General features: G+C 41.5%; 45 protein-coding genes, 1 tRNA gene and 1 pseudogene (2 of these 47 cut by a window edge). 17 read left to right on the plus strand and 30 right to left on the minus strand.

Annotation, left to right across the window (positions count from 1 at the left end; all coding sequences use genetic code 11):
* From ACE1CI_RS13405 to pedR, 4 genes are all read right to left on the minus strand, one after another.
* On the minus strand, positions 1 to 348 hold the beginning of the coding sequence (locus tag ACE1CI_RS13405) for a DNA-formamidopyrimidine glycosylase (RefSeq protein ID WP_413264244.1). Its footprint begins 489 nt before the window's first position; the window shows 348 of its 837 coding nt (coding positions 1–348); the start codon lies at positions 346 to 348; its stop codon lies off the left edge, out of view.
* Positions 349 to 351: 3 nt separating this feature from the next.
* Complete coding sequence (locus tag ACE1CI_RS13410) at positions 352 to 723, minus strand: photosystem I reaction center subunit IV (RefSeq protein WP_413264243.1); 372 nt, start codon at positions 721 to 723, stop codon at positions 352 to 354.
* A gap of 443 nt (positions 724 to 1,166) precedes the next feature.
* Positions 1,167 to 1,412: a photosystem I reaction center subunit IV gene (locus tag ACE1CI_RS13415; RefSeq protein WP_413264242.1), complete on the minus strand. Its 246-nt coding sequence runs from the start codon at positions 1,410 to 1,412 to the stop codon at positions 1,167 to 1,169.
* A gap of 267 nt (positions 1,413 to 1,679) precedes the next feature.
* Complete coding sequence (gene pedR, locus ACE1CI_RS13420) at positions 1,680 to 1,952, minus strand: photosynthetic electron transport-dependent transcriptional regulator PedR (protein WP_496615447.1); 273 nt, start codon at positions 1,950 to 1,952, stop codon at positions 1,680 to 1,682.
* A 108-nt stretch (positions 1,953 to 2,060) separates the two neighbouring features.
* Here pedR and ACE1CI_RS13425 point away from each other — a divergent pair, with 108 nt between their 5' ends.
* The 3 genes from ACE1CI_RS13425 (at position 2,061) to ACE1CI_RS13435 (ending at position 4,231) form a co-directional block, all read left to right on the plus strand.
* On the plus strand, positions 2,061 to 3,032 hold the full coding sequence (locus ACE1CI_RS13425) for a carbohydrate kinase family protein (protein WP_413264240.1): 972 nt from the start codon (positions 2,061 to 2,063) through the stop codon (positions 3,030 to 3,032).
* A gap of 80 nt (positions 3,033 to 3,112) precedes the next feature.
* On the plus strand, positions 3,113 to 3,550 hold the full coding sequence (cynS, locus tag ACE1CI_RS13430) for a cyanase (RefSeq protein ID WP_413264239.1): 438 nt from the start codon (positions 3,113 to 3,115) through the stop codon (positions 3,548 to 3,550).
* Between the two features lie 72 nt (positions 3,551 to 3,622).
* The gene (locus ACE1CI_RS13435) at positions 3,623 to 4,231 is read left to right on the plus strand and encodes a hypothetical protein (RefSeq protein ID WP_413264238.1); all 609 of its coding nucleotides are present in this window, start codon (positions 3,623 to 3,625) and stop codon (positions 4,229 to 4,231) included.
* Positions 4,232 to 4,421: 190 nt separating this feature from the next.
* On the opposite strand, the gene ACE1CI_RS13440 is transcribed toward ACE1CI_RS13435, so the two are convergent.
* Genes ACE1CI_RS13440 through ACE1CI_RS13450 form a run of 3 tightly spaced genes read right to left on the minus strand, consistent with a single transcriptional unit; the run spans position 4,422 to position 6,129 of the window.
* Positions 4,422 to 4,529: a type II toxin-antitoxin system PemK/MazF family toxin gene (locus ACE1CI_RS13440; protein ID WP_413264237.1), complete on the minus strand. Its 108-nt coding sequence runs from the start codon at positions 4,527 to 4,529 to the stop codon at positions 4,422 to 4,424.
* Positions 4,519 to 4,746, minus strand: coding sequence for a hypothetical protein (locus ACE1CI_RS13445; protein WP_413264236.1), 228 nt, complete (start codon positions 4,744 to 4,746; stop codon positions 4,519 to 4,521). The genes ACE1CI_RS13440 and ACE1CI_RS13445 overlap by 11 nt, the downstream gene beginning before the upstream one ends.
* Positions 4,747 to 4,806: 60 nt before the next feature.
* Positions 4,807 to 6,129 (minus strand): 3-isopropylmalate dehydratase large subunit, encoded by a 1,323-nt coding sequence (locus tag ACE1CI_RS13450; RefSeq protein WP_413264235.1) that lies wholly within the window; start codon positions 6,127 to 6,129, stop codon positions 4,807 to 4,809.
* 177 nt (positions 6,130 to 6,306) lie between these two features.
* On the opposite strand from ACE1CI_RS13450, the gene ACE1CI_RS13455 reads away from it, so the two are divergent.
* The 3 genes from ACE1CI_RS13455 (at position 6,307) to ACE1CI_RS13465 (ending at position 12,088) form a co-directional block, all read left to right on the plus strand.
* Entirely contained in the window at positions 6,307 to 6,789 is a 483-nt protein-coding gene (locus ACE1CI_RS13455) for an HNH endonuclease signature motif containing protein (protein ID WP_413264234.1), read from the plus strand.
* 40 nt (positions 6,790 to 6,829) lie between these two features.
* A tRNA-Thr gene (locus tag ACE1CI_RS13460) sits at positions 6,830 to 6,901 on the plus strand.
* 231 nt (positions 6,902 to 7,132) lie between these two features.
* Positions 7,133 to 12,088: an AMP-binding protein gene (locus ACE1CI_RS13465; protein ID WP_496615448.1), complete on the plus strand. Its 4,956-nt coding sequence runs from the start codon at positions 7,133 to 7,135 to the stop codon at positions 12,086 to 12,088.
* Between the two features lie 359 nt (positions 12,089 to 12,447).
* Here ACE1CI_RS13465 and ACE1CI_RS13470 read toward each other — a convergent pair whose 3' ends face one another.
* From ACE1CI_RS13470 to ACE1CI_RS13490, 5 genes are all read right to left on the minus strand, one after another.
* Positions 12,448 to 19,941: an ExeM/NucH family extracellular endonuclease gene (locus ACE1CI_RS13470; RefSeq protein ID WP_413264232.1), complete on the minus strand. Its 7,494-nt coding sequence runs from the start codon at positions 19,939 to 19,941 to the stop codon at positions 12,448 to 12,450.
* A gap of 662 nt (positions 19,942 to 20,603) precedes the next feature.
* Positions 20,604 to 27,086, minus strand: coding sequence for a Calx-beta domain-containing protein (locus ACE1CI_RS13475; protein WP_496615449.1), 6,483 nt, complete (start codon positions 27,084 to 27,086; stop codon positions 20,604 to 20,606).
* An 815-nt stretch (positions 27,087 to 27,901) separates the two neighbouring features.
* On the minus strand, positions 27,902 to 31,801 hold the full coding sequence (locus ACE1CI_RS13480) for a CAAX protease (RefSeq protein WP_496615450.1): 3,900 nt from the start codon (positions 31,799 to 31,801) through the stop codon (positions 27,902 to 27,904).
* 559 nt (positions 31,802 to 32,360) lie between these two features.
* Positions 32,361 to 33,596: a glycoside hydrolase family 10-like protein gene (locus ACE1CI_RS13485; RefSeq protein WP_413264007.1), complete on the minus strand. Its 1,236-nt coding sequence runs from the start codon at positions 33,594 to 33,596 to the stop codon at positions 32,361 to 32,363.
* Positions 33,565 to 33,726: a hypothetical protein gene (locus ACE1CI_RS13490; RefSeq protein ID WP_413264006.1), complete on the minus strand. Its 162-nt coding sequence runs from the start codon at positions 33,724 to 33,726 to the stop codon at positions 33,565 to 33,567. The genes ACE1CI_RS13485 and ACE1CI_RS13490 overlap by 32 nt, the downstream gene beginning before the upstream one ends.
* Positions 33,727 to 33,909: 183 nt before the next feature.
* Here ACE1CI_RS13490 and ACE1CI_RS13495 point away from each other — a divergent pair, with 183 nt between their 5' ends.
* Positions 33,910 to 34,527, plus strand: coding sequence for a DUF3611 family protein (locus ACE1CI_RS13495; RefSeq protein ID WP_413264005.1), 618 nt, complete (start codon positions 33,910 to 33,912; stop codon positions 34,525 to 34,527).
* A 132-nt stretch (positions 34,528 to 34,659) separates the two neighbouring features.
* Here ACE1CI_RS13495 and ACE1CI_RS13500 read toward each other — a convergent pair whose 3' ends face one another.
* Together ACE1CI_RS13500 and ACE1CI_RS13505 are read right to left on the minus strand one after the other, a co-directional pair.
* Positions 34,660 to 35,388 (minus strand): AIM24 family protein, encoded by a 729-nt coding sequence (locus tag ACE1CI_RS13500; protein ID WP_413264004.1) that lies wholly within the window; start codon positions 35,386 to 35,388, stop codon positions 34,660 to 34,662.
* Positions 35,389 to 35,406: 18 nt separating this feature from the next.
* Complete coding sequence (locus ACE1CI_RS13505) at positions 35,407 to 36,180, minus strand: 7-carboxy-7-deazaguanine synthase QueE (RefSeq protein ID WP_413264003.1); 774 nt, start codon at positions 36,178 to 36,180, stop codon at positions 35,407 to 35,409.
* Positions 36,181 to 36,927: 747 nt separating this feature from the next.
* Here ACE1CI_RS13505 and ACE1CI_RS13510 point away from each other — a divergent pair.
* A complete protein-coding gene (locus ACE1CI_RS13510) occupies positions 36,928 to 38,271 on the plus strand; it encodes a Sll1247 family protein (RefSeq protein WP_496615451.1) in 1,344 nt (447 codons plus the stop codon).
* 111 nt (positions 38,272 to 38,382) lie between these two features.
* A complete protein-coding gene (locus ACE1CI_RS13515) occupies positions 38,383 to 39,243 on the plus strand; it encodes an alpha/beta fold hydrolase (RefSeq protein ID WP_413264001.1) in 861 nt (286 codons plus the stop codon).
* 76 nt (positions 39,244 to 39,319) lie between these two features.
* Here ACE1CI_RS13515 and ACE1CI_RS13520 read toward each other — a convergent pair whose 3' ends face one another.
* The 3 genes from ACE1CI_RS13520 to ACE1CI_RS13530 all read right to left on the minus strand — a co-directional run bounded on the left by ACE1CI_RS13520 (position 39,320) and on the right by ACE1CI_RS13530 (position 40,765).
* A complete protein-coding gene (locus ACE1CI_RS13520) occupies positions 39,320 to 39,517 on the minus strand; it encodes a PEP-CTERM sorting domain-containing protein (protein ID WP_413264000.1) in 198 nt (65 codons plus the stop codon).
* Between the two features lie 25 nt (positions 39,518 to 39,542).
* The gene (locus ACE1CI_RS13525) at positions 39,543 to 39,974 is read right to left on the minus strand and encodes a C6orf136 family protein (RefSeq protein WP_459564041.1); all 432 of its coding nucleotides are present in this window, start codon (positions 39,972 to 39,974) and stop codon (positions 39,543 to 39,545) included.
* Between the two features lie 167 nt (positions 39,975 to 40,141).
* A complete protein-coding gene (locus ACE1CI_RS13530; RefSeq protein WP_413263999.1) occupies positions 40,142 to 40,765 on the minus strand; it encodes a hypothetical protein in 624 nt (207 codons plus the stop codon).
* 616 nt (positions 40,766 to 41,381) lie between these two features.
* On the opposite strand from ACE1CI_RS13530, the gene ACE1CI_RS13535 reads away from it, so the two are divergent.
* A complete protein-coding gene (locus ACE1CI_RS13535) occupies positions 41,382 to 43,403 on the plus strand; it encodes a TIR domain-containing protein (protein WP_413263998.1) in 2,022 nt (673 codons plus the stop codon).
* Positions 43,404 to 43,596: 193 nt separating this feature from the next.
* Here the strand turns inward: ACE1CI_RS13535 and ACE1CI_RS13540 are convergent, their stop codons facing one another.
* A complete protein-coding gene (locus tag ACE1CI_RS13540) occupies positions 43,597 to 44,418 on the minus strand; it encodes a creatininase family protein (protein WP_413263997.1) in 822 nt (273 codons plus the stop codon).
* Positions 44,419 to 44,507: 89 nt separating this feature from the next.
* Between ACE1CI_RS13540 and ACE1CI_RS13545 the strand changes: the two genes are divergently transcribed.
* The 3 genes from ACE1CI_RS13545 to ACE1CI_RS13555 all read left to right on the plus strand — a co-directional run bounded on the left by ACE1CI_RS13545 (position 44,508) and on the right by ACE1CI_RS13555 (position 47,486).
* Positions 44,508 to 45,287: a TPM domain-containing protein gene (locus tag ACE1CI_RS13545; RefSeq protein ID WP_413263996.1), complete on the plus strand. Its 780-nt coding sequence runs from the start codon at positions 44,508 to 44,510 to the stop codon at positions 45,285 to 45,287.
* 3 nt (positions 45,288 to 45,290) lie between these two features.
* Positions 45,291 to 46,421 (plus strand): FAD-dependent monooxygenase, encoded by a 1,131-nt coding sequence (locus ACE1CI_RS13550; protein WP_413263995.1) that lies wholly within the window; start codon positions 45,291 to 45,293, stop codon positions 46,419 to 46,421.
* A gap of 516 nt (positions 46,422 to 46,937) precedes the next feature.
* Positions 46,938 to 47,486, plus strand: coding sequence for a GNAT family N-acetyltransferase (locus ACE1CI_RS13555; protein WP_496615452.1), 549 nt, complete (start codon positions 46,938 to 46,940; stop codon positions 47,484 to 47,486).
* A gap of 65 nt (positions 47,487 to 47,551) precedes the next feature.
* Here the strand turns inward: ACE1CI_RS13555 and ACE1CI_RS13560 are convergent, their stop codons facing one another.
* Together ACE1CI_RS13560 and ACE1CI_RS13565 are read right to left on the minus strand one after the other, a co-directional pair.
* Positions 47,552 to 48,031, minus strand: a complete 480-nt coding sequence (locus ACE1CI_RS13560) for an ester cyclase (RefSeq protein WP_413263992.1) — start codon at positions 48,029 to 48,031, stop codon at positions 47,552 to 47,554.
* A 74-nt stretch (positions 48,032 to 48,105) separates the two neighbouring features.
* Positions 48,106 to 48,261: pseudogene (locus ACE1CI_RS13565) on the minus strand (creatininase family protein); the annotation flags it as partial.
* Positions 48,262 to 48,345: 84 nt separating this feature from the next.
* Between ACE1CI_RS13565 and ACE1CI_RS13570 the strand changes: the two are divergent.
* Positions 48,346 to 49,530: a TPM domain-containing protein gene (locus tag ACE1CI_RS13570; RefSeq protein ID WP_496615453.1), complete on the plus strand. Its 1,185-nt coding sequence runs from the start codon at positions 48,346 to 48,348 to the stop codon at positions 49,528 to 49,530.
* Between the two features lie 91 nt (positions 49,531 to 49,621).
* Here ACE1CI_RS13570 and ACE1CI_RS13575 read toward each other — a convergent pair whose 3' ends face one another.
* Positions 49,622 to 50,899 carry a glycosyltransferase gene (locus ACE1CI_RS13575; RefSeq protein ID WP_413266048.1) on the minus strand — a complete coding sequence of 426 codons (1,278 nt, stop codon included), beginning with the start codon at positions 50,897 to 50,899 and terminating at the stop codon, positions 49,622 to 49,624.
* A 61-nt stretch (positions 50,900 to 50,960) separates the two neighbouring features.
* Positions 50,961 to 51,491 (minus strand): hypothetical protein, encoded by a 531-nt coding sequence (locus ACE1CI_RS13580; RefSeq protein ID WP_413266049.1) that lies wholly within the window; start codon positions 51,489 to 51,491, stop codon positions 50,961 to 50,963.
* 138 nt (positions 51,492 to 51,629) lie between these two features.
* Between ACE1CI_RS13580 and ACE1CI_RS13585 the strand changes: the two genes are divergently transcribed.
* Positions 51,630 to 51,983: a DUF433 domain-containing protein gene (locus tag ACE1CI_RS13585; RefSeq protein WP_413266050.1), complete on the plus strand. Its 354-nt coding sequence runs from the start codon at positions 51,630 to 51,632 to the stop codon at positions 51,981 to 51,983.
* A 183-nt stretch (positions 51,984 to 52,166) separates the two neighbouring features.
* On the opposite strand, the gene ACE1CI_RS13590 is transcribed toward ACE1CI_RS13585, so the two are convergent.
* A complete protein-coding gene (locus ACE1CI_RS13590; RefSeq protein WP_496615454.1) occupies positions 52,167 to 53,147 on the minus strand; it encodes a hypothetical protein in 981 nt (326 codons plus the stop codon).
* 67 nt (positions 53,148 to 53,214) lie between these two features.
* Between ACE1CI_RS13590 and ACE1CI_RS13595 the strand changes: the two genes are divergently transcribed.
* On the plus strand, positions 53,215 to 53,787 hold the full coding sequence (locus ACE1CI_RS13595; protein ID WP_413266052.1) for an NACHT C-terminal alpha/beta 1 domain-containing protein: 573 nt from the start codon (positions 53,215 to 53,217) through the stop codon (positions 53,785 to 53,787).
* A 5-nt stretch (positions 53,788 to 53,792) separates the two neighbouring features.
* Here ACE1CI_RS13595 and ACE1CI_RS13600 read toward each other — a convergent pair whose 3' ends face one another.
* Together ACE1CI_RS13600 and ACE1CI_RS13605 are read right to left on the minus strand one after the other, a co-directional pair.
* The gene (locus ACE1CI_RS13600) at positions 53,793 to 54,218 is read right to left on the minus strand and encodes a pepsin/retropepsin-like aspartic protease family protein (protein ID WP_413266053.1); all 426 of its coding nucleotides are present in this window, start codon (positions 54,216 to 54,218) and stop codon (positions 53,793 to 53,795) included.
* Positions 54,205 to 54,429 carry a hypothetical protein gene (locus tag ACE1CI_RS13605; protein ID WP_413266054.1) on the minus strand — a complete coding sequence of 75 codons (225 nt, stop codon included), beginning with the start codon at positions 54,427 to 54,429 and terminating at the stop codon, positions 54,205 to 54,207. The genes ACE1CI_RS13600 and ACE1CI_RS13605 overlap by 14 nt, the downstream gene beginning before the upstream one ends.
* Before the next feature lie 58 nt (positions 54,430 to 54,487).
* Between ACE1CI_RS13605 and ACE1CI_RS13610 the strand changes: the two genes are divergently transcribed.
* A complete protein-coding gene (locus ACE1CI_RS13610; RefSeq protein WP_413266095.1) occupies positions 54,488 to 54,790 on the plus strand; it encodes an NACHT C-terminal alpha/beta 1 domain-containing protein in 303 nt (100 codons plus the stop codon).
* 80 nt (positions 54,791 to 54,870) lie between these two features.
* Here ACE1CI_RS13610 and ACE1CI_RS13615 read toward each other — a convergent pair whose 3' ends face one another.
* The 5 genes from ACE1CI_RS13615 to ACE1CI_RS13635 form a co-directional block, all read right to left on the minus strand.
* Positions 54,871 to 55,137, minus strand: coding sequence for a Txe/YoeB family addiction module toxin (locus ACE1CI_RS13615; RefSeq protein WP_413266055.1), 267 nt, complete (start codon positions 55,135 to 55,137; stop codon positions 54,871 to 54,873).
* Between the two features lie 2 nt (positions 55,138 to 55,139).
* On the minus strand, positions 55,140 to 55,358 hold the full coding sequence (locus tag ACE1CI_RS13620; RefSeq protein WP_413266056.1) for a hypothetical protein: 219 nt from the start codon (positions 55,356 to 55,358) through the stop codon (positions 55,140 to 55,142).
* Positions 55,359 to 55,469: 111 nt separating this feature from the next.
* A complete protein-coding gene (locus tag ACE1CI_RS13625) occupies positions 55,470 to 55,841 on the minus strand; it encodes a hypothetical protein (protein WP_496615455.1) in 372 nt (123 codons plus the stop codon).
* Positions 55,842 to 55,951: 110 nt separating this feature from the next.
* Entirely contained in the window at positions 55,952 to 57,460 is a 1,509-nt protein-coding gene (gene gltX / locus ACE1CI_RS13630) for a glutamate--tRNA ligase (protein WP_413266058.1), read from the minus strand.
* Between the two features lie 185 nt (positions 57,461 to 57,645).
* Positions 57,646 to 57,671, minus strand: the end of a protein-coding gene (locus tag ACE1CI_RS13635) for an RNA-guided endonuclease InsQ/TnpB family protein (protein WP_413266059.1). It continues 1,261 nt past the right edge of the window; 26 of the gene's 1,287 nt are visible here — the last part of the coding sequence; its start codon lies off the right edge, out of view; it ends in the stop codon at positions 57,646 to 57,648.

Raw genomic sequence — 57,671 nt, forward strand, 5'->3', positions numbered from 1 at the left:
GAAAGTCCGCTGATCTACAAAACGTAATTCCTGATTTTGGGCAAAAAACAGTCTGACTCTAGTGTGTTTTTGTAAAGGTTCATCTTGCTGCAACCACAATAATTGTCCTGTCATTCGCAGATGAACGCCTAACCAACCAAAACCGGGACTTAACTGAGCTAATAAATATTTACCCTTGCGATGCCATTGAATTATTTTACTGGCTTTTAATCCCGCTAAGAAATCATTAATTGAGGAGGGATGAGCGATCGTTCTCGCCAATAACACATCTCCCCCCTCAATTTGCTGATTTTGGGTCAATTCATTTAGACCCCTTCGTACTGTTTCAACTTCAGGCAGTTCTGGCACAATTTAACGTTTTTCTGTTCCTTGATTTCCGCCGCCTTCTACTAGAGGATCGCCACTTCCTGATTCTTGTTCAGCAGTCCGCTTACCACTAGTAGGAGTAGCAACACTGGTTTTACGTTTGCTTTCATCGATCGGAGTTGAGTAAGCTGCCGATTTCATGTCTTTTCTGGATTCTATTTCAGATGCTGGAACTGCCACCAATTCGCCTTCGGCAAAGTTGTTAGTGTTCACACCTGCGTAATTCATTTTTTCAAAGCGAACGATCACAGGATATTTTATCCCACTTTGATCCACTGTCGCAACCGTACCAACATCTTGAAACCAGTAAGATTCTTTCCTCATTATTCTTACGCGATCGCCACGTTTAATAGCCATGAAAAATTTTCCTCTAACACAATGTATATTCAAACTTACTGGCTGAGTATTTGCTAACAATAGTACCTAAAGGTAGAGCTAACTTTCATTCTGAAGATAGATCTTCTAATGAGGATTAAATCTTACGATTAAATTACTTTTAGAGCTGCTATTAGATTTTTCCTTTAGTCATTGTTGCTAAACAGGAAGTGCTTTTGATTGCTTAATTAGGGCTGCTACAGAAAAGAGGGTAAAACTGTATTAATTACCTAATAAGTTTCACCCTCTCCTACCGATTGAGTCAATTTGGCAGACTGGATTAATTGATTTTTAGTCTAGGTAGGGTAGCAGAAATCACTAATCCGTAGAAAACAGGTAAAAAGCTCTACAGATAAGCCTTTTTTCCTCCTGCCTTCTTGCATTAGACAGTTTTGCTGTCCGAAACTAAACTCAGCTAAGCTTGATTATTTAGCAGCTGCTTTAGCCTTGGGTGCTGGTGATTCAACTTCCTCTAGTTCGCTGAGGGCAAAGTTATTGGTGTTAACGCCACCAGAGTTGCCACTGTAGCCGTTGTAGTTAACTTTCTCGAAACGAACGATTACTGGAAATTTGATTCCACTTTGGTCGATGGAAGCAACAGTCCCAATGTCTTGATACCAGTAGGACTCTTGACGGAGAACTCGTACCTTAGATCCACGTTGAATCGCCATATTTGTGTTTTCCCTTTCGAGATAATGCAAATGATTGCTCAGCTGTTTTTCAGAGTACTACTCTAGAGGTACTTCCCGTAAGCTACTTAACTTTAAGTTTTGTTAATTATCTGCCCAGTCCAGAGCGATCGAAATAGGCGTAATTTGGCGAATTTGGGCATTTGCAGGTAAAGTCTGCGATCGCGAAAAAGTTTACAAAGACAGAAGGAAAGGGAAATAACTAACAGCTTATCCCCTTTCCCCGTTCACCGTTCCCTTTCTCAGTCTTCAAATAGCTTCATCCCCAGGTGGTGGCAAAATACAGCAGTTGACTTCATCAATGCAGACTTTACCCCACTGCAAAACCCAACGTACCAGTGCTACCCGGTTTTCTGTTTTGGTCTTTTCCAGAATGTTGCTAATGTGATTATCAACCGTGCGCTTGCTGATTTGCAGCTTTTCGGCTATTTTCTCATTAGTTAAGCCATCGGCGACTAACTCTATGATTTGTAATTCTCTATCGGAGAGAGACGCATCAGTTCCAGATACCGGACTAGTCATAATGGATTCCTATACCCTGTAAATCTACCTATGACAATTTTAGAATACTCTACGATTTGCTTTTTTTGCCTTAGTTAACGATCGTCCGAAGTTCAGGAAAATAGCGCTATGAGTAATACTCAGGTTCTCTGTATTGGTGAAGTATTATTTGATTGTTTGGCAGATCAACCGGGAAAATCTTTGGGAGAGGTTGATTCTTGGACTGCTTACCCAGGAGGTGCACCTGCAAATGTGGCTTGTGCTTTAGTAAAATTGGGGACACCTGCGGGTTTTATTGGTTGTGTGGGTGAAGATGCACCCGGAGATATTTTAGTTGAGTTGTTTCAAGAAAATGGTGTGGATGTAACGGGAATTCAACGTCATCCCAAAGCACCAACGAGACAAGTTTATGTGTTACGATCGCTAACTGGCGATCGCGAATTTGCAGGTTTCGGAAATTTAGATACCGGAGATTTTGCCGATACTAAGTTAAGGCTTTCTCAGTTACCGGAAAGTCTATTTCAAGGTGTCAATTTTTTGGTTTCGGGAACTTTGGAATTAGCATATCCCCAAAGTCAGGAAGCGATCGAAAAAGCCGTCCAACTGGCAAAGCAAAATCATGTTAAAGTTTTGGTAGATGTAAACTGGCGACCTGTGTTTTGGCCTAACCCAGACCTCGCCCCAGGAGTAATTTTAAAGTTTTTAGAGCAAGCTGACTTTCTCAAACTTTCCGACGAAGAAGCTCAATGGTTGTTTAATACTTCCGATCCTAGTGCGATCGCCCAAAGACTACCACATTTGCAAGGTGTTTTAGTAACTGCTGGCGAAGCAGGTTGTAGTTATGATTTAGCACATAATTCCGGCAAATTACCCGCTTTTTCCATTGATGTAGTAGATACAACTGGCGCAGGCGATAGCTTCGTTGCTGGATTTATTCATCAATTATGTCAACAGGGAATTGATGCTTTAACTGATGCCGAAACAGCGAAAAATGTGGTAATCTACGCTAGTGCTGTCGGTGCAATTACGGCAATGAAAGCTGGTGCGATCGCTGCTCAACCCACAGCAACAGAAGTAGAAGAATTTTTGCGTTTACATTAGTTCCTTCTCTTTCCTTCTCTTGCCTTCGCGCCCTTTGCGTCCTTTGCGGTTCAAAAAATTTATCTTGAGGAGTGCTGTTAATGATTCCAGAAATAACCCGAAAACTATTAGCTGCCAAAAAAGCCAACGGCATCAGTTTTGCTGATTTAGAAAAGGTTGTCGGTAGAGATGAAGTTTGGATAGCAGCAGTAATTTACCGTCAAGCAAGTGCTTCCGAAGAAGAAGCAAAAAAACTAATTGATGCTTTAGGACTTGACGAAATTTATGTGCAAGAATTAACTGAACCTTCTGTTAAAGGTTTAGGGCCAGTAGTTCCCACCGATCCTTTAATTTACCGTTTTTATGAAATTATGCAATCTTATGGAATGCCAATTAAAGAGATAATTCACGAAAAGTTTGGTGATGGAATTATGAGTGCGATCGACTTTACCTTAGATGTGGAAAAGGAAGAAGATCCTAAAGGCGATCGGGTAAAAGTGATTATGAACGGCAAGTTTTTACCTTATAAAAAATGGTAAACTAAAGGGTGGGTAATCTCACCCTTTTTATTAATTTATTAGAAACCCGCCAAAGCTAATCTAATTAAACTTATGGCAGAGGACAAAAAGAAAAAAAAGAATTTTGCTAGTTTCAACAAAAAACAAGCTTTCAAGCAACTCAATCTAACTGACTTAATCCCTTGGAAAATTGAAGCTCAACCAGTTCAGCCAAGTGACTTTTTTCAAAAAAGATTAGAAAGATTACAAAGGTTTGATTTAGAAGGATATGAAGAATCCAAAAAACTATTAATTGATGCTATTTGTGAAGAAGCACTAGAAGGATGTGAAAAACTCAAAATTTGGAAAGGTGCTGCTTTAGAAACAGATCTAACCTCTGGTAATGTAGATTATTTGATTGCCGAACGCAAGCGATATTTAGAAGCACCCTTTCTCTGTATAGTTGAAGCTAAAAAAGATGATTTTGAGCAAGGTTTAGCCCAATGTTTAGTTGAAATGCAAGCTTGCCAAATTCAAAATCGAAAAATAGGTAAAGAAATAGATGTTTTTGGCATCGTTACTAATGGTGATGGATGGAGATTTTACAAACTAACTCCCGAAAATACTGCTTATGAAACATTGCTTTATGGAATAGCCCATCTTGATGAAGTTTTAGGCTTAGTTCACTATGTTTTTCAATTATGTCAACAACATTTGGATTAAATTGGTGGAATGGTGCGTTACGTTAGCACTAACGCACCCTACAACTAGAATTTCTGAAAGTAACTTGAGTCTTTCTTTCTCTCAAATAACTTAAACTCCAAAAGTGTACTTAATGGCAGCATCTACAGCAGTCATATCAGGCAAAACACCAATTTTGCGATCGATTTCAGCCTCTTGAACGGTAACAAGATTAGCCGAGATTATCTGCTTGAACTACCAAAGCTGGGCGACGTTTAGCAGTACGAAGATCTGAATTGGGAAACAAAACCAGCACTACATCCCCGCGATTATAGCTCATCGTAACCTGCCATATCAGGTCTTTCCCAATCTTCTGCAAATGTGCTTAATCTGTGGCGGAGGTCTATTGCTTGTTGTTGGTCTATACCACGAGATTGTAAATCTATTGAATTATCTGTTAAAAAAGTCACTATTACTCGCGCTTCTTCTAAATTGCTAGGTGTTTCCAATAACTCAATTTTGCCATTACGGTAAATTCCTTCTACTGATTGCAACATTGTTTTCTCGCTGATTATTTGTAGGGTGGGCATTACCCACCCTACAATATTGATTATTAACTAACTCAAAAATTCACGAGGATCTGTAACATATCCTGTGAGGGCAGAAGCTGCTGCGGTGAAAGGAGAAGCTAAGTAAATTTGTGCTTCTTTATTACCCATTCTTCCGGGGAAGTTACGATTAGTTGTAGAAACGCAAATTTCCGGTTCATTTAAGCGCCCAAAGGTGTCTTTTGGCCCACCTAAACAAGCAGCACAAGAAGGTGCAGCTGGTTCAATACAACCCGCTTCTAAGAAGATTTCGGAAAGTGTTTGTCCGTCATATTTTTGAGTGAACAAATCTTCGTAAACTTTCTGAGTTGCAGGTACTAAATAGGTGGGAACTTTGACTTTGTGACCTTTAATAATTTTGGCAGCATTGAGAAAATCAGAAGTTTTTCCACCTGTGCAAGAACCAATATAAACTCGGTTAATCTTTACATCGCTGCATTCTCTTGCTAAGGCGCGGTTGTCGGGTGAGTGAGGTTTAGCGACGACGGGTTCTAATTTGCTGACATCATAGTGATGTTGGCTGTAGAATTTTGCGTCGGCATCGGTGTAAACTGCTTCAAAGGGTTTGTTGGTGCGACCTCGAAGATACTCGAAAGTAGTTTCATCTGCGGCGACTGTACCATTTTTGCCGCCAGCTTCGATCGCCATATTGCACATTGTCATTCTTTCTTCCATTGACATTGCCGCAATGGTACTGCCAGCAAATTCCATTGTGCGATAATTGGCTCCAGCAACGCTAATATCACCAATAATTTGTAAAATTAGGTCTTTCGCCAACAAATAAGGTGGCAATTCTCCATCTAAAACAAATCTCATAGTCGCTGGCACTTTAATCAAAAGTTTACCAGTTCCCATGATGAAAGCCGCATCGGTGTTACCAATACCTGTGGCAAATTGACCAAAAGCGCCAGCGTTACAGGTGTGGGAGTCTGTACCAAAGAGCACTTCGCCGGGACGGGTGTGCCCTTCTTGGGCTAGGGCGACGTGGCAAACTCCTTTATAATCGGGGTTAGCTTTGAAGTCAGAGCGATCGGTAATGTCGTAAAAGTATTTAATCCCTTGTTCCTTGGCGAAGTCCCGCAAAATGTCCACGTTGCGATTAGCGCGTTCGTCTGCGGTAAAAATATAGTGATCGGGAATTAAAACAATTTTTTCTTTATCCCAAACTTTAGCATCTGCACCAAATTCCCGGTGAAAAACGCCGATCGTTCCCGGCCCACAAACATCATGAGTCATCAATACATCTACGTCAACCCAGATGTTTTCCCCTGGTTCGACTAGCGATCGATGGGCGGCGCGTGCCAAAATTTTCTCAGTTAGGGTCATCCCCATAGTATGTTCTCCTGCAAATTGCTGCTACTTGCGCTTTTCTCTTATTAACTATGCTATCTACTACTTCTGTAGTATTGACTTTAATTTCCAGCAGATTTAGGAATTCATGCAATATGCGATTTTATCAGGGTGGGGCGATCGATCTCAATTGCCGATGAATCTTTGGGGTGTAAACTGATGCCAATGCCGAAAAAACCGAGAACTGAGTGCTTAAACTGTGGAAAGCAGACAAAAAGAGCAGTTGAAAAATATTGTAGTAATAAATGCCAAAATGACCACAGATACAAGCTTTACATCACCTCTTGGTTAGCTGGACAGGAGAATGGAAGTAAAAAGTATGGTAATGTCTCCAATCATCTGAGAAGGTTTTTAATTGAGCAATACGGCGAAAAGTGTTCCTTATGTGGATGGTGTCAGGTTAATCCCCATACAGGTAAAATTCCTGTAGAAGTAGACCACATTGATGGAAATTGGCAGAATAATTCTCCAGACAACCTCCGTCTTTTATGTCCCAACTGTCATTCTCTAACACCTACATACAGAGCACGCAACAAAGGTAAAGGTAGAGATTGGCGTAGACACTTGTATACTGTCACTAACCTAGAGAGTGTCAATTTCGCGGGTTCCGAATCAGAGTCACAAAAAAATTCTCAGTTGTAGGGGTGTAAGTGTAGTGAAGTTTGCTATTATTGTTTATGTCGCTGGTGTAGCTCAGTGGTAGAGCAACGCACTTGTAATGCGTGGGTCGCAGGTTCAAATCCCGTCACCAGCTTACTTCGCCTACCTTTAATTTAAAAGGTAGGCAAGTCACAGTGCAATCTACCTGTTTCTCTCAAGGTTATCTCAAGTGTACTCAGAATTACCCTACCTTGGGTAGGTATGGATTGCTGATTGACTTGAGAAAACTTAATAATTATTAACCAAGAGATAAAAACATAGGTTAAAATTTAATTAAATTAAATTGCTTATTTACCTGACCTGTATAATCATACTGTCGGATAATATGAATTTTTCCAATTCAGCGGTTCAGAATTATTATTATTTAACTTCAACTTTACTGAGTCATCCACTAGTTGTTGATTGTGCAGTTTTTCCCAGAAGGACTGCTTGTGCTCAAGAGTTGATTGCTTACATAGTAACTTCGAGTTCTCTATCTTCTGAAGTTCTACAAAATCATATTCAAAGTACTTTAGCTGGCACTACTTTGCCACCGATTAGTTTTGTTTTTGTGTCTCGTTTGCCGCTTACAGATGATGGTGCTTTAGATGAGCAGAAGCTATTAGAACTGGAGGTCATTGATTCTGAAGTAGTAGAGCAGTTCCAAGCTTCGTTGCAAACCATTCCCGATATTGAAGCGATCGCAGTTACGGTTGCTGAACGTCACCAATCTATTCCTCCTCTTCATCTGTCAGATGTGTTACCTGTTTGGCGATCGCGCACCTCAAATCTATTACCAACCAATCTAGTTAACATCCCGTCAACCGACAGATTTAGTCAATCGTCATCTGCAATGGCGATCGCCCAGGGAGAAGCCTTACTAGCGGATTCCCATCTGCCTAAAAATTTGGTACAAGTGCTACAAAAGACAGTAGAATCTCACCCCGATCGTGGCATCACTTACATCCATTCCAACGGAACTGAAACAGTCCAATCCTATTGTGCCTTGCTTGATGAAGCACAACGCATCCTGTCAGGGCTAAGAGTGTTGGGATTGAAGCCCCAAGACAAAATTATCTTTCAGCTTGAGCCTCACCAAGATTTTATTCCAGCTTTTTGGGCTTGTATTTTAGGCGGTTTTGTACCTGTTCCTATTTCGCAAATCTCTAACTACGATCCCGACAATGGCATTGTAAAGAAGTTGATTAACACCTGGGGGATGCTCAAGCATCCCCTAGTGTTAACGAATGCTCATCACGTACCTGAATTTCAGAACTTAACCGAGCAGCTAAAGCTTGATGGATTTTACCTGGCTAAGATTGAGCAACTTCGAGAAAATCAACCCGATAGACTCCATTGGGACAGCAATCCCCAAGATTTAGCTGTTTTGCTGTTTACATCAGGAAGTACGGGAACGCCTAAAGGAGTCTGTTTAACTCATCACAATCTAGTTAGCAATATTGTGGCAAGTGTTCAAAGGAATCACTTGACTCACAACGATATATCACTAAACTGGCTGAACCTGGATCACGTTGGTAGCTTGGTGCGTTGCTCCATTCGAGATATTTATGCTGGAAGCCAGCAGATTCATGCACCCGCCGCCGCCTTTTTAGAGAATCCACTCAATTGGTTAGATTGGATTGAACGCTACAGAGTAACCTTCGCTTGGGCACCTAACTTCGCTTTAGGATTAATCAATGAACAGGCTGAGACGATTCAACAACGAAAATGGGATTTGAGTTGCCTAAGATCGATCGTCAGTGTTGCAGAACCGATCGTACCAAAGACGGCAAAGCGTTTTTTTGAGTTACTCGCCCCATATCGGATTAAGCCCGAAGTCATGCACGCAGCTTGGGGAATGTCTGAAACTGGAGCAGCTGTCGTTTTTTCCCATCGTTACTTGCTGCAATTATCAGAAGACAGTGTTTTTGTTGAGGTGGGGCGACCTGTTCCTGGTTTTGCCGTGCGAATTGTAGATGCTCAAGATCAACTGCTTCGAGAAGGTGAAATTGGTCGAGTGCAAATCTCAGGCCCAATGGTGATTACGCAATACTACAATAATCCTGAAATTAATAAAGAGGCGTTCACGGCAGACGGATGGTTTAAGACAGGGGATTTAGGATTATTGCAGGCGGGCTACCTGACCATTACAGGTCGAGAAAAAGATGTCATTATCATCAATGGTTTAAATCACTATAGCCACGAAATTGAAGCAGTGGTTGACGAAGTAGAAGGCGTTGTTCCATCTTACACAGCCGCCTGTGGCATTCGAGAGGCTGATACCAATACGGATCGACTGGCAATTTTCTTCCATCCGTCCGTGCAGGATGATGCCAGTTTGATTCAACTCTTGCAGGACATTCGTCACAGAATCGCCAGTAAGTTGGGGATCAACCCCCACTACCTTCTGCCTGTAGAAAAGGACGCTATTCCCAAAAGTTCAATTGGTAAAATTCAGCGTTCCATCCTGAGAGAAAGACTGGAGGCAAATCAGTTTGACGATCTTCTCAAGCGGGTCGATCTGCTCTTGCACAATGAGAATACGATTCCAGATTGGTTTTACCAAAAAGTTTGGCGACGCAAAGAGGCAGTTACATTAAATCAGAACACAATATCGGGCTTGACCCTGATTTTTTCAGATAGCTTGGGGTTGGGCGATCGCTTACGAACAGAACTAGAACAGCAAGGTCAACGCTGTATTACTATCCAAGTTGGCTCCACATTCGCTCAATTATCTGATGCTTCTTACCAGATTAATCCAACTAACCGCGAACACTATAAACAGGTGTTGCAGTGTGCTGCACAAACGGAGATGCCCATTGCACAAATCGTTCATTTGTGGACTTATAGCCCCTACACAGGTGAAGTGTCTAGTTTAGACGCTTTAGAACAAGCCCAGAATTTTGGCACTTACAGCTTATTATGGTTGGTTCAAGCTCTGTCTCAAGTGCAAACCCCTGACATTGCTGTGCGGCTCCAAGTCGTGAGCAGCTACAGTCAACCCATCTCCACATCAGAGGATCTGGCATACGAAAAGGCACCCCTTCTAGGTCTAATCAAAACTTTGCCCCAGGAAATGCCCTGGATCGATTGCCGTCATCTTGACCTGATATTAGACACACTTGAGGTGAATGCGGCTCAGGTTTTGGCAGAACTTCAAGTCATACAAAGAGATCGGGAAGTTGCTTATAGGCATGGGCAACGTTACATTCCTCTGTTAAAGAAAGCCGATATTGATCCAGAACAACAGCAAACTATTCCCTTCAAACAGGGAGGGATTTACTTAATTAGTGGAGGGTTGGGTGAAATCGGAGTTGAGATTGCCCAGTACTTGATTCAACAGTATCAGGCAAAGTTAGTCTTAGTTGGCAGAACCCCACTTCCGCCAAGAGAGAGGTGGGCAGAACACTTGGGACAGAATACAAAGGTAGCTCGGCAAATCTTGTCTTATTTACACCTGGAGAAATTGACAAACCATGTCTGGTATGAAGCTATCGACATTTGTGATTTGACTCAATTACAGAGCTTGATTGAGCACATCGAGTCAATTTGGGGGGCTGAACTACAGGGTGTAATTCACTTAGCACGGGTTACTCAAGAATATTTAATTAGCGAGGAAACCCAGGAAACATGGGCGGCGATGTTACATCCGAAAGTATTCGGGGCATGGACATTACATCAGCTGATCAAAAATAAACCAGAAAGTATTTTTATCCATTTTTCCTCGGTCTCTGGTTGGTTTGGTACGTATCAGTTAAGTGCCTATGCAGCTGCTAATCGCTTTTTAGATTGCTTTTCTCACGTTCAACGATACAAGAATTCGCTACAAAGCTACTGTTTTGCCTGGAGCATTTGGCAAGAGCTTGGCAACGATCGCAGTTATCAAATGCGAGAGCTATCAAAAAGTCGTGGATATTACACTTTGTCTACAGAGCAGGGCTTAAACTCACTGCTGATCGGATTGTGCTACAGTCAACCATACCTGATGGTGGGGATTGATGGTAGTAATCCTTATATGCGATCGTACACTGACGGAGAATGCCAGCCATTATATGAGTTGCGAACTTACTACAAAGCTGTATCGCCAGGGTTAGATGGCTACTTTAGTAATATAGAGATTAAAGATCGCTTTGGCGTATCAATATCGTGCCATTTTGAACAAGTTCAAAAAATTCCCCAAAATCAGTCTAGACAGTCATCGAAGTCATTTGTTGCTCCCCGCAATCAGATAGAGCTTCAACTCACCCAAATCTGGGAAAAGGTATTGGGCATTCAACCGATTGGCATTCAAGACAATTTTTTTGATTTGGGTGGAACCTCTCTGACTGCTCTAAGGATGTTTGGACAAATTGAAGCCAAGTTTGGTAAGCTGTTACCGCTCTCTACCCTATTTAAGCGATCGACCATTGAATTATTGGCTGAGATCGTTGAACCAGAAACCGCACTACAGCTAGAAAGTGATGATGAGCTAGAGCGATCGCCAAAGCAACTGTTAGTCAAGATTCAAGAAGGCGATCCTGGCAAGACTCCTTTGTTTCTAGTTCATGCACTGGGGGTAAGTGTGTTGTACTACCGCGACTTTGCTCGTTATTTAGGGACCGATCGACCTGTGTATGCTATTCAACCCCTGGAATTGAAAGACCAATCTGGGATAGACACCCTGGAAGCTCTTGCTGCCCTCTACATTAAAGCAATCCAGGTTGTTCAACCTCAAGGGCCTTACTTGCTGGGTGGGCACTCATTTGGTGGCAGGGTCGCCTTTGAAATGGCGCAACAACTTCACCACCAGGGCCAAGACATAGCGTTTCTCGGCCTATTCGATACGTTTGGACCAAATGCTATGACTCGATTACCATTCCGCAAACGCATCCTAATTCATTTCCACAATTTCCAGAAACAGGGACTAAGTTATCTAGTTGACAGGATCGGTGCTTGGTATAGATATATTGGTGAATTAGTGAAAAATAAATATCAACGATGGATAGATAGCAAAGTGCGAGAGCAATCTGAATCTATTTCTTATGAGATATGGAAGCGTGAGATACAAGATTTTCATCTAGATTTATCACGCCGTTATTCATATCGTGCATACCCCGGTCATATCCATCTTTTCCGCTGTGTTGAATACGAACCTGTCAACTACTATGGCTTGGAATTTGATAAAGAAAATTTAGGTTGGGATAAAGTGGCAAAAGGAGGTTTAACAATTTGTGATGTATTAGGTAAACATTTAATGATGTTTGATGAACCTTATGTTCAGTCTTTAGGGGAGAAAGTAAGAACTATTCTCTCAGAGAGATAGTAATAAGTAGGGCTTGCTTCAAAAAGGTAAAAGTTAAGATATGCAAAGGTTTTACCCATTTTTTGCCCACAATAAATGCAAGGTTATCACAGTCTTTTAGTGCAAAAACCTTGCCTTTTTGCGGGAAATTGTAGGGACACGGCATTCAAAAGATAACGCAGGAGTTGCAAATATTAATGATGCCGTGTCCCTACCGTCACCAACAGACTTATTCAGCAAGTCCTAAGTAACCCAGGTTAATTTGTGAAATGTTTAATTTATAAAGAATCCCAGTCCCCAATACCAATCTCCAATCCCCAGAACTTAAAAAAAGTAGAGAGGTTTCATGAAACCTCTCTACTTTGCGAATGAGGAAATTATCAGACAGTGGTAAACAGATTAGAACCGATCGCACTAGCTGATACTCCAACTAAGGAAGCTAACAGTTCACCAGTGGCAGCGATGCGAATCAGGGTATCATTTGCTTGAACACCTGTTCCTTGGGTAATTGTTAAAGTTGGGAAAGTTAAACCACCTGTTAAAGCTAGTTTATCTTGAGCGATCGCAAAATCCAAAACAACATCATTCCCTGCATCAGATGTTAGGACAAAAATATCACTACCTGCGCCACCTGCGATCGTATCATTACCTGCACCACCAAAAATTAGATCGTCACCCTCACAACCGCAGATGCTATCATTACCCAGATCGCCGTACAGAGTATCATTTCCGGCATTGCCGCACAATTTATCATCATCTTGACCACCGCGCACAATGTCGTTACCTTCTCCACCAGAAACCGTATCTTTGCCTTGATTTCCATTGAGAAAATCGTCGCCTTCAAAACCTAATAAAACATCATCGCCAATCCCACCAAAAACTGTATCATTTCCGCGATCGCCAGACAAAGTATCATTACCTAAATCACCAAAAATCAAGTCATTATCTTGACCACCTCTGACAAAATCATTGTCTTTCCCCGCAAAAATAGTATCGTTTCCTTTGTTCCCATTAATAAAATCCTGATCTTGATTACCAAAAATTAAATCATCACCAGATCTACCAAAGATACTATCATTACCAATTCCTCCAAAAATTAGCTCGTAATTCTCACTTCCCACAATCAAATCATTAGGAGGATTATCATTAGGGAGTTTTCCATTGTGGCTATCATTTACTAACTTTTCTAAGTCTTCACAGCTACAATCATAAGGTTGAGGAGTTGGATTGGGTTGTGGTTCTGGTTGTGGTTCTGGTTGCGGATTGGGTTGTGGGTTTGGTTGTGTATCATTGTCGGTAATATTAACAGCAACATTACCGAGATTGAGGTTGTAATTGCTGTCGTTGCTAGTGGCATTGTGACTGATACTACTAGTGTGATTTCCTTCAACTTGAGTATCATCTACTGCTGTTACTGTTACGGTTTGGGGAGTATTCCAAGTATTTGGTGTAAAGTTGAGAGAAATTGCGGTTCCTGCACCTGCACCTAAGTTAATTTGGTTGTTGCTAGGAGTGACATTTACTGTTACTGGTGCGGTGGGTTGAGTTGCCAAAACTACTGTGTAATTATCAGTTGCGCCGCCTTCGGTAACATTGGTATTTGATTTGGAAATTGTGACTCCCGCAGTGTCGTTGTCAGTAATTGTTATGGTAGCGGAATTGTTTGTAGATAAATCGTAATCGATCGCATCAACCAAACTAACAATTACACTTTCATTTCCCTCCACCAAACTATCATCAACAGGCGTAATTGTCACATCAACAAAAGATTGACCAGCCGCAATAGTCGCCACACCAGTTAAACTGGGATTGTAATCATTTGAATTAGCTTGTCCCGTAACTGTGTAACTGACATTCAACGCACCGATCGAACCGCCACCACTGCGACTAATTCGGAAAGTTCCTGTATCATTTCCTGCTTCTGAAGCATTCGCATCAATCGCTTGAATACTAATATTTGGTGTTGCTAAATTCAACCCAATTACTACAGGATCGTGATCCGAAGAACGGTAAGGATCGACATTGTAAAAATCTGCTGGTTTAGCAGGGCCACCATTAGGCAGATTCTCTTGGTTATAATCGATTAAGGGATGTTCATCGGCGTTAATATGCCATTCGGTTGCACCAGTTACTTGGGAAGTTAAATTGCTGCTGGATAAAGCGTGGTCGAGGTATCCTGCTTGACCTTGGAAGTTGAAAGAGTAAGCATTTTGACCGACAAATTGATCTATTAAATTAGTATAACCGTTATTTTTGATAGCAGTAATTGGGTCTTCTTTAGCGTAGGAATTTAAATCACCAACAATCAAAAAGTCCGAGTCACCGCTATTAGTTGGATCGGTGGCTAACCAAGCAGTTAATTCATTAGCAGCTTGAGTTCTTGCTAAATTCCAAGCGCCTTGTCCGTCGCCTCGATCGGCATTCGGATCGCCAGCAGCAGGAGCGCTACCTTTTGATTTAAAATGATTAACTACTGCGGTAAATTTGCCCCCAGTTGCGATATCTTGAAAAGTCTGGGCTAAGGGTAGACGATGCAGACCTTGAGCGAAAGCACCTGTATTTAAAATAGCAGCATTACCCACAGGTGTAACTTTCGCAGAATTGTAGATTAAACCAACAGTAATTTCATCGGAATCAAACTTAGAGGAACTGGGTTTGATGAATGAATATGTAACTCCGTTAGGTTTAGCAGCAGAACTATTTAAACCATTAACTAAATCTTGAATGGCGCTATCACTTCCATATCCATCATTCTCTAATTCCATTAATCCGATAATATCGGCATTCATCTTGAGAATGGCATCAATTGTTTTATCACGTTGGCGGGTAAATTCTGCGGATGTACTCGCACCTCTGGCAGTGGGGAAATTTGGGCCGTTAAAATAATTGAGTAAGTTAAAAGATGCTACTTTGAGAGTTCCGCCAACATTTTCTGGCGCATTTGTCCGGGGGTTTCCGGTAAATGTGGGAGTAACAGTTGGTTGAATGCGGTAGTTGTCGAAACCAAAACTCAAGACACCTTCAATATTGGTAACTGTTTGTCCAGTTCGGATGGGGTTTGTGGAGTTAAAACCGTAAGCAAAAGGAGTTTGGTAGGAACCGTTTCTGCCGTCGTCAAGAATAATTTTGTTGAGGTTATTTGCGGCTTGTTGGGCGGTTGCTGCTGCACCTGGACTGACTATGTTAGTAGGTTGAAATAATCTGCCGTTTGATAAGGTAATTTCACCAAATCGAACTAATTCAAAAGTATCGCTAACCGTGAGAGGTTGGGTAATTTTTACCCGCATTCCCTCGAATTGTTCGGCAAAAGTGCTACTTGCAAAAGGTAAATTGACAGTTGCGGGTGTTACTTGCGCTAAAGAACCACCTGTGAGAACTTGAATGGCAGCAGCATTGGTGGGAGTAATTTGAGTTTGTCCAAAAGTTTCGGAAATTGTACCTGTTACCCGAACTTTTTGTCCTTCGCTAACATCAAGGATGTTGCGATCGGCAAATACAAAAATACCTTCGGAAGTTAAGGGGTTTCCGTCTTCATCGATCGTTTCTTCTTGTAAGAAAAATCCGCCTAAACCGTTTGCACTTGTGGGGGTTTGAAAATCACCGACAACGACACCTTCTATAGTTTGGGTTGTGTTAACTAAAGGACTAGTTGCACCGTCTCCTTGAATTTCGCTAATTTTAGCTATCGCTGGTACACCAAGGGTGATGATTTCGCTGCGGAATTTTTGCCAGTTATCTTGGGTTAAATCTTTGGCTATTGTTCCATCGTTGTAAAAGGTGGTGTCGCCGTTATCTACCAATAACTGAATTCGGTTGTCGGTGGATTGAGGATCGTAAGCCAGCGATAAGATTTGAGTATATTGAGCTTGTTGAAAGTTATTGTCGCTGACTAGGACGATCGCTCTCCTCCCATCAGGCAACTGTGGCCCAAAAGCTAACCCTTCTATATTGTCTAATCCAGTGGGGTGAAAGGGGTCAGCAGGCAAATTGAGACTGTTCAGATTCAAGAGTAAGCGTTTTTGTGCAGGGACGATCGCATTTAATTGTGCAGGACTCAGAGCACTTAAAGAATTGATGCTGCTAATGTCCGTCGCCCCCTGCAAACTGACTTCATAAATCTTGATGGTGTAGCCTCCACCAGCAACGAGGGAACGTTCTAAGGCTAGGAGTGTGCCTTGGTTGTCTATCGCCAACAAATCGGCTAATCCTTTCTCAATAGACCCACCAAGACTTGCATCGGTGTTGTAGAGGTATTCTGTTTGCGGTTGTCCGCTGCTTAGATCGTATTGCACAATGCGATTGCGCGATCCGGCTGCGGTGGTTGCAGTCGGGCCATCCTGCAACAGGGCACTTTCAGTAGCAGTATAAAGCTTGGTTCGATCGGGGCTGATTGTCAGGCTTTCCAATGATAAATTATCTCGCACGCCTGAAGTCTGGGTATCTCCAGCATCAATTAACCCACTGTTGTTAGTGTCTTCTACTACAGGCAGGAATTTAGCGGGAACGGGGAGCGATCGCACTTCCACGCCTGTTGCCAAGTTAAACTCTTTGATGAAGGGATTGGTAACACGACCCACATTAGGATTAGCTTCCCCTTCGGAAGAAATAAATACAGTACCATTACTGGTAAAAGCAATTCCTTCAGTGTCTACGGTATTGAGCGCAAAGAAATTACCATTGGGATTTTTCAGAGGAGTAACATTGGTAAAGTTTACGCCAGTGGTTGCGATCGTAGATGGGTCGGTAGTAAAGGTATAGAAACGAGCCGGGGCAAAATTAGAGCGATCGTCAGAAATAGCATAATAACGATTATTAATAGCATCATAAGTTACCCCAGACAAACCTCCCAATGCAACTTGTTGCCCATTTACTGTTCCCGCTGCACCGGGGGGAATGAAACTAGTATTAAAAGTGGTTTGTCCCAAAAAAGCGGCACTAGAAGGATTTGAAGATAACTCTAAAATAGACTCAAAACTTCCTCCAGCATTCAGGCTGGTTAAATCTGCGGAATTTAATATAGGAGTATCATTGGCATTACCTGTCCAAGTGTAGAGACGAAAATCTTTCGGTGCTGTGCCTGTTGCGGCATCGGGGGGGCCAGCAATAATTAAGTATTGGTTATTAGCTGTGCGTTGGATTTCTCGAATTCCCCGTCCGCCTAAATTTAATTCTATTGGTGCGGCGATCGTTGCGTTTGTTGCTGCACCTGTTACTAAGTCGGTAAAGTTAGTAATGGGTGCAATTAAGGCTTTTTGACGAGAAAGAGTGGGTACATTTGGGGCGCGGAAAGCAACGTAGGCGGTAGTACCGTTTGGTGCAATGGTCAATCCTTCAATATTAAACCCGCTACCATCACTTGCTTCAGGGTTTACACCAGTAGCAGCACTATTACTAAAACCATAACCGTTGGCATTTCCCCAAGCAATTAAATCGTTTCTTAAATTATCGTATCGACCAACATAATTAAGTGTGGTATTAGCACCAGTTCCAGAAATATCGGTGGCGAATAAACGATCGCGATTGGGTCGAGGATCGCCATTGCTAGAATTACTAAGGGAACCTAACCAGTAAATTCGGTTGCCAACTCTGGTGGATGCTTCGATATCAACTTCTCTGGGAATACTGCCGGAAATATCAGTTAAACCAAGGGAAGAGGTAAAGTCGAAACTTTTGAGGGGTAAACCGGAGTTTTTGCGATCGTACAATCTAATTTTTTGATCTTCGTCGTCCGCAACTAACATATAGTTGGAGTCGATCGCTACTGCTGTACTCGCATCACTAGCACCAGTTAAAAACCTCGTCGTTGTCGGATTAACTGAAGCCGCAGAAGCAGCATATTTAATTACATAATCCGCAGTTGCACCACCACCATCGGTAACTCTAACCGTAATATCAGAATAGCCAACACTTGCGGGATTAATTTTCAGATTGTAATTATTTCCCGTGTTCGTCAGATTTAAATTTGCTAACGGTACAACAGCAGTATTGCTACTACTAAGAATCGACACAGTTGGGTTAGGAGTTTCCGTATCGGCAACTGTAAAATCAATTCCTAAAGTCTTTGCTGGATCGGTAGGATCGTCGATCGCACCGCTAACATATCCCGTTCCCGTAGCAGCAAGATTTAAAAATGGTGTGGCACTATTTTCGGTGATAGTTGGAGCAGTGTTGTTGGAGTCGTTATCGGTAATATTAGCAGTGATAGAAGCAATAGTAATATTGTTATATTTAGTATCGTTGCTAGTAGCAGTATGAGTAATTGTCCCAGTATGATTTCCTTCAACTACCGCATCATCAACGGCGGTGACAGTGACAGTTTGCGCCACATTCCAGTTAGCAGTATTAAAGGTAAGATTTGTCGGATTGGTAGTTGTTTGATTGCCGGAATTAATCGCAATAGTTACATCAGCAGTGGGTTGAGTGTTTAAGACAACTGAGTAGGTATCTGTTGCACCACCTTCGGTTACATTAGTGCTACCGTCAGTTTGATTTATCGTAACTCCTGGTGCGGCATTCACTGTAAAAGTATTCGTAGTAACTGAGTTATTTGCTTCGTTACTTTCGGCAATACTGTTGTTAGGATCGGCAACTAAGGTAGTGCCACCGAGAACACCTGCTTGAGTGGGAGTAACGTTAACATTAATTTGGGCAAAACTACCTGCATTGATGCTTCCACCTGTAAAAGTAAGTGTAGAACCAGAAATAGTTGGATTGATAAAACCGCCACCGACATTATTGACTCCATTGTAGGTAACATTGGCAGGTAAAGTGAAGTTTAATACAATGCCGCTGGCATTAGCAGTGCCATTATTTTGAACATCTAATGTGTAATTAAACGGTGTACCTACAGTTAGTGGGCCAGGAGTAGTAATACCAGTGCTTAAATCCGGTTGAGCTACTTGATCGTTATCAGCGATCGTCACCGTTGCCGAAGTATTTGCGCCCAGATTATAAGCACCACTGGGAAGCAAAGTGAGAGCAACGGTTTCATTCATTTCCACTAGGGCATCATCTACAGGTGTAATAGTGAGATCCACAAAGGATTGCCCAGCAGGGATGGTCACTGAACCTGTTAAGTTGGGATTATAATCAATGCCGTTTATCGCTTGTCCAGCAATGGTGTAACTGACTGCTAAGGTGTTAGTGGTGTTGCCTGTGCGGGTAATGCGGAAAGTGCCTGGGTCAAGTCCTGCTTCGGCGGCGTTGGCATCGGTGGCTGCGATCGTTACTGTTGGTGTAGATACGACAAATGGTGTAATGTCGGTGAATGTAAAAACAGTTGTATTGGTAGAGAAGTTAGCTGGGTTTGTCAGATTGGTAATTGACTGTGCGCCTGGATTGGATGTAAAAATGGTCTTGGCATTCACCCCATTTGGAAGGTTGGTAAATGGAACTCCTGGAGGTGGTGCGTAAGTAGTCAGCGAGTCAGGAGTGCCAGTAGCGATCGGTGAAGAGGAAGCATCTAGTCCAGCAAGTATTGTGGGGGAAGTCAGAGTTCCCGTGTAAGCAAATATCTGATCCCCACTATTGTTAAATCCTCCAATATTTTGGTTTTCAATCCCTACAGTCAATGTTCCAACAGTAGCAGCTGAGGTAATCGATCCACCTAAACCATCATTGAATGAAATGGTACTAGTTGAACCCCAGTTAGCGATCGCTACTACTGTACCTGCTGCAACACCTGCTGCTGGAACATTCCACTGGATTGCATATTCAGTAGTGCGGAATGCGTTAGCTGCTGCACTGTTGATCGCATTATCAGTGAATTTAATAATATCGTTACCCGGTAATGCGTTCATCACTACAAAGGCAAAACCTTCGGGATTTCCAATACCGTTGTAGCCAATGAAAACAATATCTCCTACATTTGCCATTGTTAATAGTCCTCAGAAGTTGTTTGCCACGAATAACGAACTGAAAGTAAAAAGTTAGTAATTTATGAATTAATGGCTCCCACCGATCGCAGTTATTTAAAACCACAAATATTAGCCTTGACTTACTCAATTGCAACGATTAAAAAACATTCTACATATTTTTTTTTACTTAATTTATAGTTACCAATAAAAAGATTATACATCTTCCTTTAAGTGAATTCATCGGTTCTTTAGTCAGAAAAATCTACTAGTGACAAACTAGCTAAAGAAGATGGGACAAAGGCTAAAACCCAGTAGTTTTTGATGTAATTATATGGACTTTATTAGTCAACAAACTCAAAGTAACATGAGGGTTATTGTGTAACCAGAGTAGATTTACGGAGAGAAATTTAAATATTCTGTAAATTAATTATTTAAGTTAGAAAAAACAGGTATTGCTAATAAATTTGGTTCGTTGTGAGGACTTCAGTCCTTCTATTGGATAAGGGAACGACTGTTAGCGTAGCGGCGCGTTAGCGCTAGTCGTCACAACGGACCGATCGCGTTACTAGCAATATGGAGAAGAAAAATGTATCCGGGGTGCGCTCTTTATCAAAAAATTCCACCCCGGATGTACATTTATCAATCGAATTGGCGATCGCCCATTTAGTGAGGCGAAATTATCAGACAGTAGTAAACAGATTTGAAGCGATCGAACTCGCTGATACTCCGACTAAGGAAGCTAACAGTTCACCACTGGCAGCAATGCGAATCAGGGTATCATTTGCTTGAGCGCCTGTTCCTTGGGTAATTATCAAACTTGAGAAAGTTAAACCACCAGTTAAACCTAGTTTATCTTCAGCAACGGCAAAATCGAGGAAAATATCATTTCCGGCACCAGATGCTAAGACAAAAGTATCACGACCTGTGCCACCTGCGATCGTATCATTACCAGCACCACCAAAAATTAAATCATCATCCTCACAACCGCAGATGCTATCATTACCCAGATCGCCATAGAGAGTATCATTTCCGGCATCACCGCACAACTTATCATCATCTTGACCACCATGCACAATGTCGTTACCTGCGCCACCAGAAACCGTATCATTACCTTGATTTCCATTGAGAAAATCATCACCTTCAAAACCTAAGAGAACGTCATTGCCAACCACACCATAAACGGTATCATTTCCCCCATCGCCAGCCAGAGTATCATTACCTAAATCACCAGAAATTAGGTCATGACCTTGACCACCGCGAACAAAATCATCGTCTTTTCCGGCAAAAATGGTATCATTGCCTTTATTACCATTAATGAAATCCTGGTCTTGATTACCAAAAATCAAATCATCACCAGACCTACCAAAGATACTGTCATTACCAATTCCACCTCTTAAATCATCAGAGTTATCAGTTCCCAAGAGCAAATCGTTGGGGGGATTACTATTAGAAAGTGTCCCATTGTGACTATTATTTACTAACTTTTCTACGTCCTCACAGTCACAGTTATAGGGGTTAGGTGTTGGGGTTGGTGTGGGAGTTGGGGTGGGAGTTGGGGTTGGTGTGGGAGTTGGGGTTGGTGTGGGAGTTGGGGTTGGGGTGGGAGTTGGTGTTGGTGTTGGTTGTGTATCGTTGTCGGTAATACTAACAGCAATATTAGCGAGATTTAAGTTGTAATTGCTGTCGTTGCTAGTCGCACTGTGACTGATACTGCTGCTATGATTTCCTTCAACTTGGGTATCATCGATCGCTGTTACGGTTACAGTTTGGGGAGTACTCCAAGTATTTGGTGTAAAGTTGAGAGAAATTGCGGTTCCTGCACCTGCACCTAAGTTAATTTGGTTGTTGCTGGGAGTAAGATTTACTGTTACTGGTGCGGTGGGTTGAGTTGCCAAAACTACTGTGTAATTATCAGTTACGCCGCCTTCTGTAACATTGATGTTTAATTTGGAAATAGAAACCCCGGCAGTGTCATTGTCGGTAATGCTAATGTTTTGAGTGGTGGTACTGCCAAGGGTAATCCCGGATGAAGGGTTGCTGATGCTTAATGTGGCGGTTTCGCTTCCTTCAACTAAAGTATCATCAGCAATAGTCAAGGTAAGTGAACCTGTAGTTTGTCCGTTGGGAATGGTGATAGTGGTGTTGCTGAGGTTGTAGTCACCTGCGGTGATACCCGTTCCGCTAACTGCTAAGTTAACGGTTTGGTCGCCAGAAACCGCACTAGAAGCAGTAGCGGTAACAGTAATGGCTGTTTGTGCTGCTTCTGTGCCTGTGTTGCTGCTGACCGAAAGGTTGACGCTTGGGTAATCATTATCTGCGATCGCCACTGTTGCTGTAGCATTTGCCCCCAAAATATAGTTAGCAGTATCAACTAAATTCAGAGTAACGTTTTCATTCCCTTCAACTGCGGCATCATCTATAGGTGTAACTGTGACATCCACAAAGGATTGTCCAGCTGCGATCGTCGCTGTGCCTGTTAAGTTGTTGTAATCTGTACCGTTTGTCGCCGATCCACCTGTGGTGTAATTGACTGTTAGGGCGTTGGTGGTGTTGCCTGTGCGGGTAATGCGGAAAGTGCCAGTGTCTTGTCCTGCTTCAGCTGCATTGGCATCGGTAGCTGCGATCGACACTTGGGGTACAACATCATTATCAGCGATCGTAATGTTTTGACTGGTAGTATTACCAAGGATAATCCCAGATGAAGGGTTACTAATGGTTAAGGTGGCAGTTTCCGTTCCTTCAACTAAAGCATCATCAACAACAGTAAAGGTGACAGAACCTGTGGTTTGTCCGTCGGGAATGGTGATGGTGCTGTTGCTGAGATTGTAGTCTCCTGCGGTGATGTTGGTTCCGGTAACTGCTAGGTTAACTGTTTGGTTGCCGGAAACTGCACTAGAAGCGGTAGCGGTAACAGTGATTGCTGTAGTTCCGGCTTCTGTGCCTGTATTAGTGTTGACGGAAAGGTTGATGCTAGGATAATCATTATCAGCGATCGCTACCGTAGCCGAAGTATTTGCCCCCAAAGTATAGTTAGCATTAGCAGCTAAAGTCAGGGTAACGTTTTCACTCCCTTCAACTGCGGCATCATCAACTGGTGTAATAGTTACATCAACAAAAGATTGATTGGCTGCGATCGTCGCCGTACCTGTTAAGTTGTTGTAATCTGTATCGTTGGTAGCCGTTCCACCTATGGTGTAATTGACTGTGAGGGCGTTGGTGGTATCGCCTGTGCGGGTGATGCGGAAAGTGCCTGTGTCTTGTGCTGCTTCAGCGGCGTTGGCATCTTGGGCAGCAATGCTGACTGTGTTCAGCAGTGATATATTAAAGCTATCAACTCGCCACAGTGCTGCTCTCGTGGCTGTAGTACCAGAAGATTGATACTGGAAAGCAAAGTAAACATTAGTGCCAGAAATGCCTGAAATATCAATGTTTCCAGAGGGTGTCCAAGTATTGCTATCTACTGTTGGTGGAGTAAAGCTTAGTTCTGTCCAGGTAGCAGCGTTAGGGTTGCCACTGCCACTGTAATTGGTGGAATAAAGAAACTTCAGTTGAGGAAAAGTAATGCCGGAATCGGTGTACCTAGTTAAGGAACTGAAAGAAACCACTTCACCTGTTGTGGTGTTGAGGTTGATGGCAGGAGAGATCAACCAGTCATTCGCTGGCGCTGTATCCTGATATCCGTTTGCTTCCGCGTTGGAAAAAGAGGTAGAAACATTCCAGGTGTTTAGTTGATCTGAGTCAACACTGAATGTTTGCCAACCTGTTACTGCATTGCTATTGTCAAAATTATTGATAACTGGGGGAATTAATCCTGTGGCAGCATCATTATCAGCGATCGCTACCGTAGCCTCAGTAGTTGCACCTAAATCATAGTTAGCAGCATCAACTAAAGTCAGGGTAACGTTTTCACTCCCTTCAACTGCGGTATCATCAACTGGTGTAATCGTGACATCGACAAAATCTTGTCCGGCTGCGATCGTCGCTGTACCTGTTAAGTTGTTGTAATCTGTGCCGTTGGTCGCCGTTCCACCTATGGTGTAATTTACTGTTAAAGCGTTGATGGTGTTGCCTGTGCGGGTGATGCGGAAAGTGCCTGTGTCTTGTGCTGCTTCAGCGGCGTTGGCATCGGTAGCTGCGATCGAAACTGTGGGTAAAGCAGCGTTAATACCCACACTTACTTGGTTGGAAACAGCATTGAGCGTTACACTTGAATTATTTGGATCTTGGTAAGCTCCGTTTGCAGTGTTATTAATTACCTGAGCGACAGTATTCTGATTAACTTGTCGTTGTAATATAAACGTTCCCGATGTGCCCGGTGCAACTGGGTTATTGAGAGTATTTACATATTTGGTGACATCACTGGCTGCTGTATTACCGCTTTGTTCGCCACCCAAAAGATTAGTAGCAGGGTCGCCACTAAAATATTGAATTGTTCCTGCTCCCTGTGCCGAGCCAGTAACGTAACTGGTATCAATTACATTATTGGAGTCATTATCTTTTGCCCAATTATTGAGAGTGCCGTCTTCGCTAATCACCACATTGCCAGCGTTCAAGATTTTATTACCGCTTCCACTGGCTGGCTGGGCTTCGGAAATATTTTGGTACTGCACAACGTACTCAACAATGTTTCCTGACGCAGATGTTTTTGGTGCTGTGGAGAGAGTACCGTCAGTACCTTGAACGGCTGGCCCTGTTCCTTGCAAAATTCGGGTTTGAGTCACCTGTTGCAGGAAACCTGTGTACACGCGATCGATCGTGCTGTTTTGTACTGCATCATCTGCCAAGCCATTACCATTACTGTCAATGAATGCTGTGATTGGTACAGGGAAGCCGCGTTGAATATCAGTGGAAAGAGGAGTACCAGCAGGCAGATCGACACTGACAGAGTAGATGGCTGTAGCACTCGTTGTTGGTGGCATTCCAATGAGCTGTACGGGGTTGAATGCACTAACTGGGTTGCCGCCTACAACACCACTGCCATTTGTAAATGTAAAACCTGTGCCGTTGTAAGTATAAGTAGCAGAATTGCCCATGTAGCCAATAGTCACTACTGTACCCGTAGGCAATTGACTTGGGGTGGCTGGTGCCGTAGGTAATAATGAGATATTGGCTGTTTGATTACCTGTATTCGTAACGCTGTTAAGAAAGAAGATTAATTCTGGGTCTAATGTACTTCCTGGTGATGTGTTAGCCGGAACTAGAGAAGATTTATTAGTAAAGTCATCGTTGTTATTTGTTGGCCCAACTGCATCAGGAGAACTATTTGGCCCATTGAGAACTCCTAAAGTTACGGAATCATTATCAGTAATGGTAATGTTTTGACTGGTAGTGCTGCCAAGGGTTAATCCAGATGAAGGGTTGCTGATGGTTAAGGTAGCGGTTTCTGTTCCTTCAACTAAAGTATCATCAACAACGGTGAAGGTGACGGAACCAGTAGTTTGTCCGTTGGGAATGGTGATAGTGCTGTTGCTGAGGTTGTAGTCGCCTGCGGTTATACCTGTTCCGGTAACTGCTAAGTTAACTGTTTGGTTGCCGGAAACTGCACTAGAAGCGGTAGCGGTAACAGTGATTGCTGTAGTTCCGGCTTCTGTGCCTGTGTTAGTGTTGACGGAGAGGTTAACATTAGCATCGGGGACGAACTTCATCACTGTGGCTTTATTGCTGTTGCCCCAATCCTGATAGACCACATAAGGATTGTTGTTGCTGTCGAACTTTAAGTGGTTGTATGCTACAGCTCCAGCAGAGAAGCCAGCCGTACCCACAGTTGTCCAACTGCTGCCGTCGAACTTCATCAGTGTGGCTTTATTGCTGTTGCTCCCATCTGTATAGACCACATAAGGATTGTTGGCGCTGTCGAACTCCAAGTCGGTGTATAGTGCAATTCCAGCAGAGAAGCCAGCCGTACCCACAGTTGTCCAACTGCTGCCGTCGAACTTCATCACTGTGGCTTTATTGCTGTTGCCATTATCCTGATAGACCACATAAGGATTGTTGGCGCTGTCGAACTCCAAGTCGGTGTAGACTGCACTTCCAGCAGAGAAGCCAGCCGTACCCACAGTTGTCCAACTGCTGCCGTCGAACTTCATCACTGTCGCTTTATTGCTGTTGCCATTATCCTGATAGACCACATAAGGAGTGTTGGCGCTGTCGAACTCCAAGTCGGTGAAGCTTGCAAATGGAGCAGAGAAGCCAGCCGTACCCACAGTTGTCCAACTGCTGCCGTCGAACTTCATCACTGTCGCTTTATTGCTGTTGCCATTATCCCGATAGACCACATAAGGAGTGTTGGCGCTGTCGAACTCCAAGTCGGTGTAGGCTGCAATTCCAGCAGAGAAGCCAGCCGTACCCACAGTTGTCCAACTGCTGCCGTCGAACTTCTTCACTGTGGCTTTATTGCTGTTGCCATTATCCTGATAGACCACATAAGGAGTGTTGGCGCTGTTGAACTCCAAGTCGGTGTATCCTGCAATTCCAGCAGAGAAGCCAGCCGTACCCACAGTTGTCCAACTGCTGCCGTCGAACTTCATCACTGTCGCTTTATTGCTGTTGCCATTATCCCGATAGACCACATAAGGAGTGTTGGCGCTGCCGAACTCCAAGTCGGTGTAGGCTGCAATTCCAGCAGAGAAGCCAGCCGTACCCACAGTTGTCCAACCCAGCGTATGGTTATAACCAAGCAAGGTTGTGGGTTGTAGAACTTGCCCCGCCACATCTAACCATTTCCCCTTGCCAATGGGTGTGGCACTGGCGCTGACTATGGCTCCCGTCAACTGCGCTAACCGCTCCACAAACTCTGCGCCAGCATCTCCCGCCGCTACGTTACAGGCGAGTAAGTGCAACTGTACGGGGTTTGGGGCAAACCAAGCTTGCAGTTGCTCGGCATAGTGGTTCAGATTTCCTAGTTCCAAGCTGCCTGCTCCCAGTTTTAGCCCCCCTGGAAAGCCGTGAGCAATCAGAGTGAGACTCTGAGTAGCTTGATGATTAAGGATTTCGCTGATTTGCTCAATGCCATCACGGTTGGGGTCGAGTATCACCGCTTGTACTCCCGGCACTAACCCCTGAAGCAGAACCTCGATTTCTGGAATTTGTGAATCAATAATAACTAATTGAGCAGTTACAGAGGTTTGCGAGTCGGTGGTGCTTGTATAGGAAAATCCTGGCATAAAATATCTCCTGTAGTTGATTTAGTTGCAGAATCGAAAAGGATTGAAAGTAAAAATTAGTAATTTACGAGTTAGTCAAGAAAAGGCTGCTTCGCAGTTATCAAAACTGCCAAATTTATCCTTGACTTAATCAAAAAAGAGAGTTAGAATACACCGAGATAAATTTATTGGTTCTGTATCCAGTTAAAAGTGCAAACATTAAGTGATTCCCTTTAAGTAAACGAATCAGTTATTTGGGCATAAAAAGGTCACTAGCAATAAACCAACCAAGAAAAATTGCACAAAGGCTAATCTGGGCTAGGTTATAACTAGTTTTATGGAGATGCAATAGATAAATATTTATTAGTCAACACACTCAACTTATCATGAGCTTTATTGCAAATTCTAGAGTAAATTCACGGAGATGAGATTTAAATTTTCTGTGTGGTGATTTGTTTAGTTGAAAAAACCTAAATCTAGTTCGTTGTAAGGACGGAGCTAACGCGCCGCTACGCTGAGAGTCTTTTGTTGTGCTCAGGAAACGATTTAAGTAAGTAGGTGTAAATAAATAAAGTGATAATAGTTATATGAGGATGGGGCGGGCAGGATGCCCACCCCACAAGAATTACAGCTTTCTTGTGGGGTGGGCATCCTGCCCGCCTTAGTATTCACTTTATTTATATCTACCTACTTAGTTACCAAAAACTTTACAACTGATATCATGTCTGCTTGATTACCCATACTGTAGAGACGTTTCATGCAACGTCTCTACAGTATGGGTAAAGGATATTATGGTTGATTAACCGGACATGATATTAGAGGAAAACTCGGAGGGATCAAATTAGGGGAAAACTCGTAGGTGCGATCGGTTGGATATCGCGATCATAACCGCCGATTTGATTAGTGCGTAAAACCCAGATACTTGCGCCATATTTGAGAAAAGTTTGAGCGATCGATTCACTGGCAACACGGGGAAGAAGGGTGCGCCAACTACCTAAACCAATTAATAGGTTTTGTAATGGGTGATCTTCCAAAGTACTGCCCAAATTATACTCATTGTTTTCCCAATCAGAGCGAAGCCGACCCAAAGGTTGCAGTTCTCGCCGCAGTTCTTTTTTTAACTGTTTGAGTTGCCAGAAGCGTTGCTCTTGTTCTGGACTAACTTCAAGTAATTTTTTGACTATTTCCGGGTGGGCTTGCAAATAATCTGCTGTCTGATTCATACTAGCAAACAATGCTTGATTAGAATCTTGGGCGCAGTTGTTAGCAGGGCCAACGAAAGTTCCGCCTGTGCCATCACCAATGCGATAACGAGCAGCCATGACTTGCAGTTGACGCAACATTTCTACTAAGGGAGAAACCTGGAAGCCATCAATATCGTAGAAGCCTGTAAAGGAATCGAGTTTAATCAAAATATCGCACACTGGACGCACACCTGCCCAACCGAATTGGCGATCGCCCATGTAACGTGACCAATGCAAAGTTCCGGCGATAATACCATCTGTGTTATGAGTATAAACCTGGTGATAGCGAATATCAAATCTTAATTCATCAGTTAAAGGTTCCCGGATTACTTGGGCTACACCATAAGCAAAATGTCCAAAGAAAATGGGGGTGCTAGCGGCTGGTTCTTTCTTTTTCCCACCGATACCGCCGTAGGTGTGGATGAGCAAAGCCAGGTCGTTTTCTTGCCATTGGGCGATCGCTTCTGCAATTCCCTGCTGACGGGGACTGAGCAATACTGAAGCAATTCTACCCTTGTTTGCCGCTGGATTTGCCCAAGCATCTTTGCGGATATATTTTTCCCCTTGTTTGCGACCAAAAATTACCTTTTGTGGTTGCAGTTGCAACAAAGCACGGGGAGCGATAGACTGCACGACAAAAGTTCCCGACGCATCTTTGGCACCGTAAATATACCAACCTTGTTCGTTGAGTGAAACCTTCTCAATACTGCCAGTAGTGGAAGGAAAACAACCATTAATATTTGCCTTTACCTCTGGCATTCTGACAGTTTCGGCAATGCCATCAAACTTTCGCGTTGCTTTATTGAAATGCCAAACGCGGAATTTATCTGTACCAGGAATCGGTTTGATAAATTTTACCAGTGCATAGTAACGCCCTGTAATTTGTACTGGTGTAGTGGAGATGTAAAGGGAAATAGGAAAGTTCCTAGCTTCGTTTTTTGAGTTTTCTTGCTCCTCTGCTCCTCTGCTCCTCTGCTCCTCTGCCCCTCTGCTCCTCTGCTCCTCTGCCCCTCTGCCCCTCTGCTCCTCTGCCCCTCTGCCCCTCTGCTCCTCTGCCCCTCTGCCCCTCTGCTCCTGTGTTCCTGTGCTCCCGATCTCTTCTACCATTACTACATCATGCAACATGACAATGACATCATCTGTGGGACGGGAGCCAGCTAAGGATTCTAAAGGGTCTACTTGTTGCCAGTGGTTTAAGCGATCGGGATGAATTACCCCACCATATTTGCTGCTATACTCAGCATCGACGCTAAAGTGAACATCTCTGGTGACTGCTGCGACTAGCTTTTTTGCAAAGGGGTGATTGCTCCAACGCAAGTTTACTATCTGTCCGACTAAATGTTGATAATTATCCGGGGCGTGATAGATTTCTAGCAATGCTCCCCGCACTTGTTGCCTTTGTTCTGGTGTGGGTAAAATCAAGCGACCCATCCAATCACCAATGGGGCGATATAGGGTGGGGTCTACAGTTTGATTAAGGGGATAATAAGCGGGATCGTTAAAGGCTGCTGCTTGATAAAGTGCGTAGTTGCTAGTTTTTCTCTTGGTTGGGTAAGTTGCCATCAATGCCTTACCTTCGAGAATTTGCCAAATTACTTCGATCGTCTGCTGTAAATAACTGCGTCCATCAGGTAAAAATGCTTTCGGGTCCATCATTCCGCCCGGAACTTGATGTCCCACAGGCCCAAGAGAAATGATACTAATTTTCCCTTTGCGTTTGGCGCGGTTCCAGTAAGATAAGAAGAATAATTTCCAACGACCGGGAAAAATAATCGGCCCAATGCGTTCGATGCTGTCCTTTTCTCCAACTAAATGGTAGAGGTGTTCTAATTTCAGGAAGTTGTTGTTGGCACTCATTACCCCACCTAACGAGATGACATCGATCGATGCGCCCGTTGCCCGTTTCAAGTATGGCGCAGCAGCAACGGACATTTGCCCACCGCCACTATAACCAATCAGTGTAATCGGCACACCACTCCCAGGGTGATAACCTTGTGCAATTAGCCCGTTGTAAAGTACTTGTGCAATGCCTTGATTGTAGATCGGGCCGTAACGTTGATCTGCGGAAACTGCCACAATAAAAACATTTCGCAGGTTGAGTATTACTCCTAATAATGCAGTTGGGTTAGAAAGGCGCATTTTATCTGCCAGTCGCCACAAAAATGCTAAAGGTCGGTCTTCATCCAAGGGTTTATTGAGTACGGAGTACATCATTAATCCTTGGATCAGTTTCACGTTCTGGGGTAAAACCGCTTTGAAAGCAGTGAGAAAGTCTTCTACATCAGGGGTGTACTCTTCGCCAGATTGCCCAATGCCATCGAGGTAAACTATGTAACGGGAGAGTTTTTGGGGGCTGGGGACTAGGGACTGGGGACTAGGGACTGGGGAAGTCCGCGATACAGTATTTAAATCATCGCCGTACCAACCTGCCCACCAGCCAAGGGTTTCTAGGGGTGCGAGTAAGCCAGCGAAGACGATCGCCACTACACCAATCCAAACTAAATTAAAAATTAAGCGCAAAAATCTCGGTAGTTCATCATACCAGCCAAATAATAGATCGCGAATTGGGCGCATTAGATCGGCTACGACAATAAAAATGATTACCATTGCTAGCAAACCCAGAACCCACTTGATAACTTGGGAAATGCTGCGGCTACTCTGTCCTAGCTGCACAATGGGATCGGAAGTATCAATGCTTTGAGTAACGTTAATTTCTGAGGATGTTCTTGGTTGGTTGGCTAATTTTTGGGCGACGGTTTGGGCGGCATCAGTTGCCGATCGCCCGGATGCCTCGATCAAGTCTCTAACTTCTGGTAATGTGGTTTGAGTGGCAGTAATTATGGGTGAAGAAGTTTGGGCGATGCCGGAACTGAGTATTTGCCGGAGTTCTTGATCTTTGGTGGCTAAGTTAACTCCGGCAACTTTATCGGCAAGTTTTTTCCCAAATTTGGCGATCGGTTGTCCAATGGTACTTTCTAATAGTTGCAGAACTACCCAGCCAAATGCTACGTATGTTAGTGCGATCGTCTCACTCACACCAGTAACAGCACTAAAACCCACAACCATTGCCAGCAAGCGCCATACCGATAGTAAATTCAAAATCGGCACTCCTAAGTAAGGTAACGCACCCAAAAAGCTGAATAACAAAGGTGCATAACTTAGCCCCAACACTTTCATCAGTTGCAAAAAGGGAGCTTTTACCGACCAAGGTAACAGACAAATCAGCCAGGTACTAAATACTAAAAATATAAAGCCAAAGGTAAAAAGAATTGCATTCAGCAACAAGCTAAAAACAAAACGGGATGGCTTAATCCGGTTAATGAACAGGATAATACTTTGTCCCACACTCAGAGATAAACCAGCTAATACCACCACCAGCAATGCTAGCGGCATTCCATCGGGTAGATTAACAATAGTTTCAAATGCGTCAGAATTAAAACTAAATACCTCACCGATTAATTCCCAGAACTTTGATGAAGCCGTTGTACTCATGGCAGTGTTCCCCTAACAGAACAAGTTGAAAGATGAGAATATAATGCTCAATGTATAACCCTATCAGGGTTGTACAGTAAATAACACAGAAATTATTGCTTCGCTAGTTTAGCCAAACAAAATAAAACTAATAAGTAGGTAAATGTAAATAAACTGAAAACTGGGCGGGCAGGATGCCCACCCCACAAGAAAGCTGTAAATCTTGTGGGGTGGGCATCCTGCCCGCCCCATCTTTAAATAACTATTTTCACTTTATTTATTTGCACCTACTTATAAGGAAAAATCTCAAAAAAACAAATTTTTCCTGGGAAAGACGCAAAGATGGGGAAGTTCATTAGACATCTCCAGAAATTCAAGGCGCATTACCTGAAAACCTTGTAGAGACGTTATATATAACGTCTCTACAAGGTTTTTTGTCGATGTCTATTAACTCAAAACTTAAAACTCTCTTCCCATTCCCCAGTCTCTAGTCCCTAGTCCCCTATTGCAAGCGTACTTTACGAGAGGGCTGACATTCTAAGTATGGTTGGGAAAAGGGGACTTCTCGTGCCTTGGAGCCTTATTGTTGTGCTGTTAGGCGAGAAGCGGGGGAATTAAACAGAGCTTTAAAGTTAGATTTTCGTTCGGCGCTGGGTTCTGGTGCATAGTCCCAAAGACTTTCGTAGAAGAAGAAAGTTACACCTAAACCCCGATCGCGTGCTGCTTGTACTTTAGACTTAATTAGTGGCATAGGCATTGGGCGATTTCTTAACCCTGTGAGAACACCGACTGCGGTAGGAATTTTTTGTTGCGCTACTTGAATTTCCGATCGCCCAATTTGATCGAGAAAACTATTTATATCAGGGCGATAAACTTGCACAATTAATTCATCGACAATATTTTGTTCTACCCAAGTTACCCAATCTTGCAAAAAACTATTGTAAGCGGTGATGTAAGGGTTAGGTGAAACAGAAAAAATTGCTTGGGGTTTTCTCTGTTTGACTGCTTGATTAAGTTGAGTCATGAAAGCGGTAATTTTATCTGCACGCCAACGCACCCAAGCGGGATCTTGAGGATTTGCTGGTGCATCTCTGCCAGTTTCTTGTTTGTATAAGGCTAGGGTGTAGCGATCGTACCCGAACTCATTCGGTAAACAGGTATGATCGTCAAATTGCACCCCATCAATATTATATCGATCGACAACTTCCAACACTAAATCAGTCATAAATTGCTGCACTTCGGGAAGGAAAGGATTTAACCAAACTACCTCCCCAGCTGCACTATTTGATGTTTGACTACCGTCCTGTTTTTGTGTTAGCCAATCGGGATGATTTAACACTAATTCGGAACTTTGCGGAGCCATGAAACCAAACTCAAACCAAGGAATTACTAGTAATCCTTTGCTATGAGCTAATTTAATTAATTCTGCCAGGATATCTTGTCCCTGTGAACCTCTGCCGATATAGGATTGATAAATGCCTGTTCGTTGCGCTAATGCACTGTTGGGATACTGCACATAACCAGAATTCCACACTACTGGATAAATGGTGTTGAAATTCAATTGTGCTAATTGATTCACCGCATTTTGCAGTTTGGCGCTATCCATTAGCACATCAGTGTCATTGCTCGTCATCCAAACTCCCCGAATTTCCGTCGCTGGTGGCTGTGCAACTGGTGGCGCAATCTGTTCTTGGGGAATGAAAGTTATTTGGGCAAATGCTTTGATGGGTTGACCAATTAGCAAAACTGTGATTAGTGATGCTATAACGAGTAAGCCAAAGTAGTTAGGCGATCGCCGCCATCCTTTGCCGAGCAAAGCTGATTTGTTTGACTTTAATCGTGAGTTTGCTATCAAAGCTCGTAGTTGCATACCGTCTTAATAAATCTTTAAGATTAACATTATACAGGTATTTCTGCTCAGTCCGTAAATTTTGGCTTGTGGGCAAAAGAACTTGATTTAATTACATCTACAGATAATTTATTCAGGTTTACGGATTTTAAAAAGCTCAGAGATGTTCTTTCTTATGGAAGTGGAAATTTGGCGAAAGCATCGCTAGCGTGAGCATATTTAGATCCCCGACTTGTTGAAGAAGTCGGGGATCTGGACACAGAAAGATAGGAAAATTTCCATGCAAACTCATGTACAAGAAGCCATAACGGATCTCAAACTGAAGAGAATTGCTAATGTTTTACACTGGACAGGTTGGGCAGCTTTTTGGGTACAGTTAATTTTGCTTGCTGCTACTTCCCTGATGTTAATTTTGGCAATTTCCGGTCGCACTTTCAATCGCGCCATAGAAACCACCGCGCCGGGAGGACAAGTAGTTAATTTCAATCAAGGTACAACACCCGGACTTGGAATTAGTATGTTTTGGGCGGGATGCGGAATTTTAGCCTTATTATTTGGTCTTTTTATTGCTTTCCGTCTAACTCGTTTAGCCAGGAGATTATTCAACTCAAACGTGGTAAATCATCCGCACAAATCAGAGGTTTTAAAAGTTCTACGTTGGGGTGTAATTGCAGGTTTGGTGGGAATGTTGTTAACTATTTTAGGCGGTGGTGTAGCGATCGGAGTATTATTATCCAAATCGATTACTCAACCTCAAGGTGTAGCAATTTACGACCCCAACAGAATTATTCGGTCATTAGATATTTTCGTAGCAGCAGCAAACATGAATGGAATTACGGCTCACTTTGTCGGAACTGTAACTTTTTTGAGTTTAATTAATTGGTTAAGTCGTGAATAATCGCAGATCCCCGACTTCTTAGATCCCCGACTTCTTAAAGAAGTCGGGGATCTGCGATTCTAGATCCCCGACTTCTTTAAGAAGTCGGGGATCTGGACTTCTTAAAGAAGTCGGGGATCTGGATACCAAAAATTAACCCAATCCCATTCCCTCAGTTTCAGTAACTAATAATTTACCTTCTCCCTCATAAACCCAGACAAAACCTTCACCTCCACCTCTACCAAAATGACCTAATTTGCGATAATCTTCCGCAATTCCTTTAGTGAAACCTTTAACCATATCAAAATCAGCGATTAAGATTTCACCTCTGTTTAATTCCACCACTTTCGCAGGTGAAACTGTTCCCAATACAGCTTTTGCTGTTTGATTGGGTAAAGCTTTAATGGCAATTCTCCATCTGCCATCGCTAGAACCAAGCATTTGTCGATACTTCAATCTTTTAGCACCAATTACTACATTATTGGAGCAAAATTGAAATACGCCATCATCAAATTCCCATTGTTCATTTTCTGCGATCGCGATCGCTGTATAATGCAAAAAATTACCTTTTTGTCTGGGTTCTAAATGTACAGTACCAGTCCCTCTATAAACAGGGGCGTTATATTCAATTTCTGTGGTCAAAGCTACCCAAATATCTCTTAAGCGATTATCAGTTTTGTAAATTTCATAAGATAATCTACCGATACATCTGTGTAAAGCTCCTTTTTGAATGATTACTCCCGAATTTTCTAGATGTATTTCAACTTGCTGAACAAAGGGAATAGTTCTCGTCGGATGGTAATATTTGTTAGTTTCTTTGTTGATGTTATTTTGCAGATACCACAAATCTGTCGGTTCTAAAACTTTAACTACATATTCCATATCATCAATTACACTTTTTCAAAGTTGACCAATCATTTTATGAGTTTGGGGAATTACCCGCACTTGTTTAACAAACCGCTTCATTAAAGCTTGCCATTCTAAAACCAAATCTGGCGCAGGTGCTAATATGTTTGGTTGATTAGCAATGCTGGTTACAGGTTGTAGAAATACCGGAATTTTCGGATCGCAAGCTGCTACTAATTCTCCCGCTAATTCTAACTCTTGGGGATTAGTTTCACTGGAAATAATCAGCTTGACAAAAGTTTCCAAGTTAGCATCATGGCATAACTTTAAAAACTCTTGATGCGCTGACCAATAATTTTCCCCACTGACACTGGGTAATTTGATATCCATACCCACAGAATCTAAATAGGGTAAAACCATTGCTAATTGTTCCGGGCGATGTCCCCCTGTTTCTAAGTAGATGGGCAACCCAGTGATTTTACGTACTTGCGGGAGAAATTGAACTAAAAAATTTGCGTGAAGTAACGGTTCCCCACCAGTCAAACTGATGCTGTCATGCAACCCGGGTTGATTTTGCTTTTCTACCCAGTTCAATAATGATGATAGCTCAACGGGATTGGGATAGTTGATAAAATCGCGTTTTCCGGGTGTTTGTTCGATTTTACAGGTAGATGGTGTTTGCCAGGTGTGGGCGCTATCGCAATAGTGACAGCGCAAGTCGCAAATTGCGAAGCGGATGAAGATTTGGCGAGTACCAACGTTTAGTCCTTCGCCCTGAATTGCGGAAAATAGTTCAATTAGTCGCGCTTTTGGGTAATTATCGGTCATTTTTAGTCTCATCTGCAAAGAAACAATACTAGCTTTTATTTTTCTGACTTAGGACTTACACACAAACCCGGTTTCTTAACGTAATTCCTTGATTTGAGCCTGTGGGTAAGAAGGAGATGTTACCAAGTTTGTTTAGTATCGAGAATAAGTGAATTTACATAAACTTATTTATCATTATATTAATGATTGTAAAATATATTTAAAAAAATCAGTGTTTTCTTATATTAGAAATTTATTCACCAAGAAATTTATATGAAGCTTACAAAATAAGATTAGAGTATATTTTTTTAGTTAAGATTACGGAGAAAGGCTACCCAGAAATGGGGAAACCAGGTTATTCTGAATTTAAGAAATTCCCCAATGGTAATTATTTCTGCTTCTTTTCAGGTGCATTTTTTAGCGTAGCAGGAAGGCTTTTTAAGTATAAAAGGCAACCGATATGTTTCGAGAACAGAGTAATAAATGTGGAAGTTATGGCGATCGCAATCAGTATACACTCATCTGTTTCATGTAACTTAAAATTAATCAAAAAAATGTTTACAGTACAGGTCAAACTCTACCCAGTGATTGACATCACAAAATTTAAGTACTTACTCTCACTACTTACTTCGACTAGTATCATACTTGATTAAAGCCTTCAATCACCTGTTAAGCAAAGAAAAAATAGTAAATTAATATCAAGAGTTAACAGTTCTAGCAATGCCAACTCAGACTTTTTTATCTCAAACTAAAACTACCCACTCAAGAGTGTTTAGAACGCACTCCTTTGACAATGCAGTAAGTGAGATCGAGTCAGATAAATTTCCCAGTCAGTCAAATAGACAGGGAAAAAATATTGGTGCTGCACAAGAGGAAATTTGGCAATTTTTCCTGAATATTGTTAAATCTACTGCGCCTGAATTGGTGTTAACAGAATTTGAAAACTTATTTATTAATTCTAGTTTTTCTTCTAACTCGGAGATAGAAAAAGCTTTGAAGCTCATAGTTTTATCGCAAAATGAGCAGGAGTTTAGAAATACTCTCAAACGTTGTATTTATATTCTAGTCAACACCTGGATTTATAGCAGAAAATACCAATATGCTCAAAGTTTAATTGAAAAGCTTTCCGTTCTTCATCTGAGCTATCGTGGATCATCTACATTTCTGCGTACTCTGAGAAGCTGGGTAATTAATTTTATTAAAAGCCCAGATTATCAAGAAGTAAAACTATTCGCGGCAAAATTCGATCGGCAAGGAACAGAAAACTGGAAATATCGTTATACTTCTTTTTTACTAACTCCTCAGTATCTTAATTCTGACAATTCTTTAGAACAACGCCAAGCTGCGAGAAGATTGTCGCAACAGTTGCAAGATAAATACAAGTTTGATCTAGCGATGTATACGGCTCATTCTCATACTACTCCATCTTGGAATGACAAAGTTAAAAATCCCACTGCTTTGGGTGATGAAACCTTACGGTTAATTAAGAAAGTTCTAGCAAACCCAGGATTTTTTAATCATGTAAATCTAGCTAATATTTTTTTGCATCAAACTCAACAACTAAGTTACCATCATTTTAAAAAAAGTTTAATTAAGTATCTAATTTTTTCTTTAGAAAGTGCAGGGTTGGTAGAATCTATAAAAACGCACCTAACCCAGAAGTTAGAAGGTCTTTATGAACATGAAAATCAGCAAGTGTTGCGAAACGGTTTGATTTTAAGAACTTCTAATCGGGTGATTGAATATTTAACTATTGGCAAGGATAACAAACCCTCCGATCTGTTTGTTTTAATTGCTTCCCAAGGAAATGCGTTAACTTTAGGAATATTAATTCTAAAACTCTTATTAATTTCTCCTCCTTCGCGGACTTATTTTGAATTATGTATCTCCAAATTGATTGATTATTATGGAAGTCACTCCGAGCCGGATTGTCAATGGGTAATTAACTTTTTGGAGGTGAGTAAGATAATTTTAACCCTGTACACAGAGAATGTAAAATATAGTTTAGTGAATATGGAGCGAGAAAATCTAGCTTGTCAGACAATGATAGATGAAAATGGCTATCGAATTTTTTGCCAAAGTCATGGTGATGGTAATTTAGCTCAATTTTAGTTGTTAATTTTGTTTCCCATTGTGTGAATTATATTATTCCAGCTTATTTGGGAAAATGGTGTTATTATTACCAAGGTTGTTCAGATAACAAAAGCAACTGAGGAAACAGCAATGTTTGTAACAGAAAACACTTGGAAGCACGATCGTATCTACAGCAACGGGGTGAAGCTACATTACGTGACTCAGGGAGAAGGTTCCTTGATGTTAATGTTGCATGGTTTTCCTGAGTTTTGGTATTCTTGGCGACATCAAATTCCCGAATTTGCGAAAGATCATAAAGTAGTGGCTGTGGATTTGCGTGGCTACAATGATAGCGAAAAGCCTGCAAATAAGTCTGCTTATGTGATGGATGAGTTTATCAAAGATGTGAAGGAAATTATTAAAGGGTTGGGTTATAATAAGTGTGTGTTAGTAGGACATGATTGGGGTGGTGCGATCGCCTGGTGTTTCGCCTACGCCTATCCCGAAATGGTAGAAAAACTGATAGTTTTAAACATTCCCCATCCCGCCAAATTTGCTCAAGGTTTACGTACTCCACAACAGTTACTCCGCAGTTCTTATATATTTTTCTTTCAGTTACCTTGGCTACCAGAATTCCTGATTAAAAATTTAGATTATCAGATAATGGAAAAGGCTTTTACTGGCATGGCTGTGAACAAAAATGCCTTTACTAAAGCAGATATTGAAGCTTACAAAGATGCCGCAGCGAAACCTGGTGCTTTAACCGCAACGTTGAATTATTACCGCAATGTTTTTCAACAGAAATTGTTGAGTGAAAGTTGGGGGGTTTTGGAAGTACCAACTTTAATGATTTGGGGAGAAAAGGATACAGCGCTTGGTAAAGAACTGACATTCGGAACAGAAGCGTATGTCAGGGATTTTCAGATAAAATATATTCCTGATTCTAGTCATTGGGTACAGCAAGAAAAGCCAGATCTGGTAAATCAATATATGCGGGAATTTTTGCAGTAATATCCGTTTGTTGTATCGACTTTAGTCGTACAGTCCCAACGGCAGAGGACTAAATTCCTCACAACGAACCAACTTATTAAGTAAGCTGTTTAGGGCGGCGGAACTGGTAGACTAAGGCAAGTGCGATCGCACCCACCAAAATCAACAACCACTCCGCAGGTTCAGGAACCGCTGAAACAGGAGCACCCGGAACACCCAATGGGCTAGGTTGAGGCAACTGTTGATCTTCGATTTCACGATTAAAGCGATCGCTTTGTTGTTCCGCCCGCTGCAAATCCTCCCGTTGACCTTTTCCCCTTTTAATTATGGTTGTTTTTTTGAGGTAAAAATTGTTTTAAAATTTCGCTTGGTTGACGATCCCAAGTGTCGATATGTTCGTAAATTAAGCCTGATTTGGTCAATTTGTAAGTTGAGTAACCGTTAAAAAATATGTTAGCTTTCCAGGGAAGGCGTAACTTTCCTCTGACAGTCCAGTTTGCCAAAATTATATCTTCTGCGGTTTGTTTCACGTCATGCAAATCGAAGTAAAGTTCGGTGAAGAATAGCTTTCCGTGAAATCGCAGTGTCCAAAAAATTATTCGATAGTTGAGTTTGCCTTTGAATGTATTAACTGGGTCTTGAAAGTAGATATCTTTGGTGTAGATATGATATGAAATGTCTTTCTCGAAAAGGGTGGGTAAGTCTTTTTCGAGGGTTTTGATTACTTGTTGAATCTGCTGTTGGTATTCCACGATTTATTAATTACGATCTAATTATGATTATTTGGAAGCTTCGCCTTTACTTGTTAAACCAACCCATTCAATTTACTTTTGGCTCATGGGAGCGGGAAGAAATGGTTCTTGGCTATCGTATTATATTACACGGTTGGCACGGAGTTTGAGGAATTCGGGGAAGAAGGTTAGCCTTTTCCATGAGTATTGAGTTGAGCCAACAAATTGAACACATTATCAGCCATATAACCAGGGGTTAGGGGATATTTTGTTCGCCAATCTGATAGAATTCGCTCAAGTCGTTTTTCTAGATTCCTTTTGCCTTTAAGGTCATTGATTAATCTATCCTTAATTGGCCCAAGGATAAGGCGAATCTGAGTATCCTTCACATAGTCTTTAGCCTCAGCTTTGAGCAGGACGTGGCTGTTTAATAAAGTAATTCTCATAGTTTCAATCTCTTCACGTATCTTAGCTATTAATAGGTTGGTTGCATAGTCCATAACCAGATGAGCGAGCGTGAAGGCTCCGTTACTGTTCTCAACCAGGGATTTTCTTCTCAAAGACTTCAAAATATCCGGTAATTGTTGTTTTAATTGGGGAGAGATAATATCCTCTTTTAAGCCTGAGAAATAAATAGCTTCCCGGTTGATTGCTAGCCAGTAAATCACCTCTAGTTCTAAGTCAGTGAGGCGATTGAATTGCCGTTCTAAAAGTTGATTAATATCCGCAAAAGGCGATGAACACGCTGTTAAATGTTTGACAAAATCAGAAATGCTAGAGCCAAAGGCATCTCGAATGCCTGAAGCGACCATATTTAAGGCTAGGGGATTACCAGCATAATGTTGAATTAATGCTTTCCATTCCTCTGGTGTGCCAGTGAAAGTTCCCTTGGCTTGAAAAATTTCCTTTCAATTCAACCAGGAATTATCTGCGTAATTGTCTTGTCGGAGAGAAGTGAAGCAAGTTTAGCTTCTGGGTACTTGACGGCAGGGATTTTAATGCAAGTTGCTGTCTAGGAGGTTGCTTGCAAGGTAGCTAAATATATCCTCATAAGGAATAAATGTCAATATCTATTTCGGATGAGTTTTGGTTGATTTTACTAAGGCGAACTGAGCCGGATTTGGACTGGTGGGTACTTGAGCGTCGGGATTTCAATGGAAATTGACAGTTTGAAGATTACCGACAGTGCTAAACACACCTATGCAGGACTTTGAGAAACAAAAGATATTGCTAGAGCAATACAAAATGTATGTTGAGATGATGGATAGAGTAACTGAGAGAAGAGGGAAAACGATTTATAGTGTAGGAAATAAAAGCTAAGAAATGGCGAGCTAATAACCAGCATAGCTCGTACAAGAAAAAAGCATAACCTTTTCAAGCTTCTTGCTTGTTTAATTGCCAAATAATCACATAAGGAAGAGACATATCATGACATCAGTTTTCATCTCTTGGACAGGAGTTGTAGGTTCGCAGTTAGCTACCGCTATAAGAGCAATGATTAATGATATCGAGGGCATTAAGGTTTGGACATCAAATGAAGATATTCGGGCGGGTGACAGATGGTTTACAGAGACGCAAGAGGCTTTACAAAATGCTGAATTCGGTATTGTCTGTCTAACTCCAGGGTCTTATAATAGACCCTGGATTAACTTTGAGGCTGGTTATCTTTTGGGAAAAGGTAAGCAATACAGGGTTGTAGTTGTACGGTTCGACGAAAACATAGAAAACCTCATTAATCCTCTAATGGGTCTTCAGACGATTGATGGTACAAATTTAAATGCTTGGCAAAAACTGATTGGTGAGATGACCAATAAGCGGAATTACGATGTAAATAAAGATGCGATTGCAACCCGATTTTCAAAACTAAAAGAAACGATTGATATTATAAATCAATCTCCTCATTCATCTTTCTTAGAAATCAATAAAAAAGTTGCAGATATCCAGAGGATAGCAGATAGTCTCAAAGACAATAAATATTTTCATGAAAATATTTGTTTTCAGAAAGTTATTTGCGAAGCCTATGATAAATATAGCCAATTAAACGAAAATTTGAAGCAGCGAAACGCCTCACGCTACTTAGCACCTGCCTCTCAATACCCTCAGATTCTCATTTCTCTACAAAGGAACATTAGTCCGGTAGTAAAAGCTATTGCTCTTGTTAATATCGAAGAACAGTTCTGGCAGCAAAGAACGGGTAAAGAAATTTTAAAAACATCAAATCGTGATAACATTAGAGTATTTGCATTTGCCTCAGAAAAGGAGTTTGAGTCAAACTACTTAACTCTCCTAGAACACGCTCAAATATATGAAGTATATGCGATTAGTTTGACTAACTTGTCAATGTTTTTAGGATCGGAATACAGTAAAGACTTTTCTATTATTGATGCGGGTAGTAACCAGAAACTGCTTGCAAAATATGATGATGAAGTACCAGATAAAAAAAATATCTGCTTTATCGCCGAAGAAAAGGAGATTTGCCAATACGAAAAGGAATTTAATAAATTATTAGCCTTAAAAGTTGCTATTCGTATAGAGAAAGATGCTGATAGCGATAGCGAGACACTTAAAGAACAATATCGTCATTCCATTTTTGAAAGACAAGGACTCACATTCTATGAGAGAAAGTCCATAGAAATGTCTGCATATATAAATGCCTCTCAGTATGACGAACACGAAGAGAAACATGCTTATTATCAAGAGATGATGCAGAAGATGATCGCTATCTGTTCAGCTCACAGAGACAATAATATAGAAGGTTGTAGAATTTTAGAATTTGGTGCGGGAACAGGAATTTTTACTAAGCGTTTAAGTGAAATAAAAGATATTGTTGTTAATGAAATAGTTGCGCTCGAAATTGACTGGCATTGTTACAACATTTTGCAACATAAATTCAGCAACCAACAAGGTAGAGTTCAGCTTAAGCATAAAGATAGTCGCACTTACAATCCTTCAGGACAATTTGATTACATTTTTTCCTCATTTTCAGATCATCATATCAAAAGTGGCGACAAAAAAAGATATTTTGATAATGTTAAGCGTAATTTGAAGCCTGGGGGACTAATGATTGTGGGTGATGAGTTCCTTCGAGACCATCCAAATAACAAAAAGGAACGAGAAGATGCTTTAAGAGACTATCACAATCACATAATTGATATTGCTAAACGAGAAGGGCAAACTACTTTAGCAGACCTTGAAGAAAAAGCACTGAAGTCAGGTCTGGAGGAAATCGGTGATTTTAAAGTCTCTTGTAAGGACTATGAGAAGTATCTCACAGAAGCAGGGTTCTATTTTAAACAAAAGAGGATTGGACCTCCAGACCCAGAGGAAGCTAAGAGAATAGGTGGCGTTTACGTCTACGCCGCTTGCATAGCAGACGATAGTTCGGCAAAAGACAAACTAGACTCATTGTTCACTCATTTAAACGAGAAGTGGAAGCAATCTGGATGTTGACTTGCACCCGCAACTGAATGGGTTTGATAGTATTTGCCAAGTTTTCACCGTAATGCGGTAGCTTTCTCCAAGTTGAGCAGCCACCGATCGCACTTCTACCTAATTCCTACGCTGAAAACATTAATACAATCTAACACAATTGATCGCACTCTAATATCATCAGTGTGCGATCGTTTTCGCTTATATTACTCTTTCATGTAGGATTACTGTATAGAGAAGCGTTGGGTTGTTGGAAAGTGTAGATATCTTTAATTACTTTTACCCAGCCGTCGGAAACATCGTCTAAAATCCGATCGCCTTTCTCCCGCGTCGCAGTAGTTGGATCGCCAATCACGCCACTTTTACTTAAGTCTTTTGTTACCCAAGCAAAAGGCAATTTTCCTTCCATACTTAACAGGCTATCTTTTGGAGTTTCTGGGGGATATTCTGCGATCGCTTTTTCCATCTTTACTTGTTCTGGCAAAATTGACAACAACAAACTAGTTTCCGCATCTCCCGCATGAATTCCGAACTCTTTTTCTTTTAAACTTAGTAACTCGCCTACATTGTGCGGAACTCGCCAAGTAAACAGAGGAAAAACCATTAAATCATCATATTTTAAGTGTAAATCTCGCGCCGCAATTTCCATAATTTGTGGTTGTCCACCGTGAGAATTCATTAATACTAACTTGCGAAACCCTGCACGGTAAATACTATCACCAATTTCACAAATAGTTGCCATTAAAGTTTGGTAATTTAGGGTAATTGTACCGGGGAAATGCCAATGTTCGTTTGATTTACCGTAGTAAAGAGTTGGTAAAGCAAAAGCGGGAATTGCTGAGTCTAATTTTTTTAAGGCTTTACCTAATACGGCTACACCGATCGCAGCATCAACAATTAATGGTAAGTGAGGGCCATGTTGTTCGATCGCACCCACAGGCAAAATTAACACTACATTTGCCTTATCTGGCATTTCTTGAACTTCTTTCCAAGTTAAGTAAGGAAAAAAGCGTTTAGGGGGAATGAAACTGTGCATTGTCCGAAATTCAATAGAAAAAGTTTGTATTAATTCAATAAAATGAATGGTATAGAAGCATCTGCACGTAAATTAGGATACCAAAATTTATGAAATTTACCTACCAAATTAGAGTTTGTGCAGCTATTTTAACATTATTCCTAATTACTTTCCCGTTACCTACTTGGGCAGTTACAGTAGGCTCTGTACCCAATCCCCGACAGACAAATGGTACTTATGTAACAGATATGGCTAATATCCTCACTCCAGAAACAGAATTAGAAATTAATCGCCAAATTGGAGAATTAGAAGCCAAAAATGGCACGGAAATTGCTGTAGTAACAGTTCCAGACACCTCACCTTATATCTCTCCCAAAAAGTTTGCTACAAGTTTATTTAATCGTTGGGGTATTGGAAAGAAAAGCGTCAATAATGGCGTATTATTTGTCATTGCTCAAAACGAGAGACGGGTAGAAATTGAAACTGGAAATGGTGTGAGGGAAGTTTTGCCTGATCGAGAGGTATCTGAAATTATTCAAAAAGAAATTCTTCCCAAATTTAAACAAGGCAACTTTGATGGAGGTACATTGACAGGAACCAAAGCTTTAATATTAAAATTAGATGACTCTCCTGCACCTGTAAAAATCGATGACGGGTTTTGGAAAAAAAGTTGGCTATTCATATTAATTGGATTTGCCATGACTGGCTTTGTTCTGGCAATTCGTGATGTAATGAATGTCAAAAAACACGGTAAATTAAACAAAAATCAAAATAGCGATCGTACTCAAAATTACACTTGGTATGGTAGTGGTTCTAGCGGCTGGAGTTCCGGTGGTGGTAGCTTTGGTGGTGGTAGTAGCAGTGGTGGTGGCAGCGGAGGTAGCTGGTAATATATGACAAAGGTAATTATTATCGGTGGTGGAATAGGTGGTTCTGCCGCTGCGCTTGCCTTGAGTCGTGCGGGTCTTGAACCTGTGGTTTATGAGCGAACCAAAGCATTGCGAGAAGTCGGGGCTGGGATTGCACTTTGGGCAAATGCCACTCATATTTTGCAGAATTTAGGCTTGTTAGAAGCAGCGATTCGGGTTGGCTATCTCACTACAAATTATCAATTCAATTCGCAACATGGCAAAGAGTTGGTGAACATGGCGATCGATCGCTTTGAGTTACCAGTTATTGGTATTCATCGAGCGGAATTGCATCAGCTATTATGGCGCAATGTACCTGGTGAAAAATTTATTTTGGGAGAAACTTTTGAACGATTTGAACACAAAAATAATCGAGTTCATGCTTATTTTGCTTCTGGATTGCAGGTTGCAGGGGATGCGTTGATCGGTGCGGATGGATTGCGATCGCGAGTCAGATCCGCTATTTTAGGTGACACACCTCCTACTTACCGGAATTTTAAGACTTGGCGCGGTTTGACCGAGTACGTTCCTGCTGGATACCGACCAGGTTATATTCAGGAATTTTTGGGCTGTGGCAAAGGCTTCGGTTTTATGATGCTGGGCAAGGGAAAGATGTACTGGTACGCCGCTGCAACCGCACCAGAAGCGCAACCGGATGCTGCGATCGGTCGCAAAAAAGAGCTTGAGATTATGTATCAAGATTGGTTTCCAGCCATTCCTGAGTTGATCGCCGCTACGGATGAAGCTCAGATCTTGACTACAGATTTATACGATCGTCCTCCACAACAGCCTTGGAGTCAACAAAATATTACGCTACTCGGTGATGCTGCCCATCCCATGCTACCAACGATGGGACAGGGCGCTTGTACGGCTTTGGAAGATGCTTACGTCGTTGCCAAATGTCTGGGAGAACAACTCGATCCGATCGCTGCTTTTCAACAGTATGAGGCGCTACGGTTTGGGCGTACTAAAAAGATTGTGGAGGAATCTTTGCGATCGGCCAAAATGGGCGGATTAAAAAATCCTTTAGCTGTGGAGCTTCGCAACACCTTTATGAAAGTAATGGGTTCAGCAATTAACAACAGTTTCAGATCTCTTCATGCTTACAGAATTTGACACTCTGTGCCCTAAAAGTGCAGAGATTCTTTAAAAGGAGATACCACAAATGGCATTGCTCGAACCACAACTCCCAAAACCGTTTACTCGGATTTCAGTGTCGTGCGATAGGGGGTGTCAATTCCCACTACTCCCTCCGGCAGTGCTTCGCCTTACCATTGGGTCTACTTGTTGTATGGAGAGTGTTTCACTCGCTTAATTGTCTTTGCTTGCAGAGGCTAGAAATAGAGTGTTATACACCGAGTCGCCTATTTCGGGCAACAGCCTTTTAACTATAGCGTCCAACTGCGGGGAGTCTCACCCGCCAATTAAGGTCTTAGCGACTACAGCAATTTTACCATATAAAGCCGTCCTACAAGGACGGGGTTTCAGAACCAAGGAGTTTTTGATGAGATCGTGATTGGCGCTCCACAACCAGTTTGCTAAACTAGGACCAATCAGCATGACTCACTAAATCGGTTGGAGAGTAAATCGGTTGGAGAAAAAAGAATGGAGCCAGTGGCTACGCAACGATTAGTGATCCGCCGTATGACAGAAACTGATTTACCTGATTTTTTGAGCTATCAAACTCATCCTGATGTTTTGCGATATATGCCAGTAATCCCCCTAACTCAGGAACGAGCAGTTCGGTTTCTTGCTCAGCAAGCAGTGGTAGAAATTGGTGATAACGGGGGGTATATCGTATTTGCGATTTACCATGTAGGCGATGCTAAAATGATTGGCGAGGTTAGCATCAATCTGTTGCCAAAAACGCAAAGTAAAGGCGAAATTGGATGGTCACTGCACCCTAGTTATCAGGGGCATGGTTATGCAACAGAAGCGTCACAGGTATTACTCACTTATGGCTTTACCCATCACAAATTGCATCGCATCACCTCGATCTGCGATACCCGAAATAGTGCCTCCTTTCGGCTTATGGAGCGTCTTGGTATGCGCCGTGAAGGGCATTTACGACAAAGCCAGTTCATCAATGGCGCGTGGCAGGATGAGTATCTCTACGCTTTGCTGTACGACGAATGGCTTTCCCAACAAAGCATCCGTGCGGATGGTAGAATCTACGGTTAGAAACAGGTCGAACAAAACACCAAGCCTTGGCGATTAGAAATCGCGGTTTTGAAGCTTGCGTTAGGCTAAGCAGATTTTTTAAACCATCTGGATAGGACACCTTTCAGAATGTGTGGCAATAATTTTGGCCCCGGCAAAAAGACGATTCCTAACTGCTGCATCAGTCCAAGTGCATCGCCTTGCCCCCAATGCTCAACAATTTTCCCGTTCTCGACTCTATCAATGTGCATGACTGACAAGCTGATTTGCTTGCCTGTTGGCGGAATGCCTTGAAATTCTCCCAAGTGCGTTGCTGTAAATGTTCCATGTGTCACAACTTTGTCGTCGGAAACAATGACCCGATCGAAAATGTGTTGACCTTGGCTGAAGGCTAAATAAAAAGACATCCCAAACTGCTTGAACTCTTCCCTATTTAGTGGCTTTGAAATACCTGCTAGATGAGCGATAAAATCGGGAGCCAAAAGATCCAAAGCTTGCTCGATTTTGCGATCGTCAAAGGCTTTGTAGAACTGGAGAACGAGGGCTTTGTTTTGTTCAGTCAGCATAGAGAATTTCGTTTTGAACCAAATTGTACACTTTCCTATTGTGAGAAAGTTGAGACTGATGGCAGTTGTTTTTCGATCGCAGCATCAACAATTAATGGTAAGTGAGAGCCATGTTGTTCGATCGCACCCACAGGCAAAATTAACACTACATTTGCCTTATCTGGCATTTCGTGAACTTCTTTCCAAGTTAGATAAGGAAAAAAGCGTTTTGGGGGAATGAAACTGTGCATTGTCCGAAATTTAATAGATCAAGTTTGTATTTATTTAACAACCCATATAGCTCAATAGTTGCGTAAATCAGGATAGCAAATTTTATGAAATTCGCCAACCAAATTAAAGCTTGTGCAGGCATTTTAACATTATCCCTGCTCGCTTTTCCGTTAACTAGTTGGGCTGTGACAGTTGACTCTGTACCCAATCCCCGACAGATAAATGGTACCTGGGTAACAGATATGGCTAATATCCTCACGCCAGAAACGGAAGCAGAAATTAATCGCCAGATTGGGGAATTAGAAGCAAAAAATGGTACCGAAATTGCTGTGGTAACAGTGCCAAACACCTCACCTTCTGCCTCTGCCAAAGAGTTTGCTACAACTTTATTTAATCGTTGGGGTATTGGTAAAAAAGGTGTGAATAATGGCGTACTGTTTCTCATTTCTCGCGGGGAGAGAAGGGTAGAAATTGAAACCGGAAATGGTGTAAGGAAAATTTTACCAGATAAAAAAGTAGCACAGATTGTTCAAAAAGTAATTCTCCCCTCATTCAAACGAGGCAATTTTGACGGAGGTACATTGTCAGGAACCAAAGCCTTAATAGTAAAATTAGATGACTCTACTGCGCCTGATAAAATCGATGACGGTTTTTGGAAAACCGTTTGGTTAGCCATATATATTGGCTCTGGAATTGGAGCTTTAGCAGTTGTAATTCGCTGTTTCGTGATTCTCAAAAAACAGAAGCAATCTAACAAAAATCAAAATAGAAATTTATTAGTTGCCAAAAAACACCGGAAATTACCCAAAAACCAGCATTGCAATAATCATCAAATTAACACTGGGTATATTGACAATAGTTCTAGTATTTGGATTTCTGATAGCAGTAGTAGTGACAATAGTTCTAGTATTTGGATTTCTGATAGCAGTAGTAGTGACAATAGTTCTAGTAGTTGGAGTTCCGATAGCAGTAGTAGTGACAATAGTTCTAGTAGTTGGAGTTCCGATAGCAGTAGTAGTGACAATAGTTCTAGTAGTTGGAGTTCCGATAGCAGTAGTAGTGACAATAGTTCTAGTAGTTGGAGTTCCGATAGCAGTAGTAGTGACAATAGTTCTAGTAGTTGGAGTTCCGATAGCAGTAGTAGTGACAATAGTTCTAGTAGTTGGAGTTCCGATAGCAGCAGTAGTGACAATAGTTCTAGTAGTTGGAGTTCCGATAGCAGTAGTAGTAGCAGTAGTGACTTCGGCGGTGGTAGTAGCGATGGTGGTGGCGCAGGTGGTAGCTGGTAAACTTCCTAAATTATTGATAAAAACCACCAACAATTATCTCCTCTTCTTTCCTCAGCGTTCTCTGAGTCCTCTGCGGTTCAAAAAATCAAGATTATGCTACTTCAGATGGTGATGGAAGTTGTTTTTCGATCGCATCACAAGCCACACAAACCCCATTTTCTGCTTGAATAATTCGCCCGATTTCTGTTGCTTTCGCTGCATAACTGGAATTTTCTAACAATTCACCTAACTTTTTGGCTACTCTTGCCGCTGAATACTGCTTACGGGAAATAGTGCGGGAAGTTCCCAAACGTTCAACTCTTGCCGCATTGTCGGGTTGGTCATGGCTGTAGGGCATTATAAGCGTTGGACGACCCGCCCGTAAAGCTTGTGCGGTTGTGCCAATGCCGCCTTGATGGACGATCGCACAAGCAAGCGGAAAAATTTGCGAATATGGAGTATAACCTACCGCAATCATCTCTTCCGAAAGATTCTCTGGGGGCGCATTTTTACCAATCAACAAAACTGCACGACGATTTAACAATTTTGCCGCTTGAATGCTTTCTTGAAAAAAGTTACCAGGTGCCATCACTGCGGCTGAACCTAGAGTAAAAACAATCGGTGGTTCACCTACTTCTAAAAATTGCTTAAGTTCTGGTGTAAGTTCCGCTTTTTCGTCGTTACCATCGTAAAAAGTAAACCCTGTAATTACCGTATTTTTTGCCCAATCCGGTTGAGGTTTGGCAAATGCTGAGGAGAACATTGCCAGCACAAGAAAAGGAGAATATTTATCCTCAATAAAGGGATTGCCAACTAAGGGAGGTAAGTCGAGTTCTCGTCGTAATTGATGAATCGGTTCCGCCCAAGATTTAGTCATTATTTTTGATAATTGAATGATGCCTTGGTTGACGATCGAACCAAGCCCACGAAACTTAGATAAAAATGGAAACACAGGGATTACTGATGGGTCGTAAACTGATAGAAATGCGGCAGGTTGTAGGACAGCGTTTGCCCAGCGAATTCCTAACTTTTCGGCAACAAATCGCGCCGCAACAACTCCTTCACCCATAATAATAAAATCTGCATCTTTGGCACAGTTCATTAAATCTGTGTAAGTTTCTCGTAAATTCGCACAAACCCAATTTCGGATCACATACTCTGTCCCCGTTTTTAAATCCATCATTCGCGCCATTTCTTCTGGATTGTTCAAAGCAGTATTATCAGGGCGCATTCGATTAAACTCAAACCCCAAAGCTTCTATTTTGCTTTGATATTCTTTGTGAGTGGCAAACACTACATCATGACCGCGTTTTTTTAATTCTTGTGCGATCGCAATTTTCGGATGCAAATCGCCAAAAGAACCGATCGTAGTTAAAACAATTCGACTCACTATTTTACCTCATCAATAATTTCTCTTCTCTTCCTCTGCGTCTGGAGCGGTTTAAAAAATCTTACTCGATTTCTGAGAACAAAATTTTGTAAGGTGCGTATTTATCTTTCCGATAAGAACCAACCCAAATGCTATAAGTTCCAGGCAACCATTGACCAGCAATACCCGCATTTTTCCCTTGATAATCATCATTGCACCAAGTACCACCAGGACCACTAATTATTAATGTTGTATCGGCGGGACTAATCACTTGAACTCGCAAATAATTTAAAGGAGAAGTTATTAGTAATGTGTGATTAGGGTTGCGATCGACAAAACCCGTACAAGGGCCAATTTCTGTATCTCTCCGACCAGCAACTTCGCTAGCACGTTCCATTCCCCCACTAATCCCCTGAATAATTTGTGGGTCTGGTCGAAACTGCGGATTAATAGTAACACCTTGGAAAATAGGAATATTTGGATTAGGAGTTAATTGCCCTTGAGTTTTTTCAGTTAAGAGTAAGTTAAAAGATAAAAGTATTAATAAACTTAAAATTGAGTTGCGATTAATGAAAGAGGGATTATTTAGAACTTGCAAAATCTGTTTGTACATGATGATTTATGCAGGGTGAATAAATAATGTTGATTATTTTATCATGATTGGTTGGGCGATCGCACATTAAATTTATCTTAAGTAGCAGTTTTGTAAAATTCAATGCTAGAATTTTGTTTTATGTATAAACGAAAAGTTATGAATGTTAAATTAGTTGATTCTTTAGTGCAGTTAATCGAGTCTCTGGATGTAGAAGAGTATGCTTTATTACAAGAGAAATTACAAAATAGAATGATTCAAAAAACAGTAGGAGTTTGTGGGGGTCATGCTTGCATTCGTCATACGAGAATACCTGTCTGGACAGTGATTTCTTTAAAACAGCAAGGAGCAGATTATCAAGAAATTTTGCGAAATTTTCCTGTGTTAACTTTAACTGATTTGAGCGCAGTACAGGCTTACTATGAAAAGAATAAATTAGAAATCGATCGAGTTATTGCTTCCCACCAAGATGATGCAGTTTGTGGATTGGGTGTATCGCTGGAAGGCGGATGAGGAGATTTTAGACCAACGGGAGGCAATTGATAAACCTAAACTATGGATAGGGGCAATCACAGGTGGATTGCCCCTACAAACTACTGAATATGGCTATATTGCGTAAGTTCTATCTTTGCAATCCATCGAACGAAGTTGGCAAGTTCCGGTGCAGTGACTTCTTATGTTACATCACACTACAACCTATTCTGGTTTTATCCAGCCCTTCACGATAGCCTTGCCAATATTAACATAAGGGTTATCTAAAAATTCTTCGATAGCAGCTTCACCACCAGCTGTTAGTGCACCAACAACACGAAGCTTAAAGCCAGGAGAGGTTTCATCATTGACATAGGCAATTTTTTCACCCTCAGTAGCAGTAGGATTGTTTGCCTCTAACTGCTTGAGAAGTTTTTGAATTTCTTTGGTTGCCTCAGTTAGAGTCTGTTTTTGCTCGACGGAGTAATTATGCTGAGTAACCGTGGGATTACTACCCGATTCTGCTGTATCTATAACTGCTGCGATGTTTGCCTTGCTTTGGTCATACTTAGGGCCTTGGTAAGTATCTCCCATAATAAAATCCTCAATTTTTACTTGACCAATAACATTACCATTGTTGCTTTCAATAATCTGGACAAATTTAGCATGGAACACATATTCAACCTTTTTGGATGGATCGTAATTGGTTAATTCCTTAAACTTAGTGGTTAACATCTTATACAAATCAAACAATTCATTTTCAATGCCGGGATGATTTTTCAATGAATTATGTAAAATTGGTATAATATTTTTCTCTAAGCCACGAACAGTCATCACATTTGAATCATGCCCTGGATCATTCACCGGACCAAAATCAGAGATCCCAAGAAATTGAATATTAATGAAGGGCATTAAACTTACCTGACAGTTATATGTCCCCCTGGGACCGTGCGTTTCCGTTCGATATTCGTTTCGTAATCCCCAATAGATTTGTCGTTCATAGTATGCTGAATAGGGGATAGAAACTTGGATCTCTGTCCCACTCAAAATAGAGATGCTGGCAGTACCAGTAGCTCCTCGTTCAATATAAAAAAAATTTCCTGTCCTGTTACGCAACCATCCGTGAACACCCGTGTGATTTTCTTGGTACTCAAACGATTTATTGCTAACAGCGCTTTGGACTAGATCAATGAGTGGGCTGATCATAACACCTCTGAAAAATTGACAGGTCAAGGGTTGAATCTCCTGAACCTCGAAAAAGATAGCAGCTATTATGACAGACTTATTGACAAGGACGATGGGGAGTGTTCCCTTGATCCTTATAAGTTCACCCGATCTGATCTTTTTTGAGGTCGTTCAACTCCAACCCTTGTTTAGTAGTTTTTCTAATTTGCTTGTCACCTGTCAGGAAAATTTTTCTAACAAAGACTTCCGTATAGTCCAGAATTATCAGCATCCCCTGACAAATCACCAAACCTTGCAACTCCTCTGCATCGACGGTAGCAAATTCGATAACCGCGATAACCCCGCCACCGATATCTATCTGCAACTCGTTAAAAAACACCACTGCCCAAAATCCACAGAAGGCACACCCCGCACCCTCACCGAACTCAAAATCTACTTTTCACTCCTAGACTGGGAAAAACACCCCATCCTCATTTTCTACGAAGAGACAAAAGCCCAAGGTTTTAGCCAAACTTTTCTCGATTTTCTGACTCGCTTCGACGCTACAATTTGCGTTATCGCCGACTCACCCCATCCCACCATTCCCACTTTCTCACCCCAAGACCCACACCTGATTCAAACTATTATGAATTGGCTACAACGGACTATTTTAGAAACTTAATAATCTTAACTATCCCTAAATTTAGGACACACTTCAAACGCTAACTGTGACCCATAAAAACAAACATCAAACTCAGTAAAAAAGTTAGCCCGCCCTAAAAGAATTGGAATATTATTTACCCTAGCCCAAGCAAAAGCTAACTGAACTGGCTCAAACTCCCCTACTGTTGCCCAAACTAATAACCCTTTTGCTTCTGCACTTGCTAAATTACCCGCTAAAGCAATAGAAAATCTTTGTTCTTCCCAAATTGCCCCTAATTGTACCCCAATATTATAGGGTAAAACATTAACACTAGCCCCTGTATCGAGTAAACCCATAACCTCAACCGATCGATTTTGATAAGTTAGCGTTAAAGGCAAATACGGAACATCAGCTAAAACGCCAAACTCATCTCGTTTAGGTTGAAAAGAATATCGCTTACCATTTAACATTTGGAGTTTGCTTTTTTTCTGTTTCTAGTAACTGCATTAGTTGTTCTGCTGCACTATTAGATGTATGCACTGCACCAATAATTTCTGCTGCTTCATTTCCTAATAGAATTCCTTCTTCTTTCGCCAATTCAGCCGTTAAAAACTGCATCATTTGAAACTTTTCAGCACGGGATAATTGCCGCAGCTGAGCCAATAATTCAGGATTTGACATAAAACAACCTTGAATTTATTTTTCCATCTTACCACTACCCTAAAGATTCCACCAAACCCTGCAACTCGTTAAAAAATACCACTGTCCCAAATCCACAGAAGGCACACCCCGCAACCTCACCGAACTCAAAATCTATTGGGAACTCCTAGACTGGGAAAAACACCCCATCCTCATTTTCTATGAAGAGACAAACCCCCAAGGTTTTAGCCAAACTTTTCTCGATTTTCTCGATCGCTTCGACGCTACAATTTGCGTTATCGCCGACTCACCCCATCCCACCATTCCCACTTTCTCACCCCAAGACCCGCACCTGATTAAAACTATTATGAATTGGGTGCAACGCACTATTTTAGAAATATAACCTATAACAAAATAGGGAAAAGTTGGCTAGATGAATGGGTGAAAGTAGGAAATTTTCAGTATTTTTTGCTCACTCTACTACTATTCACTGTAATGATATTTACAAGCTACAATTACAATTTCTTCATCGGTAACTTGGTAAACTAAACGATGTTCATTATCAATGCGTCTTGACCAAAAACCACTTAACTCGTATTTCAGAGGTTCAGGTTTACCCAATCCCTCAAATGGCGATCGGTCTATATCTTTAATCAGTTCAACAATTTTGCGATGAATCTTTTTGTCTAATTTTGACCATTCAGTAAAATATTCAAAGGCAGAAGACTCAAAAACAATTCTTCTGCTCATTGTCAATCCTGTAAGTTAACTTCAACTAAATTTTGCCGCTTTTTAACATTTTCAATCGCTTTCAGAAGTCGATTTTTGTTGACTGTTGATTTTAAAAGGTATTCAGTTTCATCAAATTGTGAAACAATGATTTCAATCTCTTTATCTCCAAAAGTCGCTTTAATTTCTTCTATAAAATTACTATCTAGTTCGCTAGCTTTCAACCGATAAACTGTTGACATAGTTTTTACCTATTTTCGATTCTGATAATTATAGCGTTATCTTAGCACCTTTCATCAGATCGAATGTTTCTCCAGTTTGTGTAATCGGTTTTAGGAGTAGCTTGATTTTGCTTAATTCGTTCTAACAATCCTGGAATTGCCATTATATCCGCTTTCAAAAGGCTTTTGTTTAGTTAAAGCTTCTTCAGGCGTGCTAAAATCACTAACAGGAATCGGGAAATTTAAATTTTCCCCCTGAGCCACTTTTTTAACTAAATTCGTAATTTCAATCCCAATATTATCGTGAAACTGAAAAGTTTTGGCAAAATTTTCATTTTCACTAAAAATGGTCAACTCACGATTACCAATTTTTGCCTTTCTTACCGTAAAAGTAAAGTTTTTTTGGCTATCTCCCAATAAAACAACAACTTGTAACCCATCTTGATGATTCTTAGCTGAGTCAAATTGCTCAATCTTTTTAATAGATAATACTTTTGTCTTCATAGCTCTACCCATAAAATCCCCCGTAATGTATAATTAATCAATATAACATTAACCCCTCCAAATTTTAATTTTGGGTAGAGACGTTTCATGAAACGCCTCTACAGCAGGTCTTATTGTGCCTGAAATAATGCTTCTTGTAAGCGGGATTTATCCAGTTCTTTTTGATGTAAAATTACCCAAGATTCCGTTAAATCAGGCCCATGAACATCGCCAGTTAAAGCGGCTCTTAAACTCCGCATTACTACACCTTTTTTCAGGTTTTGTTCTTTTGTTACCTGTTTAATAATTCCTTGGGCTAATTCTGCGGTTAATTCCTGATTATCGAGGGCATTTTGAATTGCTTCTAAGGCAGTTTTAGCGCCTTCTTGTTGTAGTTGTGCTTTGCCTTCTTCAGTGAATTCAACTTGAGATACGAAGAAATAGCGGCTCATTTCTACTGGATCGGGAACGGCAGTAATGTCAGGAATGTTAGTTAACATTTCGGTTAACCAAGCTCGATCGCTAACTGGTAAACGAATCAAACTAGGGCCAATTAAAGCGGCGATTTTTTCTAACCAAGGGCGATCGCTAACTGGATCAAAATTAAAACCTGCTTCTTGCCAGTAAGGAATTAACAAATCCGTTAATTCACTAACGGGCAATTTATGTAAGTATTGACTGTTAATCCAGTTCAATTTATCCCAGTCAAATTTTGCTCCCGCTTTGTTAACTCGATCGAAACTAAATTCGGTTGCAGCTTGTTCTAAGGTGAAGATTTCTTTGGTAGAATCTGGCGGCGACCAACCCAACAAAGTCATGTAATTTGCTAAAGCTTCGGGGGTAAATCCTAACTTTTTAAAGTCAAAAATCGAGGTTACACCTTTGCGTTTAGAAAGCTTTTGTCCTTGCTTATTTAAAATCAAAGGTGTGTGAGAAAATTCGGGAACTGCTGCACCCAAAGCTTCATAAAGAAGAATTTGTTTGGCAGTATTGGCAATGTGATCTTCGCCTCGGATGACATGAGTAATTTTCATGTCAATGTCATCTACAACTACAGCCAAATTGTACAAAGGTTGACCGAAATCTTCAGTTTGAGAACGACGGGCAATTACCATATCACCACCTAAATCGCTGCCTTTCCAGGTGATTTTGCCCCTGACCATATCATCCCAAGAAATTTCCCGATTATCATCAATTTTGAAGCGAATTACTGGTCTTCTACCTTCAGCTTTAAAAGCAGCTTCTTGTTCCGGTGTTAAATTTCGATGGCGGTTATCATAGCGGGGGGCTTCTTTTCTTGCTGCTTGCGCCGCCCGCATTTGTTCGAGTTCTTCTTCAGTACAATAACACCGATAAGCCAAACCTTTATCTAATAAATTCTGAATTGCTTGGCGATACAAATCCAATCGTTTGGTTTGAAAAAATGGCCCTTCATCCCAATTTAATCCTAACCATTTTAGACCTTCAAGGATATTTTCTGTGTATTCGGGGCGCGATCGTTCTACGTCCGTATCTTCAATTCGCAAAATAAATGTCCCACCTTGATGACGGGCAAACAGCCAGTTAAATACAGCTGTTCTTGCCGTACCGATGTGTAAATTTCCTGTGGGACTTGGGGCGATTCTAACTCTTACTGTCACAATAGATTCTCCGACATGGCATGATCGCTGCTTTCAGGTCTTAAATTCAATTTTTAGACCTATTTTTTGTTTTAATAGCGTTATTGGCGATCGATAAATTTGCGATCGGGCAATTGAGTCTTTTCTTACTCCTTTGCCTCTCCCCTTGGTGAGGGAACGCTTTTCAATTTTGACATACTCCCCCGTCACAGCGTAGCTTGACCGGGGATTC

This window comes from Floridaenema flaviceps BLCC-F50, from assembly GCF_041929275.2.
Lineage (GTDB): Bacteria > Cyanobacteriota > Cyanobacteriia > Cyanobacteriales > Aerosakkonemataceae > Floridanema > Floridanema flaviceps.

What these genes read in the sequence shown, in the direction of transcription:
- ACE1CI_RS13410 (WP_413264243.1), bottom strand. Translation starts at nt 723, where the DNA reads ATGGCTATTAAACGTGGCGATCGCGTAAGAATAATGAGGAAAGAATCT.
- ACE1CI_RS13415 (WP_413264242.1), bottom strand. Translation starts at nt 1,412, where the DNA reads ATGGCGATTCAACGTGGATCTAAGGTACGAGTTCTCCGTCAAGAGTCC.
- pedR (WP_496615447.1), bottom strand. Translation starts at nt 1,952, where the DNA reads ATGACTAGTCCGGTATCTGGAACTGATGCGTCTCTCTCCGATAGAGAA.
- ACE1CI_RS13425 (WP_413264240.1), top strand. Translation starts at nt 2,061, where the DNA reads ATGAGTAATACTCAGGTTCTCTGTATTGGTGAAGTATTATTTGATTGT.
- cynS (WP_413264239.1), top strand. Translation starts at nt 3,113, where the DNA reads ATGATTCCAGAAATAACCCGAAAACTATTAGCTGCCAAAAAAGCCAAC.
- ACE1CI_RS13435 (WP_413264238.1), top strand. Translation starts at nt 3,623, where the DNA reads ATGGCAGAGGACAAAAAGAAAAAAAAGAATTTTGCTAGTTTCAACAAA.
- ACE1CI_RS13440 (WP_413264237.1), bottom strand. Translation starts at nt 4,529, where the DNA reads ATGAGCTATAATCGCGGGGATGTAGTGCTGGTTTTGTTTCCCAATTCA.
- ACE1CI_RS13445 (WP_413264236.1), bottom strand. Translation starts at nt 4,746, where the DNA reads ATGTTGCAATCAGTAGAAGGAATTTACCGTAATGGCAAAATTGAGTTA.
- ACE1CI_RS13450 (WP_413264235.1), bottom strand. Translation starts at nt 6,129, where the DNA reads ATGGGGATGACCCTAACTGAGAAAATTTTGGCACGCGCCGCCCATCGA.
- ACE1CI_RS13455 (WP_413264234.1), top strand. Translation starts at nt 6,307, where the DNA reads ATGCCAATGCCGAAAAAACCGAGAACTGAGTGCTTAAACTGTGGAAAG.
- ACE1CI_RS13465 (WP_496615448.1), top strand. Translation starts at nt 7,133, where the DNA reads ATGAATTTTTCCAATTCAGCGGTTCAGAATTATTATTATTTAACTTCA.
- ACE1CI_RS13470 (WP_413264232.1), bottom strand. Translation starts at nt 19,941, where the DNA reads ATGGCAAATGTAGGAGATATTGTTTTCATTGGCTACAACGGTATTGGA.
- ACE1CI_RS13475 (WP_496615449.1), bottom strand. Translation starts at nt 27,086, where the DNA reads ATGCCAGGATTTTCCTATACAAGCACCACCGACTCGCAAACCTCTGTA.
- ACE1CI_RS13480 (WP_496615450.1), bottom strand. Translation starts at nt 31,801, where the DNA reads ATGAGTACAACGGCTTCATCAAAGTTCTGGGAATTAATCGGTGAGGTA.
- ACE1CI_RS13495 (WP_413264005.1), top strand. Translation starts at nt 33,910, where the DNA reads ATGCAAACTCATGTACAAGAAGCCATAACGGATCTCAAACTGAAGAGA.
- ACE1CI_RS13500 (WP_413264004.1), bottom strand. Translation starts at nt 35,388, where the DNA reads ATGGAATATGTAGTTAAAGTTTTAGAACCGACAGATTTGTGGTATCTG.
- ACE1CI_RS13505 (WP_413264003.1), bottom strand. Translation starts at nt 36,180, where the DNA reads ATGACCGATAATTACCCAAAAGCGCGACTAATTGAACTATTTTCCGCA.
- ACE1CI_RS13515 (WP_413264001.1), top strand. Translation starts at nt 38,383, where the DNA reads ATGTTTGTAACAGAAAACACTTGGAAGCACGATCGTATCTACAGCAAC.
- ACE1CI_RS13530 (WP_413263999.1), bottom strand. Translation starts at nt 40,765, where the DNA reads ATGGTCGCTTCAGGCATTCGAGATGCCTTTGGCTCTAGCATTTCTGAT.
- ACE1CI_RS13535 (WP_413263998.1), top strand. Translation starts at nt 41,382, where the DNA reads ATGACATCAGTTTTCATCTCTTGGACAGGAGTTGTAGGTTCGCAGTTA.
- ACE1CI_RS13540 (WP_413263997.1), bottom strand. Translation starts at nt 44,418, where the DNA reads ATGCACAGTTTCATTCCCCCTAAACGCTTTTTTCCTTACTTAACTTGG.
- ACE1CI_RS13545 (WP_413263996.1), top strand. Translation starts at nt 44,508, where the DNA reads ATGAAATTTACCTACCAAATTAGAGTTTGTGCAGCTATTTTAACATTA.
- ACE1CI_RS13550 (WP_413263995.1), top strand. Translation starts at nt 45,291, where the DNA reads ATGACAAAGGTAATTATTATCGGTGGTGGAATAGGTGGTTCTGCCGCT.
- ACE1CI_RS13560 (WP_413263992.1), bottom strand. Translation starts at nt 48,031, where the DNA reads ATGCTGACTGAACAAAACAAAGCCCTCGTTCTCCAGTTCTACAAAGCC.
- ACE1CI_RS13570 (WP_496615453.1), top strand. Translation starts at nt 48,346, where the DNA reads ATGAAATTCGCCAACCAAATTAAAGCTTGTGCAGGCATTTTAACATTA.
- ACE1CI_RS13580 (WP_413266049.1), bottom strand. Translation starts at nt 51,491, where the DNA reads ATGTACAAACAGATTTTGCAAGTTCTAAATAATCCCTCTTTCATTAAT.
- ACE1CI_RS13585 (WP_413266050.1), top strand. Translation starts at nt 51,630, where the DNA reads ATGAATGTTAAATTAGTTGATTCTTTAGTGCAGTTAATCGAGTCTCTG.
- ACE1CI_RS13590 (WP_496615454.1), bottom strand. Translation starts at nt 53,147, where the DNA reads ATGATCAGCCCACTCATTGATCTAGTCCAAAGCGCTGTTAGCAATAAA.
- ACE1CI_RS13595 (WP_413266052.1), top strand. Translation starts at nt 53,215, where the DNA reads ATGACAGACTTATTGACAAGGACGATGGGGAGTGTTCCCTTGATCCTT.
- ACE1CI_RS13600 (WP_413266053.1), bottom strand. Translation starts at nt 54,218, where the DNA reads ATGTTAAATGGTAAGCGATATTCTTTTCAACCTAAACGAGATGAGTTT.
- ACE1CI_RS13605 (WP_413266054.1), bottom strand. Translation starts at nt 54,429, where the DNA reads ATGTCAAATCCTGAATTATTGGCTCAGCTGCGGCAATTATCCCGTGCT.
- ACE1CI_RS13615 (WP_413266055.1), bottom strand. Translation starts at nt 55,137, where the DNA reads ATGAGCAGAAGAATTGTTTTTGAGTCTTCTGCCTTTGAATATTTTACT.
- ACE1CI_RS13620 (WP_413266056.1), bottom strand. Translation starts at nt 55,358, where the DNA reads ATGTCAACAGTTTATCGGTTGAAAGCTAGCGAACTAGATAGTAATTTT.
- ACE1CI_RS13625 (WP_496615455.1), bottom strand. Translation starts at nt 55,841, where the DNA reads ATGAAGACAAAAGTATTATCTATTAAAAAGATTGAGCAATTTGACTCA.